This window comes from Aureitalea sp. L0-47, assembly GCF_026126405.1.
In the GTDB taxonomy this organism is placed as follows: domain Bacteria; phylum Bacteroidota; class Bacteroidia; order Flavobacteriales; family Flavobacteriaceae; genus Pukyongia.
In genome coordinates this window covers 115,344-167,497 of sequence record NZ_JAFMTQ010000006.1, presented here as the reverse complement: position 1 = coordinate 167,497, position 52,154 = coordinate 115,344, and the positions used below count along the sequence as shown (strand labels likewise).

Below are 52,154 nucleotides of genomic sequence, written 5' to 3'. Positions count from 1 at the left end.
AGCTGTTTACTCGGGGTGTAGCGTAGCCCGGTTATCGCGCCTGCTTTGGGAGCAGGAGGTCGCAGGTTCGAATCCTGCCACCCCGACCGAGAAAAACCAGTCATGTGAATGACTGGTTTTTTTATTCCCGAACGCGAAAAACTTGTTTTTCAAAGTGAAGGGAATAAAAAAAGCAGTGCAACCTCTGGTTGCTGGTTTTTCTCGAGCACCGACCCCACTTCAGGATCACGAGGGGAGTGAGTAATCCTGGGATTCTGAATCAAGTTCAGAATGACAAGGGTGACGTATCAGAATGACAAGGGAGATGCAACCGCAGGTTGCTGGTTTTACTTAGCAATTTATATTTTACTCAGTGGTTATAGGTATTCCTCGAACCAGTTGAAATTTTCAGTGATGATCCTGTCTTTGTCTTCGCGGATATAATCCAGATAGGTGAGAGCGGTAGGTGATAGTTGTTTCGAATTCAGCCATATTAAGCGCCAATTGGTCACGATGGGAAGGCCCCGGGCCGGAATGATCTCAAGTTCGTCATTCATTAATGCATCCTTAATTCCGATGAGCGGCATGATCGAGTAACCCAATCCGGCGATGAGAGCCTGTTTTAAAGCTTCGTTGGAAGTAAGTTCAATCTTCTTATTGGTCGGGTAATTGTATTTCGACATATAAGTTTCCATGGCGTTACGCGTAGCAGACCCTTCTTCGCGATACAATAGAGGTTTCTCCTTAAATATTTTACTGGCAGTTAATTTTCCACCGCTCTTAAACTTTGTACCCCCTACGAGATATAGTTTATTCTGCATTAGGTCAATACGTTGGGTTTTGTTCTTCAAATGATCGGGAACGACCGACACCATTGCGAAGTCCACGGAATTTTGCTCCAGGTCCTGCACAACCTTTGTTTTGTTCGTTACATCCATGCTAAGATCCACGCCCTGGTGTTGGTGCATGAAATCAGATAGAAAATATGGCATAACATATTTTCCTGTTGAAACCACTGCAATTTTAAGCCTCCCGGCGACCTGTCCCTTAAAGGACATTGTTTTATAATTAATGGCTTCAACTTCATTGAGTATTTTTTCTGCTGCTTCAGCGATCTCTTTACCAAAATCTGTTAAAAAAAGCTTCCTGCCGATTACTTCGGTAAGGGGAATTGAGAACTGTTCCTGGAATTTTTTTAGTTGAATTGATACAGCTGGCTGGGTGAGATAGAGTTCTTCTGAAGCCTTTGTAATGCTTTGTTTTTCAGCAATTTTGTGAAATATCTGAAGTTGATGTAATGTGTAATTCATAAATAAACGTTATGTATATCATTATAAATATAAATAAAAATAAATGAAAAATTAGTTTCAACTTTGCAATGGAAATAAAAACAAAGGATGAGTTTTATTCAGACTAAAATATACGAAAAGCAGTCGAAGTACAAGCCGGAATCGAGATCCAGACGCATAAACAGGGTTAGAAATAGGTATTCTCGGATCGATAAGGTTCAGCTTGTACTTCCACTGTTTTTTGTTTTCATATTATCCTTGTCGTATATGAGCGACGGATTATTCCTAAATGAACTCCTAGTAAGTTGTTTCATAATAAGTTGTTTGTTTTTGCTAAAGACGTTTGAAAAAGAAAAATAACGTCAAGAAACCCATGGCGGTGTAAGTACCGTCATGGGTTCACTTTTAAATTGAATTTGTAACTTTTTAAAATAAATAAAATGGAAACCGTAACAATTAAAGATCAAAAAGTAAACCTGGTCGAGGGAACATTTACTCCTTCCGAAGCCGCGGATGTTATTTCCTCTTTGATTCGTGAAAAGATCAATTTTCACAAGATCCAACGACTAAGCTGGTGCGAAGGTGATCAGAACGCCAACACAGAATTCCCTGATGGACGTATCGGTGAATTACAGAAAGAACTGGCAGATGCAAAGGCATTCATAAACCAGTACCGACAGAGTGGTGTCCGTCTTAAGATCGAAGGGCAACTCACCGTATCGATCGCTGAATAATAATTGGCACCAAACTTCCTTAACAGGAATCGTTCTTTGACATGGATCTACATTTACTGGCGGATAATCTAACGAATCCGGCCCTGCTCTTCTTTTTCCTCGGAATACTCGCGGTACGTTTGAAGAGCGACCTCGAAATCCCGGCGAACTCGTCGAAGTTTATTTCACTGTATCTTTTGTTTGCCATAGGGTTTAAAGGCGGACAGGAATTGTCTCACAGCGAGATGGACCTTGAAATTCTTTGGTCCCTACTATTCGGGATATTCCTGGCGGTGATCGTTCCTTTATATACGTTCTTTATTCTGAAAAGAAAGTTCACTATTTGGAATTCGGGAGCTATTGCGGCCTCCTATGGATCGGTAAGTGCCGTGACCTTCGTGACTGCAATTTCCTTTCTTGAAATTGAGCAAATCGAATTTGGAGGGCATATGGTAGCTGTTATGGCCCTAATGGAGGCGCCTTCTATAATTGTGGGAGTGTTGCTCATTGCATTATTCAGTAAAAAGGAAGGTACTGTCATCCCATACAAAAAAGTATGTTCTCATGCTGTGACCAATGGGAGTGTACTCTTAATTATTGGATCGTTGGTTATCGGATATTTAGCAAGTGATGCACAGGCCGAAGGAATAGAGCCCTTTACCACTGATATTTTTAAAGGTTTCCTGGCCGTATTTCTTCTCGATATGGGAATTACCAGTGGCAAAAAACTGTCCACCTTTATGAACAAAGGATGGTTTGCCCTGATCTTTGCGATTATCATACCACTCGTAAACGGTATCATTGTGGCAGTCGTTTCGTCAACGTTCACCAGTAGTGAGGGCAACCGTTTATTGTTTGCCATACTGGCAGCTAGTGCATCCTATATTGCTGTGCCGGCTGCTATGCGAATAGCAGTCCCGAAAGCAAATCCTGGTCTTTACCTGCCGATGGCTTTGGCGATAACGTTTCCATTTAACATTACCCTCGGTATGCCACTGTATCTGTATATCATTCAAATTGTACCATAAATTTATCCGGTTAGCTCACGAACCGGATATCTAAGCGCCCAAAGTGGGCTTGTCAGGCACACACCCTGATAGTATAAGCAGCAATGCCTCGTTTCTCCTTCGGAAACGAGGTTTTGTTTTTTGTAAACATATGTAAATTAATTGATTAACGTAGTTTTTAGCTAGTCATATTCCTGGTTGAAAAGATATCACATTAAGGAAACATTATTTTCAAAAAATAGTTTTACATTCCTCAGAGAATTGTTATTTTATCTCCCTACGTCTTTTCTCGACTATCATTACTGATGGCTAGTGTAAAAAGTATGGACTTATCCATCTAATATAGTTTCGGACCTGGTCTGATCGTAGGTAAAATAGGAAACTTCAGATGCTTCACGCAAAAAAACAGGATTTGGACATAGAACCTTGCACGATCCGAGATTATCAAGTTGTTGCTGAGATTTACAATGAATATATCTCCGATGGTAATGCCACCATGGAAGAGAATTACAAGTCGGCAGCAGACATCGCCAAGTGGGTCGCAGACTTCAACGACAGAGAGCGCCTATACTCACTGAAGAAAGAAGAAAAGGTGATAGGTTGGGGTATTATCAAAAGATACAGTGAAAGAGGAGGCTATCGTTTCACGGCTGAAACAGCGATATACATCACAACCGAAGAATTGCGAAAAGGGTATGGTAGTGAAATGAAAAGATTTCTCATCGATCAGTGCCGGGATCTGGGTTATCACCACCTTGTAGCAAAAGTTTTTGCCCACAACGAAGCAAGTATCAAATACAATATGGAATTGGGATATACCATCGTTGGAACCCAGAAAGAAGTAGGATTTAAGAACGACCGATGGGTGGACGTAGTGATAATGCAATACCTTATAAACTGACAATTTAATGATTACAAATACAACATATATGGAAAAGGAAAAGATGAACTCATCTTTAAAAAATTTAATTCAACAGATTCAATCGCATTTGAACGAACACAATAGCCTAACACCGAAAAGAGCTGCGGAATTGGTTGCTGAGGCAAATGTTACGGAGGAGGATCTAATGCCATTTGCCGATTTCAATCACCCGGTGGAAGATTGTTATGGAAGGCGATTAGTACATGAGACCGATCAGTTCGAAGTGATGGTGATGTCCTGGAATCCGGGAGATTATTCTTCCATTCACAATCACGGATACACCGAATGGGGAGTTGTACAGGTCTTTGGAAATACACATCATTTTATATTTCACGTTAAGGACAATACACTTTGTTTTTCGAAAAAAGAGATCATTCCTTCCGGTTCAGTGGTTAAAGTGAACAACGCTTTGATCCACCAGATGGGTAATACCTCCGGCGCTCCCTATCTTACATTACATGTTTACGGAGTAAACCAGAAAGACAATGGTATTACTGATGATGCCATGAATTTCGATCTTGCGTTCGATCGCATCGCCTATACCAGCGGCGGGGCCTTTTTTAAATTACCTTCGGAAGCGATAAATCGTACTGAACCCGGCGTTATACCTTCGGATGAAGTACTTATCCATTACGCGTATTTATATATGGACTATTGTTTACGACAGGAGCCTTCCGAAGAGATATCCAGGATCAAAGAGCAGATTGTCTTAAAGATGGAACAATTGGTAAATGTAACCGTATAAACTGTTTTGCATGATAACAATCCAGGCACAACTGTAAATATGGAAGGCATAATTACCTTAAAGCGTATTGAATTATACCTCATAGATCTTCCTCAGAAAAGTACCTTCAAATCGGGGATTGGAGAACGAAAGTCGAAAAAGACAATTCTCGTAAAATGGATAGACAAAGAGGGTAGAGTGGGATATGGTGAGTGTTCGTGCAGACCGGACCCTTTTTATTCTGCGGAATTCATCAAGGCTTCGCTGATCCTCATTCAGAAATTTATAATTCCCAGACTGCAGCCCTCCCAAAGCTATAAGGATGTAATCCATATTCTCAATGGTATCCGCGGATGGAACTTCACGAAATCGGCTGTAGAATCTGCTATGTACCAGGTTTTAAAGCAACAGTCGAAAGCTAAGGGACTCTCCGATTATTTAAACAGTGATATGAAGCCCTCAGTGCCTGTGGGTATTTCCCTGGGTATTTACGACGACCAGGCAGAAATGCTGGATGTTGTAAATAAATCAATTGACGAAGGATATAAGCGGTTGAAATTTAAGATCTCACCTTACGTGAACTCTAGCGTTTTCGAATCAGTTTATCCTTTGCTTTCAGAAAGAAATGTGCAATTGAGTTTTGATGCTAACGGAAGCTTTCGGGGCAGTGATCTTGAAAAGCTATCACATTACACTCACTTTGAAACACACGTTGAACAACCCACACCTCCGGATCGTTTCGACTTGCTCCTGGAGGCCAGGCGCAGATATCCGAAGCTGAAGATTTGCTTTGATGAGGAAGTGGAAAGTATTGGCGATGTGGTAAAATTGCACCAATTGGGTCTACTGGATGAGCTGAATTTAAAAATCGGCCGGGTAGGGGGGATAACTAGCAGTATCGAGATCCTGAATTACTGCAAGAACCACGATATACCCTGCTGGATGGGAGGAATGTTCGAGACAGGTGTAGGTCGATTACAGAACCTGGAATTGGCGGCCTATCTTGCAAACGCCAAAGCCAATGACCTCAGTCCATCGAGTCGCTATTTTGTTGAAGATATTATCAGCCCCGCAATTGAAATGGACAATGGTTTGATCGATGTGCGGAAATCATTAGAGAGCAATATCCTCCAGGAGAAGATCGATTATTACACACTACAAAGTCACGAATATTCACTACCATAAAACAAGCATATAAATTCTATGTTGGATTACCTTATTATTAACGCCACGATATGCACAGGTTTGAAGCAAAAAGCTGTGATTCAGCCTGTTGGTATTCTGGGGAATAAAATAGTCCTGTTTGATCCGGACACAGAACTGCCAGAGGCTAAGGAAACCATCGATGGTGGCGGACGAATACTCTCGCCCGGATTTATAGACCCGCACGCATCTACAGGCTTTGGTTACTTCTTCCCCAATGCGGCTGATCACAAATTGTATCAAGGTATTACTACAGAAATTTTTGGTAATTGTGGTACATCTCCGGCACCAATCGGTGAGAACCTCAAACCTACCATGGAGCGCTTATCAGGAGAAATTGGGTTTCCATTCAACTGGACGAGTCTGGAGGAATATTTTAAAGCGATCAAAGACAATCTTCAGTTTAATATTGCAACCTTGATCGGACACAGTACACTTCGCGGCGGTAACCTGGAAGACTGGAAAGTATTAAAAGATCAGGAGTTGGAAGCTATGAAATCTTCTCTTAGGGAGGCCCTGGAGCAGGGGGGTATTGGTTTTTCAACGGGATTGATCTATCCACCCGGCTGTTTTGCAGAAACAAAGGAAATTGTTGAGCTCGCCAAAATCGCTGCTGAAAAAGACGGGGTGTATGCCTCGCATATACGAGACGAACGTGATAAAGTGGAAGAAGCAGTGGAAGAGGCATTGACTGTGTGCAAAGGCGCGAACATTCGGACGCTGGTGAGCCATTTGAAAGCAGCGGAGAAGCAAAACTGGGGAAAAATTCCAAAGATTCTAAAGGAACTCGAGAAATTCAACGAAGAAAACCCTGAGAATGAAGTGGCAATCGACGTATATCCTTATACTGCCATATCTACTAAAATGAGAGCCTTTATCCCGAAATATATTCTGAAAGATGGAATAAAGGAAATCAAAGAGAAATTGCAACAGGATGAGGTGGTTAAAAGTATTGCAGACTGGATCGTTTCCAGGGATTACGACCTTTCGCAAATGCTTGTCATTTCAAAAGAGAACAAAGATTTTGCCGGTAAGGATGTTAGGCAGATCGCCAAAGAACAAGGGCTTTCCGAAGCGGAAACAGTAGCCAGGATTTTGATGGACAATACCGAAGCGTGGATCGTATACCATTGTATTGACCAGGAAGATATCGATGCTGCAATTCTCTGGGAAAAGGCAATGGTGTGCACTGATTCCTGGAGTTATCCCATCAATGCACCCACGACGATTGGAGAGCCACACCCCAGGTCCTATGGTGCCTTTACGGAATACCTGCAACGGTATGTGAAAGAACTCAAGGCGTTGAGCTGGGAAGAGGCCGTCCATAAGATCACTTACCTCCCTGCGCAATTCTTTAAATTAGAGGGGAGAGGCCAGATAACCACAGATTATTATGCGGATCTCGTGTTACTGAACCCGGAAACGCTGAAAGTAAATGCTACTTACACAGAACCCCGTTCACTATCGGAAGGGGTGGAGTTTTTATGGGTAAACGGTGAAATGGTGATTGAAAATAAGACCGTAAAGCCTGTAAATCCTGGAAAAATACTGACACATCACTGAAGGTGATGATAGTAGAAAATTTTGTTTGAAAAGATTATGGAGACGAAGGGTCAAGTTCCCCGAGCTCGTCAAGTTGCTTTAGTAGTTCAAAAGTTTTCTTAGCTTCTTCTTCATCCACGATGCTAATGGCAGCTCCAACATGGACAAGGACGTAGTCGTCTAATTTGGCCTCGGGCACTAACGCAAGACTGACTTCCTTCATCACACCGTCAAAGGAAACTTTTCCTGTCCTGAATTCTATTGCTTCGGGATTAACGATCTCTACGAGTTTTCCGGGTATTGCCAGGCACATACTTTAGATTGATTTAAATTCTTCTTTAAGCCAATTATACCATTCCTTCATTCCAGTTCCTTTTGTAGCGGATAACTCAAAGAATTGTAGTTTCGGATTGACTTTAAGCGCATTCTCCTTCAGTACTTCTAAATCTGTGTCAAGATACGGTATTAGATCGATTTTGTTAATAATACAGATATCCGAAGTATGGAACATGTCGGGATACTTCAACGGCTTGTCGTCACCTTCAGTAGGACTTATTATTACCACACGCTTGCTTTCTCCCAGGTCGAACATGGATGGACATACCAGGTTCCCCACGTTTTCGATCATCAGGATTCCATTTTTCTCAATTGAGAGTTGTTTCACTGCTTCAAGGACGATCTCACTTTCCAGGTGACAGCCCTTTCCTGTATTTATCTGAAGCACCGGAACATCCAATGCTGCAATTCTATTGGCATCATTTCGCGTTTGCTGGTCACCTTCAATAACATAAAATGGCACTTCATCCTTGAGATCCGCTAATGTTCTTTCCAGTATAGCGGTCTTTCCGGAGCCCGGAGAGCTAACAAGATTAAGTGCGAATACCCCCTTGGCTTCAAAATAACCACGATTTTTAGCCGCCATCAAATCGTTGTGCTGAAGGATATTCTCCTCAAGTTGAAGTACCCTGTGATTGTGATCGTGGTGGTGGTGATCTTGATGGTCATGATCATGATGATGATGGTGGTGATGCCCATGATCGTGTTCATGTTCATGCTGATTTTTTCCTGTACCGGGTTCCAGGATCATCACCTTGTTTTCTTCTGAAGAGCATCCGCAAGTGCCGCACATAATTTAATGGTTTACTGTTAGTTCTAATATTTCTTTTCTGAAAAATTTCAAAGCTGTCGAAAGATTCTTGCTCGCCTTTTCAGACATTCCGATCTTCAATTCAAAATCTACTCCTGAAATCCCCAGGATAAACGATTCGGGCCGAGCATCGTATATGGTATCAGCCAGGTATAGAACCGTTTCAGGATCCAGCTGGTGGGTTGTAAAGCTATCGGTCTGCAAAGGTTTACCCTCTTCTAAATGAAATCCGTTTTCAAAAGTATTGATATGGGCATCTACAAAGTAGACACGATTGTATTGCGATATTAACTCGGCATCCTCCACCTGAAGTTGGTATCTATACTCCAGATCGTAGTTTGCAGGGATCTCACCTTCAATAGCATCCAGAAAGGCCCAACCCAAACCATCGTCCGATCGGCCCGAATTGCCTATTCCCAGTATCAGTATTTTACATCCTGAGTCGTTCATCGATCTTGTTTCCGTAAGCGTCTATAATTGAAATATCCAATGGCATCTTACCCAGGGCATGCGTAGCACAGCTCAAACATGGGTCGTAAGCACGAATGGCCACTTCGATCTGGTTCATCATGGCTTCCGTAACCTGCGGTTGTCCGCTGATCTCGTTCTGCGCTACCCAGCGAACCGCTCGATTCATAGCCTCATTATTATGAGTGGTTGATACGATAAGGTTACATCTAGTGATCCGGTCTTTGTCGTCCACTTCATAATGGTGGATTAACGTACCACGAGGTGCTTCAATAATACCTACTCCCTCTTTTCGTCTTTCTCCCTTACGCAAAAGGTCGTTGGAAATGATATCGTCATCCTCCAGCAGTTTCTTCATCATTTCGGCACAGTAAAGGATCTCGATCAATCGGGCCCAGTGGGTATGCATTGTCATATTGTTGATAGCACCGCCTGCAGCCTTGAATTCAAGTCTTTCTTTTTCTGCTAAAGGAGTTTCAATTCCATCGCAAATATTTACTCGAGCCAACGGTCCAACACGATTCCAGCCATCTTCACGTCCAATATGCTTCAGGTATGGGAACTTCAGATATGACCATTTTTCTACACCTTCGTAGAAATGCTTGGCATAATCAACGTCTGGAATGTCGTCAAGGGTTATGTTCCCCTGCCAATCGGTTGCCCGAAGATTTCCATCGTACAATTCAAGGAACCCATTATCCTTTTTAACCAAGCCAAGGTGGCCGGATGGATAATTTGCGAAATTGTCCAGGAATGTACTGTTTTTACTATGATACTCTTTGATGAATTCCAGAACTTCCACAGACCACTCTATCATGGTGTCTATTGATGGCAATTCTTTTCCATCCAGGAATCTGTTTCTTTCCTTAACGGTGATCTTTTTATGAACTCCTCCGGGTGTGGTTGAGATACCGTGGATACGTTTACCAGCAACCATCTTAATGATCTCTTGCCCAAATTTCCGCATCAGGATCCCTTTCTTGGCCAACGCAGGATACTCCATGGCTACGGCCACTACATTTCGTTTTACGGGATCGGCATCGTAACCGAACAATAGGTCGGGAGATGCCAGGTAGAAGAAGTGTAAGGCATGCGATTGGAATACCTGCCCGAAGTGCAATAACTTGCGGATCTTCTGAGCGGGTATCGACAGGTCCTCGGGATCTAATCCGACGATCTGATCGATTGCCTTTGCTGCCGCAAGGTGGTGACTCACCGGGCAGATTCCACAGAGTCGCTGCACCAAAACAGGAGCTTCCCAGTAAGGGTGGCCCTGAATAAATCTTTCAAACCCCCTGAATTCTACAATATGAAAGAAAGCGTCGTTGACATTATTGTTGTCATCCAGGTGTATGGTAACTTTCCCATGTCCTTCCACTCTGGTTACGGGATCTATGACTAATTTTTGTGACATATCAATATTTTTTCAAGGCGGTTAATCGTATTTAAATTCATCGTGGGCAATGGAAAATTCTTCTCCCAGAAGAATACTTTTTACCACTTTCCAGATGTGCTGAGCGTTAGGCGGACATCCTGGAATGTAATAGTCGATCTTCACTACTTCATTACAGGGATATACGTTGTTCAATAACTTTGGAATGTCCTCATGATTTGGAATCACGTCCGCGCCAACTTCCGTGGTCACACCGTTGATATAGGCTTCCTCGAGACACTCTTTGAGAGAGACGAAATTTCTCATAGCGGGAATTCCACCCATAATAGCGCATTCCCCAAATCCAACCAGGATATCACATTTCTTACGGAATTCACGAAGTACTTCCACGTTTTCAGAATTGGCACATCCTCCCTCTACCAGACCTATGTGACATTGCTTACTGAATTTCTTTATGTCAGTTAGCGGCGATTTATTAAATTCAACTATTTCAAGAACATCCAGCAGGTCGGTGTCAATATCTAGTAACGACATATGGCATCCGAAGCAGCCTGCCAGTGATGTTGTGGCCACTATAAACTTACCATCCTCAGTAGCTCGTAACAGGTCTTCTTTAACCTGGGGTAGAATATCCTTGCCCAAAAGGTCATATTTCCGCTCACCGAATGGCTGCTCCTGAATCATTCCTTTTACAAGAATAGCTCCAACAGGACAAATATTCATCGCGTGTAGCGCTTCAGCTTCGCTGAGTTTTGCTTCCTGTTCGTAGTCGATATGAACACGGGTCTTCACTCCTCGCTGAACGAAGGAGAACACATCCTTGCCGTCTTTGGTTTTCACTTCTTCCACACAGCGTTTACAGAGTATACAGCGGTTGGATTCCATGATCATGCGCTTAGGATTGAAGTCGACTATCTTATCACTAAACACGTGTGGGTAACGAGTTACTGTAATACCCATGTCGTATCCCAGGTTCTGCATATCGCAATTACCACTCTTTTCACAGGATGGGCAGAAGTGATTACCTTCAGCATAGAGCATTTCGATGATTGCTTTTCGATTGTCGAGCAATTCAGCAGTATTAACTTCAATGTCCATTCCTTCGGAAACCGCAACCGTACATCCTGTTGTCTCCCTGCCGTTTATTTTTACGGTACAGATCCTACAGGTAGCCAGTGGATTCAGTTCTTTAAAATAACAGAGTGTAGGGATATAAATTCCATTCTGTTTGGCAACATCTACCAGGTTCATTCCGGCTTCAGCCTGCATAGGCCTGCCATCGATTTTTATGTTTACCAGGTTACTCATAGTCGGCAGTCATTTCGTTAATTATTTGGTCGTAATGATCGGTTGCATCCTTTAGATTGAATGCCTTATTGAAGTCGGTGTTTTCAGAAAGAACCGTTCCGAAAACTTCCGGGAATTTGAATATGGCATCGTTGAGCGCATTGGATGATGCTTTACCTAGTCCGCAGCGACTCGTTGTTTTAATGATCTTACTCCATTCCTTGATCTCCTGTAAGTCTTTCTCTTCTCCGTGACCCAATTTGATTCTGTCGATCTTTTTATTCAACAGGAAGTTACCTGTTCGGCATGGAACACATATTCCGCAGGATTCATGTACGAAGAAATCGGCCACATTTTTCAACGTACCCAGTACGTCTCGTTCTTCATTGAAGATCATGACCGAACCACCGGCACGCAACCCTACACCGGACATTCTTGCGGAGTAGTGATCACGGTCTTTGAATTGGAATAGTTCGTGGTCACCTATCATATTCTCACCTGAGATGTCGCGATCAAAATCGATTGGACTCAAACATTCTCCCGCATAACCGTTGAAGAGAGCAAACTTGGTATTCTTTGCACCCACGAGTTTGAGGAAATCACGTAGTTTCATACCCCATTCGATCTCATATAATCCAGGTCTCTCACAGTCTCCAGAGACACTGAGGAGCTTAGTGCCGGGTGTGAGTTCGGTTCCTAGTTCGAGGTATTTACTCAATCCCATATTCAGTATTCTTGGCACGGCACAAAGGGTTTCTACGTTATTCACTACAGTGGGTTTCCCCTTAAATCCTTTTTCCACGGGGAAGTATTCCTTGGTACTTGGCTCCCCGCGTTTTCCCTCCATAGAGTGGATCAATGCGGTTTCCTCACCACAAACATAAGCTCCGGCACCCATGTGGATATAAATATCAAAATCGAAAGCTTGTTTCGCCTTAATATCCTTTCCAAGGCAACCATTGTTTCGATAATCCTGAAGCAGGGCTTCCAATCGTTTTTTAAGATACATATATTCAGCTCTCAAGTATATTGCACCTACACTTGCGCCAATGGCGTAGCCTGCTAGAATCATACCTTCGATAAGCGTTTCAGGATATTTTTGAAGTAATACTCTGTCCTTGAACGTACCCGGCTCACCTTCGTCGGCATTACAAATCAGGTAACGAATGTCGGCTTCATTCTGTCGGCAGAACTGCCATTTTAGCCCAGTTGGGAAGAAGGCACCACCGCGGCCGGTAAGTTTGGATTCTCTTACCAATTCGATTATTTCCTCTGGAGAATATCTGTGCAGATTTGATAATCCTGAGAAGCGAGTATAAGGCTTGAAGAATACAGTTCGGTCTTCTTCAGGAGTATACCTGATGTTCGTCTCAGGCTCGTCACATATCTCCCTGATCTTATCACCTTCTTTGAGGCGATCGATGATCTTGTACACTTTTTCCGGGGTAAGGTTGGTAAACGGTTTGAGATTAATCAGGCATGAAGGTTCCTGATCGCTCAGCCCTATACAGGGAGTCTTAAACAAACCAAATCTGCCATCGGCAGTGACCTGTCCCAGCTTAATTCCCAGGGCATCCTCAAACGCCTCAAGGACTTCTTTCCTGCCTGATAATTCCGATACTATGGAATCGTTTAAATAGATAGTGCATTTTCCACTGGGGATCCTGTGGTAGAAATGATAAAAGGTCACAACACCTTCGAGTTCCATTCGGGACATTTCAAACTGATTCGCAATCTTCGAAATGTCGTCGTGCCCGATGTGTCGTTTTTTGCGATGGACTTTCCAAAGAACGTCCATTAGCTTACTCCGGTCTATATTATTATTTAGCATGAACAAGAATTTTGGTACGATCTAAATGTAACACAACCATACCATCGGAAATATGACAATAATCAATAACAAACCTTTTGCTCAATTCGCAAATCACAGCGAAAAATATTGCAAAGTTTCATTTCAATATGTGAAGAAATTAAATTATTCTTCGTGAAGAAATAAAAACGCTATGAAATCTCTAAAGACTTAACACGCAGTTCTTTACCAAAAAGAATTGTTTTTGAAAAACTTTCGCATTTCGGACATTGGTCGTAGAAATTCTCAAGCTCAAATTCCGATTCACAATCAACACATTTTGCTCGACCTTTAATGATATTGATCTTCTTTTTTGCGTTTTCTAATACGGTGTTTTTTACAGCTGTAGGCCATACAAAATTTAGTGAATCCAATTCGATCCCGGCCAAATCCCCGATATCAAGTTCGATAAGATCGACTTGTTTAGCGTTTGTTTTTTCCAGTTCTTTTTCAGCAATTGAAACAATGCCTAAAGCGACGGACATTTCGTGCATTTCGATCGTATAAGCGGTTACTATAAATCCAAGGTAAAATTATTGCTACAGTATTACTCGAAATATGATAACTGTCATGTTATAGAGGGTGATATATTATTAAATTGAATCGTCTAATTTCCTAACAATCAATTCAATTGAAGTCGCTATAAGTACATTTTTCGATCATGCTTATAATCAAAGAAAAACAAGATACTTATTACGAAAGTATAATAAGAAGTGGATACACCCGAAGAGAAAGAAGAGGAAGAATTTGAAGCAGCGGAATAAAATCTATTGAAAATGAAGACTACCAAAAGAAATTCAATCTCAGTTAGCAGTGATGCTTACTTCTTTGAAAAAGACAAATCCGACTCCGTTTTAGTGATGGGAGTTGGTAATTACCTGATGGGAGACGAAGGGGTTGGTGTCCATCTTATCCAGGCTTTGTCTGAACTTGAATTGCCGGATAACCTGGAAATTTTGGATGGCGGTACGGGTGGTTTCCTAATGTTGAATTGTTTCGATTCGTATGATACCATCGTATTTGTAGATGCCACAATGGACGCAAAGGAAGAAGGAACAATTTCCTTGATTCGGCCCAAGTTTGCTGCAGACTATCCTCCTACACTTAGTGTACATGGCGTAGGCCTAAAAGAAATGATAGAAGCAGCCTACCTGATGGAAAACGTCCCCGAGATTTATCTGTTCACGGTTTCGATCGATCGGATCGATCCAATGTCAATCGGACTTAGTGATAAGGTTAAGAAAGCGGTTTCCAAACTAATTGTCAAAATACTGGATTTAGCAGAAGAGTTGCATTCGAGAAAATTGTAAATTTATCCATCTCACAGGCAGTATTTTGAATGCAAGAATGCTATAAAATTTCAATTTCCGGACAGGTTCAGGGTGTAGGCTTCAGACCTCATGTCTATACCTTAGCCCAGCGTTTTCAGCTTAAAGGCAGCGTATCCAATAATGAGGAAGGTGTTATTATATTCATACTCGGACAAAAAGAGATGGCACTTTTGTTTTACTCAGAGTTGATCGCTAATCCACCTAAGGTTTCAAAGATCGTGGATCACAGTATTGAACCGGTGAGCTCCAAAACCTTTGAAGATTTTCAAATTGTTCCTTCGGAAAAAGGAAGTAATTTAAACCTTCAACTCACACCTGATTTCGCCATTTGCGATAGCTGTGCCGGTGAAATTCAGGATAAAGAAAACCGGCGATACAATTATCCTTTTACTACCTGTGTGCATTGTGGTCCGCGTTGGGCCGTTACCGAAACCTTTCCCTTTGAACGTGAAAATACATCGCTGGATAAATTTCCTATGTGCGATCCCTGCATGAAGGAATACACGGATCCAGCGAACAAAAGATTTCATTCACAAACAAATTCCTGCTCTACTTGTGGTGTTCAATACGAATTAACCACTAATGACGGACAAAAGCTCGATCTTGACAGCGCTGAGATCTTTTCTGAAATGGGACGATTGATCCGTGAAGGAAATATTCTTGCTATTAAAAATACCTCGGGTTACCTGTTATGCTGCGATGCTACTTTGGAATCCAGCATTAAGCGTCTCAGAATAAATAAAAACCGCCCGGATAAGCCTTTTGCCCTAATGTACCCTTCTCTGGATATGGTGAAAAAGGATTTCGACCCTCAGCCGGAGGAATTAACGTTACTCACTTCTACTGAACGCCCTATTGTCATACTTTCTTCTGAAGGATATCGCGGTGAAATTGTTCAGCAGGAAGTAGCTCCGGGTTTGAAACAACTAGGAGTTATGTTGCCTTACTCGGCTGTGATGAAGCTATTCGCTGATGAACTTAAAGTGCCTGTTATCGCCACTAGCGGTAATCTTCACGGTTCGCCAATACTCAGCGATAGAAAGGAAGCCGAAGAGAAACTGGGAAAAGTAGTCGATTATTTCTTCCATCACAACCTGGAAATATCAAACCCACAGGACGATTCGGTAGTGAAGATCACTTCGGAAAGCAGGATGCCTTTGCTATTCAGAAGGTCGCGGGGCTATGCACCGAACTTTAGTAAGAACGATACAACTATTCAGAAAAAAATAGTAGCCCTTGGAGGAAACCTGAAAAGCACCATTGCTTTTGTTCCGAATGACTTCACCTACGTGAGTGAGTACCTGGGTGTACTCGATAATTCGGAAGTTTATGATCGCTTCACCGAAAATGTCTCCAAAATGTTGAACATCTTCGAAGCGCAGCCGGAAGTCATCCTCACAGATAAACATCCTGCCTATCTCAGCACTCAGTACGGAAAAGAACTGGCAAAAAAGAAGGGCATCGAATATTTGGAGATCCAACATCACAAGGCGCATTTTGCGGCTGTTTTGGGAGAACACGAATTGTTCGATTTGGGAGATAAAGTACTGGGCGTGGTTTGGGACGGAACCGGTTACGGAGACGATAGTAACATCTGGGGTGGAGAGTTCTTCCTGTACGAGGAAGGTAAAATGGAGCGAGTGGCCCACTTCGATTATTTTGAATGGATGGCCGGAGACAAAATGGCAAAAGATACGCGACTCCCATTGTTTTCTCTTTCGGAAGACAGTTCTTCGGAATGGATCACGGATAAATTCAGTACGGAAGAGATCCGAATCTATGATCAAATGAAGAAGAACAATACATTGAAAACCTCTTCGGTGGGTCGGATCTTCGACGCTGTAGCGTCACTGCTGGGCATAGCAGATTCCAACCAGTACGAAGGCCAGGCAGCCATTTTAATGGAGAGTCGGCTTTCGGGAGTTGATTTGTCAGATCTCAAGTGTTACGTTCAATTATCCAATTCCTCTGTGGTTCCCACTCATGAGATATGGAATTGTATTGTGGCTGATTTTCAGGATGGATTGGAAACTGAGCGGATTTTGGCTAATTTCATTTATACCCTGGCAAGTGTAATTGAGCAAATGTCGAAGCTTCACGGAGTTAAGAAGATGGCATTCAGCGGCGGCGTATTTCAGAATACAATTTTAATCGACATGATAAATCGCATAGTTGGGGACGAATGTAAACTGTATTTTCACCGAAATTTATCGCCTAACGATGAAAACATCTCGCTGGGACAGTTGATGTATTACGTACATTGTACACCGTATAACCAATGAAATACCTAAACGAATACAGAGACCTGGAGACTACCAGGAACTACCTGAAACGCATCGAAGAAACGGTGACGCAGCCATGGAACATTATGGAAGTCTGCGGAGGTCAGACCCATGGTCTCATCAAAAACGGGATCATAGATCTGCTTCCTGAAAAAGTGCGGATGATCCACGGTCCTGGCTGTCCGGTTTGCGTTACCCCTCTTCAGCTTATCGATAAGGCATTAGCTTTAATGGAACAAGGAGTGATCGTTTGTTCCTTCGGGGATATGATACGTGTACCCGGAAGCAAAAAGAGCTTACTGGAGGCGAAAGCGGAGGGAGGTGACCTGCGTGTGCTGTATTCACCACTTGAAGCCGTGAAGATCGCAAAGGAGAATCCTGACAGGGAAGTGGTATTCTTTGCAGTTGGATTCGAAACAACTGCTCCGGCAAATGCTTTGTCGGTACTGCACGCCAAAAAGGAGGGAGTAACCAACTATTCCATACTGGTCTCTCATGTACTGGTTCCGCCGGCCATGGAAGCCATACTGGATGACGAATTTTGCAATATTGACGCTTTTCTTGGAGCCGGAAATGTATGTGCGATCATGGGAACTTCGGAATACGAGGAATTGACGAAAAAACACAATATCCCTGTGGTTGTAACCGGCTTCGAACCACTGGACCTCGTACAAGGGATTTTTATGGCGGTTTCACAGCTGGAAGCAGGTAAGGCAAAAGTTGAAAACCAGTATTCTCGCATCGTGAAAGACGAAGGGAATATCGCTGCGAAGGAAGTGATAAGCAAGGTGTTCGAGGTGGCCGACCGCGACTGGAGAGGTATAGGGACTATACCGAATAGTGGATACGTCCTACGTGAGGATTTCGCTAAGTTTGATGCTGAGAAGAAATTTGGTGTTGGAGATATAAATACTGAAGAACATGCTAGTTGTATTGCGGGGGCTATTCTGAAAGGCATTAAAAAGCCTCATGAATGCTCGGAATTCGGTAAGCGCTGTACACCGTCAAATCCTTTGGGTGCGCCCATGGTTTCTTCGGAAGGAGCCTGTGCTGCCTATTACAATTTTTCAGAAACACATTAAGACATTCATAGATGAGTGAATCCAAGCTGGAACGATCAACTATAAACCTCGGACACGGCAGTGGCGGTACAATGACGCGGGAATTGCTGGACGAGGTAATTTTTAAAACGTTCAACAATCCGTATCTCAACACCAAACACGATGGTGCTATCCTCGAGATAAACTCTAAGATTGCGGTATCAACCGATAGTTTCGTAGTAAACCCTATTTTCTTCAAAGGAGCGAATATTGGTGAATTGGCTGTTCACGGCACCGTGAACGATGTAGCCATGTGCGGCGCTATTCCGCAGTACCTATCACTGGCTTTTATTGTGGAGGAAGGTCTAAGTATGGATGATTTTATAAAGATCGTTAGATCTATCAAACTAGCTGCCAACGATAGTGGTGTGCAGGTGATTACCGGAGATACCAAAGTAGTTGAACGTGGTAAGGGAGATAAGATCTTTATCAATACCACAGGTATTGGAAAGGTTCATCCCAAGGCGAATATTTCAATGGACAGGGTAAAAGTAGGTGACAAGATCATCGTGAGCGGACCTATCGCTCAACACGGAATGGCGATCATGACACAGCGTGAAGGACTGGAATTTGAATCGGATATTATTAGTGATTCCACCAATCTCAATTACCTGGTGAAAGATCTTCTGGACGGATTTGGTGAGCAAATTCACCTCCTGCGCGATCCAACACGTGGAGGTGTTTCCGGCGTTCTTACGGAAATAGCTATGGATACCAATAAAGAAGTTCATATTTACGAGAAAGACATCCCTCTGGAAAAACAGGTAGCCGCGGCCTGTGAGATTCTTGGGCTCGATCCTTTGTACGTGGCAAACGAAGGGTTATTCATTGCTATAGTCGATCCTGAAATAGAGCAGCATGTTGTAACCTTACTGCGGAAATCAGATAAGGGAAGGCAAGCTAGATGCATTGGGGAAGTTTCAAGTAAGGAATCTCCAAAAGTTGTGCTCCATAGCCTTATAGGAGGAAAGCGTATTGTGAGTCCGTTGATCGGGGAGCAATTGCCTCGAATTTGTTAGAACGACAAGATCCAGTACACCCCTACAATAATCGCAAATAAGCCTGCTGCCAATCGAATTCCAGTGAAGAATGATTCATTGTGACGATCCTTAGCCAGTGATGCTACCGAACCTATGGTAAAAGCATAGGCTGTCATGGCGATAAGGATACCCAGGCTAAATCCACCAATATAGCCAAGAGCTTCCGGCCAGGTTTCAAAACTCAGAACTGGCAGAAATAGAAAAAAGTGCACAAGCCCCGCCAGTCCATGTATGATACCTATCCCGAAAGCAGCGAGTTTACCTTGTTTTCGAAGTTTGGTATGACTGTGATCGTGACTTGGATGTTTGGAATGATCGTGTGGGTGGGAGTGTATCAGGCTTTTATCACCCGCATGAACGTGCATATGTTTATGTGCCCTACCCGGACGAACTATCCTGTAGATGACCCACAGTCCTATGCCAACGAGTAACAATCCTACGATCTGTTCCGAATAATCAGAGATTTCCTCAATAGAGATTACTTCTGAAAACGCAGCCATTAAAAGACCAATGATGGCCATCCCGAAAAGATGTCCTAATCCCCACGCCAGACCAATTTTCCAGGCTTTTCGTTTGGCAACCAAGGCGAAGGGGGTAACCGCGGCAAGATGATCGGGTCCTGTGATCACATGGAGTATAGAGGCAAACATTGCTGCTATAAAAGGAAAGCTCTCGGACATTCAATTAAAAAATTGTTTTGTAAAAATAAAGAACTATTTAAAGACCAGCCTGACCGGCCTTTAAATAGTTCAGCTTTTAACCAATTGAGATATTATTCTGTTTGTTCTGTTTTGGTTTTGAAGGTATAACTGGCTCCAACCATTACCAAAGAGGTGGTCATATCGTATGAAACTTCACTTCCTGGTATTGCTCCATAAGGTGGGAAATTGGAGATGAACATTGGGTTGAGTAATGGACCTGAAGTGGCTCCGTTGCTCGCACCGTAGTGGAATACTCCGTCCAGTTTAATTGCGTCGTTAACCTCGTAGCTCAATCCGAATTGGAAAGCATTTTCAATGATGGCAGTTGCCGGCACATTGAAGAAAGCTACATCACTTTCGATTGGGTTTGAACTGTAAGTATATCCAAGCCGTAGTGGTAACCTGTCCACACCTTTATACTGAACACCTGCAGAAATAACACTGATGTTTTTCCATCCAAATCCTGCTACAGAAGCTGTTTGTGTCCATCCTGTTTCTGAGAAACCGTCTGTGTTTTCATAATCCACAATGCGGTAATCTAAAGCTATATCAAAGTCTCCTTCGGAAAATCCTGCTCCGAACGACCAGATTGCCGGATAATCGAGTGCCAGATCATTGGTATTGGTTGCACCATTTAAGTAAGTGTTTTCCAATTCGAAATCACCAAAAGACTGCATGGTTTTATAAGATGTACCAAATTTAAATCCTACTCCTGTGTCGTAGTAAAGTCCTATTTGACCACCAAATCCAAGTGCTGTGGCTTTATCGGTAGATGGATAACCAAATGCGGTTGGGTTGGCTGTTGGGTTAGGCATTAATTCCAGGGTGGCATAGTTAAAGGTAGGTTGCACACCAATGGAGAATTGTTCCGAGATCTGGTATGCCCATGTGAAACCAAGTTGCAACAGGCTATAGTCTGATTCAATTCGTCCGAAACCACCAAAATTTTGTGGCGCGTTGATAGGGTTCATAGCATTTTCCGGGAAGGTGACCCCAAATCCACTGATTCCGAAAGCGGAAGCACCGAAGGTATGTTTACTATCGGATGCACCCCAAACCATTGCAATGTTAGGTAGTGGAGATACTCCTCTGTCGTCTTCAGTAACACCACTAAAGAACTGTCCTGTTGGCATACCCATGCTATCGAATACAGGCACGGTAGAACTCAGTTCAGGAGAAGAGAAGAACAACCCTATATCCAGCTTCAGTATATCGCTATCGAAAGAAGAAATGGTTGCCGGGTTCCAGTGAAGAGCCCCCGAAATATCCGTGGGTTGCCCTGTGGCGGCACCACCCATTGACATATTGACCGCACCAACACCTTGCATGATGTGACCCGCTTGTGAGTACACAGCGAGTGAAAAGAGGAAGGTAAGAATACTAAGAATATTTCTCATGATTTATGGTTTAATAGCTATCCCGAAAACAGTCCTTAGGATTTGAATCCAATGAATAGCCGTCGTTATTATTCTTAATTGTAGCCACAAAGCTATCTACGGATTAGATGAGGAAATATGACATTCATCATGATTTCGAGGGTGTAATTGTCCTTATGACATTTATCATAATTCATTCTGAATACTGACTTTAATTTTATCCTCGAAAAACAAGGGGAATTGTTCCCAATTGTAAAATACACCAGCATGAAAAATCTTGTAATTCTTGGAGCCGGAACTGCCGGCACGATGATGGCCAATCATTTATCCAAGAAACTTTCAAAAAATGATTGGCAGATCACTGTAGTAGACCAGCACAAAACACATTATTATCAACCGGGATTCTTGTTTTTACCATTTGATATTTACACAGAAGATCAGGTGAAGAAGGACGGAACCAAATTCGTTCCCAAATCGGTAAATTATATTCAGAAAAAAATCGAACTCATTCAACCGGAAGCGAACAGCGTGAAGCTGGAAGGTGGAGAGAGTTTAGGTTATGATATTCTAATTGTAGCCACTGGTTCAACCATTGCGCCGGACGAAACTGAAGGTATGGATGGCCCCATGTGGCATAAGAACATCTTCGATTTCTACACCTATGAAGGCGCAAAGGGATTGCGCGATAAATTACGCGAATTTGAGGGTGGTAAACTAGTAGTTCATATCACTGAAATGCCTATTAAATGTCCCGTAGCTCCATTGGAATTTGCTTTCCTTGCCGATTCTTATTTCAAGAATAAGGGAATGCGAGACAAAGTTGATATCACTTACGTTACTCCCTTGGATGGTGCCTTTACGAAGCCCCGAGCGGCAAAAGCGTTGGATTACTTACTAAATGAAAAAAATATTAATGAGGTCACGAGCTTTAACATAGAAAGGGTGGACTATGAGAACAACAAGATCATAGACTATGCTGATGTAGAAGTTGAATACGATCTGCTAGTTACCGTTCCTACGAATATGGGAGATTCGGTGATAGAACGTTCTGGTTTGGGAGATGACTTGAATTTCATACCTACTCATAAGGGCACTCTGCAAAGCAAGGAATACGAAAATATGTTCGTAATTGGTGATGCGACCAACATTCCTACCTCAAAAGCGGGATCGGTTGCTCACTTTGAAGCAGAGATTCTTACCGATAACATCCTGAGCTATATTAAGGGAGATGAATTGGAAGAAGAATTTGACGGTCATGCGAATTGCTTCGTGGAGACTGGTAATGGCAAAGCCTTATTGATCGATTTCAACTATGAGCACGAACCTGTTGAGGGGACGTTTCCAATTCCGGGAATCGGCCCATTACGCCTGCTGAAGGAAAGCCGCTTTAACCACATGGGTAAGCTGGCATTCCGTTGGGTGTATTGGAATATGTTGCTGAAAGGAGTGCCAATACCATTTGTTCCGGCAAAAATGAATGAAAAGGGAAAAAAACTAGAAACTGTTAATTCATAATTATAGAAGACCATGAAAAAAATGATCGCACAAAGAGAAATAGATGTTAACGAAGAAGGGTATCTGCTCGATTTTAGTCAGTGGAACCGGGAAGTAGGCCAGGAACTTGCGGCTGAGAAGAATATTACACTCACCGATAGGCATTGGGAGGTAATAGACTATCTTCAGGATAAGCATCATAAGGAAGAGGCCCTCTCTATTCGTGGTATTAAGAAAAGCGGGGTGATCAATGTGAAGGAATTCTACAGCTTGTTCCCGGGTGGACCACTTAAAGTTTCCACTCTTATTGCAGGTATACCTAAGCCTAAGAGCTGTATTTAAGAACGAATAAAATAAACAGGATAAAACTCATATCATGGGAGAAACTAAAGTAAAAAAGATGCTTTTCATCCTTTCAAAAGGAACTATTGAGAATGCCTATGCAGCATTTGTTATGGCTAATGGAGCTAGAATGGAAGGTATCGATGCGGAGATATTTTTTACCTTCTTCGGCCTGGAAGCAGTTCAGAAGAAAAAACTGGAACACTTACACGTAGCAACCGTGGGTAACCCTGCAATGCACATACCAACAATGCTTGGAGGACTGCCCGGTATGGAGGCATTTGCCACAAAAATGATGAAGAAGGAAATGGAGAAACTGGATATGCCACCGGTAGGGGAGTTCCTTGAAATACTCTCGGATTCCGGATGTAAGCTTTGGGGTTGCAAACTTGCGGTGGATATGTTCCATTTGGAAAGAGAAGATTTTATCGATGAACTGGACGGTATAATCACCATAGGTGATTTCTATTCAAGAGCCGACCAGGAAGGAACACATTTATTATTTATCTAAGGTATTTATAGTTGTTACCTTTAGTTGATTGATTTATTTGCAAAGAATAGCGGCTTAATTGTCGCTATTTTTTGTTTTGAGGAAACCATAAAAAGAAAAGAACTACTAACCACTTGCTGAACCTTTGAAATTCATTATTTTTGCATTCAATTTCGGGATGTGGCGCAGCCCGGTTAGCGCACACGCCTGGGGGGCGTGGGGTCGCAGGTTCAAATCCTGTCATCCCGACTTAACCAAAAAGTGATTCAGAAATGAATCACTTTTTTATTTCCGAAAGCGTACGAAATTCATTTCGTTAAGCTTGAGGGAAAAAAAAAAGAATACGCAGTATTCACTTTTTGATTTGCACTGAGAAACCATTGGATTTCGCAACATTCTACGAAACCAAAATCTTACCATCCCCCATACTTATGATACGATCCGTCCTTTTAGCGAAATCAAGATCATGCGTTACAATGAGTAAGGATAGCCCTTGTTCGTCACTCAGCTTTTTAAATATCTGAAATACATTTTCAGCATTCTGACTGTCCAAGTTTCCGGTGGGTTCATCGCCCATAAGTATGATGGGGTCATTTATTAGTGCCCGTGCAATAGCCACACGTTGCTTCTCACCTCCCGAAATCCGATTCGCCCGCTTCTTAGCCAGATGATCTATTTCGAGTATCCTTAATTTCTGCATCGCATCTTCCCTGATCTCTTCGGCCGTTTTAACCGCCAGCTTCTTTGCTGGCAGCATTACATTCTCCAGCACGGTGAATTCAGAAAGTAAATAATGAAACTGAAAAACAAATCCCAGGTACTTGTTTCGGATATGCGACAAACGATCAGATTCCAGGCCGGTAACGAGTTCGCCCTTGAGCCATAGCTCCCCGTTATAGTCTGTGTCCATGGTGGAAAGGATATATAGTAAGGTCGACTTACCGCATCCCGATTTTCCCATCACCGTAGCAAATTCTCCGCGTTTCACCGCAAGATTGATGTCCTTTAACACGTGGAATTCAACGGGTTTCCTGAAATATTTGTCGATATGTCTCGCTTCAAGTACGCTGTTCATATCATTGACCTCTAATGATCTTAACCGGATCAACTCGTTTTGCCCTGAGCGATGGGAGGTAGCCGGCGAAAAAAGTCGATACTATAGCAAAGGTGATACCGATGGCATAATACCACGGATTGTGATTTACCGGATAGGTTGTAACGGTAGGAAGGGCTTCAGTTTCGAATGGGATTCCATCGATAAGATGAGCAAGACCGATCCCGATTAGCAGGCCTAAGATACCACCTACGATTCCAATAATGAGCGCCTGCATAATGAATATCCATTGGACATCACTTCCCGAGAATCCGGTTGCTTTCAGGATGGCTATGTCGTTCATCTTTTCATAGATAAGCATATTCAGGATATTATAAATTCCGAAACCAGCCACAATAAGCAGGGTAATGGATACGGCATAAGTGATCAGGTTTCGTATGGTTGTACCTGTTTCGAACTGAGCGTTCGCTTCGTTGATGTCGACCGCCCTCAGGTTGAATTGCTGTTCGATGGACCGGGCAATAGTTGGTGCAAGGGAGATATCCTTAAGTTTTAGATTTACGTCGGTGATATAGTTAGCCGCGCCTTCTACTAATTTCTGTGCTGTCTTAATAGTGGTATAGCTTCTGGAGTTGTCAATGTCGGCCAAACCACTTTGGAAAAACCCCACAATTTTAAGCGGAAAGACCGTGCCATTCGTTGAGGTCACCTGTACCCTGTCGCCCACTTTAAGCGACATGGTTTCAGCAATGCCAATACCCAACAGTATACCATTGTTGGTATTTTTCAGATCTTCGGGCTTACCTGCCACTATGTAGTCCCGAAAATTGAAGTATTCCACTTCCTCCATGATGTTCACACCTGTAACCACCCCGCCCATTTCTATGGACCCCGCCACATAGAATACTTGTGCCCGAACCTGTGGCAGGGCACTCAGAACGTTAGGATCTCCTTTAAGATGACTGATCATGGGAAGTGCATCATGTATTCGATTCTGGTTTTGTTTTGGTTTTACTGAATGAACCACGTTCATGGCATTTTCAAATTCACTATAGAGTGCAATAGGTTGTTTTTCTGAAGGTTGTATCTCGTTGTAAATGTGCACGTGGGGAGTCTGGTTGAGGATCATATCATCCAGCATTTTATTGAGACCGGTCATAAAGGAAACGAGAGTGATATAGGCACCAATTCCGAAGGTAACACCCAGAGCAGCAGTCGCGGTTTGCCTTATTTTACTGAGCAAATGCGTTTTTGCAATGGTTACTAAGACCTTTCTTTGGTTCATCGTTCTGGCTTTTGTATCCAGTCTTCTGCTGTAATTCCTGATAACACCTCTACATATTGAAGGTTCATTAGTCCGGTTTCAATTTCCACCTCACCCGCCTCAGTGAGCACCCTGTTTTGGTCTATAAGGTACTCCCGGGGAATTACCAGGGCGTCTTTTTTGGTAGCAATAATCACATTAGCCTCTCCTGAAAGCCCGGGATATAGGCGCTCCGGAATATCCAGAAATCGCGCTTCTACGGTAAATGTTTGATTGCGGTAGTCTTTTTCCGGCAGGATTTTGAAGATCTCTGCTTTGAATGTTCTGTCACCATAAGCGTCAAGCACCACGATCAATTGCTGTCCTTCACGGATTTGAACCACATCTACTTCGTCTACCAGGAGTTCGATTATAAATTTATCGGAACAACCTATGGTGGCAATTGGCTCCATTGTGCTTACCAGTTCCCCTGGATTCTTGTAAACAGAATAAACCGTACCCTGTAGCTTACTCCGGATCGTGAAATCCCCAAAGGTGACCAGGGAAGATTTGTACTGGTTTTCTGCCTGTTCCAGTTGTGTTCGGAGTTCTTCTTTCGTTCGGGCAAATTCGTTCTGAAGTCGGTTTAAGGTATTCCTCGACAGGTCGTAAGCCAGCTTGCTATTATCGTATTGTGCTTTGGATCCAATTTTCTGGTCCCATAAATTCTTTTGTCTGAAATAATTCAGGGAGTCATTGGAAAGCTTCAGTTTAGCCGCATCAATATTGTCTATAAGGGAATTGAGAAGTGCAGACTGCCCTGAATAATTATTGCGTGCCAGTTCGTAGGCCAGTTTCGCGTTGTCCGACGTTAAGGATGAATTTGTATTGACGATCTTGAGTAATTCCTGTTCTTTCCGAACACTATCCCCTTCTTCCACGTATAGCTCGTCCAGTATTCCGTTTACTGTTGTAAAGACTTTATAGAGACTATCGGGTTGAACGGTCACAGAAGCGTACACCGATTCGGTTAGTTCCATTTTTTCAGGTTGGATCTTTTCGGTATTCGGGTCGCAAGAGGCAAGCAAAAAAATACTTGCGATTATAAGTAAAACTCTCATAATCGATAGTTTACTTCAAATTTCAGCAATAAAGCGTTTGGAGGCTATGATAAAAATCAGGAATATTGTAATGCAATTCAGAAAACATTCAAACGTTAGAAACCTGTAACAGCAGTGCCGGTATCGTTTGAGAAGTGCTGGAAATCAAGCGATATGACATGTATCATATTTTTTCCATGACCAGAAAAGTAAATTTGAATATAATTAAATCACAACAGGTATGACAATTTCAATTCAATACGTTAAAATGCCAACGAGCGAAACTCTTACGGCGTTTACCGAAAAAAGGCTGAATAAATTGGCTAGTAAGTACAGCTGGCTGATTTCCGCCAACGTTCATTTTAAACTCGAAAAGGAGAAGGATGCTATGGGCAAGAAGATCTGTGAGATCGAGCTTAGCCTTCCCGGGCCAAAGATATTCGCTTCATCAAAAGAAGAGAATTTTGAAGTAGCGGTTAAGGAGACTTTAAACGACCTGTCGAGACAGCTTAAGAAAAGAAAAGAAACCACCTTTAATCACTAATTCTAGCAAACCAAAACCCAAATAACATGAAAACTATTTTAGTACCCATAGATTTCTCCACACATTCCGAATACGCTTTGGAAGTGGCTGCGAGAATGGCTAGAACGCACAATGCTTCCTTGGTTGCACTCCACATGATGGGGCTTTCCCAGGCTGTACTTACTAAGGACGATTCCCAGGAAGTATTTGAAGCTATGTATTATATGAAATTAGCCGAGAAGCGTTTTGAGGATTTCCTGGATCGTGACTATCTGAAAGGAATTGAAGTACAAACAACCGTTCAGAATTATAAATTATTCCACGAGATCGATTCAGTAGCTAAGGAATTCAACGCAGATCTTATAGTAATGGGATCACACGGAGCTAGTGGATTAAAAGAAGTATTCGTAGGCTCTAATACAGAGAAAGTAGTTCGATCTTCTCAAATCCCTGTACTTGTTGTTAAGAACAGAATGAGAAATGAACCTATGGGTAAAGTGATCTTTGCTAACAATTTCGATAAGGAGAATGTAAGTTCATTCCTAAAGGCTAAGAAATTGTTCGATAAGCTTGGCATTAATATGCGATTGGTCTACATAAACACTCCCGGAGATGGTTTCAGAAGCACTCAGGAAATGGAGGAAAAAGTAGCCGATTTCTTTATAGAAGCTGGTGTAAACGGCGAATTTAGCGTTAACGACGTGGTGTATTACAGCGCTTACTCCATCGAAGAAGGTATCTTCACATATAGCAATAGAGTAGATGCCGATCTGATAGCCATTCCAACTCATGGTCGCAAAGGTTTGGCTCATTTCTTCTCCGGAAGTATAAGTGAGGATTTGGTAAATCATTCAGACTTACCGGTCATTACCTTTAAAATGTAATTGTACGGCTAATTGCATGTTGAACAGGGGTTCCGAAAGGAGCCCCTTTTTTATTTGATGAGGGTATTCAAGGCTATTTCAACCATTTGAGTAAACGTGCTCTCCCTTTCCTCCTGGGTGGAACGCTCGTCGCTCACAAGAGAATCCGAAATCGTTAGGATGGCAAGTGCTTTTACATTGTGTTTGGCGGCTATGGTATATATACCCGCGGCTTCCATTTCAACACATAAGACTCCATATTCTGCCCACAATTTGTAGGCTTCAGGATCGTCTTCGTAGAATTCATCGGTGGAAAGTACATTTCCCGCTTTAACAGGAATTCCGTGTTTCCGGGCATAATCGGTAGCTTTCATTAAGAGCTCAAAATTGGCCGTGGGGGAGTAGTCTGCATTGATGAATCGGGAGTTATTTATACCTGAAGTAGAAGAGGCGGCCATTGCAATTACAATGTCCCTGAGATTAATGTTCGGCTGATACGAACCCGCACTTCCTACACGTATTAGATTCTTTACGCCGTATTCCGTTATTAGCTCATGACAGTAGATCAAAGTGGAGGGAATCCCCATACCTGAACCTTGCACCGAAATTCGTTTGCCCTTGTAGGTGCCTGTGTAGCCCAGCATCGCCCTGACATCGTTGTAGCATATCGCGTCCTCCAGGAAGGTTTCGGCGATCCATTTTGCCCGCATAGGATCACCCGGCAATAAAACTGATTCGGCTATTTCGCCCGGTCGGGCTTCAAGATGCGTGCTCATAGATTTATTCTGAAGCTCCTTTAATTAAATGTATTCCTCGCGAAGTTCCTATTCTATCCACTCCTAGCTCTATATATTCCAAAGCTTCAACTCTGGATCCGATACCCCCGGAGGCCTTCACCTTTACAGCATTGCCAATGGAGGATCTCATAAGTTTCACATCATCCTGCGTTGCACCGCCACTACCGAAACCGGTGGACGTCTTAACGTAATCTGCTCCTGCTTTATCGGCTATAAGACAGGCGATCTTTTTCTCTTCATCTGTTAGGTAACAGGTTTCCAGTATTACTTTCAAAACCTTTTTTCCAATGGCTTTTTTTACGGCTTCTATATCTTCTTTTACACTTTTATGGAGACCTGATTTCAGAAAACCAACATTGAGGACCATATCGATTTCGTCCGCTCCATCCTTTATAGCTTGTCTTGCTTCAGTAACTTTTGCCTTGGTGGAGCAGGCTCCTAAAGGGAAACCAACTGTGGAAGCGATCTTTACCTCTGAATCTTTTAACTCCCTCTTGGCCAGGTAAACATAACTGCTGTTTACACAAATTGCATAGAAATCATATTCCTGTGCTTCACGGCACAATTGAATTATGTCATCCGGTGATGCCGCCGCATGCAAATAGGTGTGATCAATATATTCATTTAATGGTTTCATCATATGTTTTCCCGAAGTAAAGATAACAAGTCCTGTTTCTGCATCACGCCGGATTGCCTCCAAACCTGTGTTCCGTTTTTGAATAGGATCAAGGTAGGTACTCCCATCACATTGAATTGCGTTGCCAACCCCTGGTTTTTATCAACGTCGATTTTCACAATTCGGGCCTTGTCTCCAATTTCCTCTTTCACTTCTTTTAAAATGGGTCCCAGCACCTTGCATGGACCACACCATTCGGCAGAAAAATCGACCAGTACAAGATCGTTGCCCGAAATAATATCCTTAAATGAGCTTTTCATCGCGATATATGGAGTTATAATTGCAGTGGATTCAGGTTGTATCGGCGCAATACGGGCAGTAGTTCTTCCAATGGAATTTCAACGGAGAAGTTGCCCGTGTAGGTAGGACAGATCACACAATCGTCAAAATAGTATTCTACCATTTTGTCGTCCACCACGAAGTTATCCTTGTATTCAAAGAAGTCTTCTTCAGAAATACCCCAGCAGTCATAATACACTTCTCCTGATTCGATCTTTGCTACGAGGATCTCGTTGAGGATCTTTCTCAGTTCTTCTTCGGAACCTTCAATAAAGAAATCTTCGTAATTCATGAAAACCGAACGGTCCAGGTCGAAGTTCAGGCAATCGAACGTATAGGAGGGATGTAAGGTTCCTGAATAGAAATTCTCTTTGTAAAACAGCACGCTTACGAGCTTTTCGTTCACATTGTACACCTTGTAGTCCACATATCTTTTTTCTCTGAATTTGTTAATTCTAAGCGTGTCACAGAGTAGCTCCTTATCTTCGAGTATTTGAGCTTCCACACCAGCCAGATCCAGGTATGTTTCGGAAATGTATTCATTGAAGTTTACGTATGAAGGCTTCAGGGTTTCGTTGAGGTAAGGATATTTGAAATCAATAGTATAGAGGTCTTCTTCCTTGAGAAATTGTTTAGAGATGATCAATTCCTCAAGTTGTTCACGTTCGTCCGGCTTCTCTACCAGTTGTTTCTTTCGGATTTCAACATCGATCTGTCGTTGCAGGTCAAGGTCACCTTCTGTTGCCACGATCGTATCGTTCATCATGGGATCGGACTCTTCTATGAGGGGTTCATCAACGACCTCCTTTTTAGGGTCGTCTTTACAACCGCTTAGCAACAAGAGTAGGGATAGAATTAAAAGAAATTGTTTCATAATACAGTTCTTAATGTAGTAAAAATAGCCGCTAAACACTTCAATAAATATGATATTCCTCAGCAATGAAGAACGCCTCTTTACTGTTCTGTGCAACACGAATGAATGTAATTTTTATGTGGCCAGCAGGAGTTGAAGTTTAGCGAGTATGATGAGTTCCGATTTATTCTTTCCGGAGAAAGCATCGGCAATTTCGTTAGCGGTAAGATAAATTAGTTTTTTACGCTCCTCGGTAAACAGCGATGGGTGTTCTTTCAAATAATTTTCAAAACTTTCGAAACAGGCATCAGCGTCTGTGCGTTCATAATCGAACCAGTCGAAAACCACCTCCATCTGGTAGATCGCCTGTGAGTTGTAATCATCCACACTGCTGTCGTATTTCGACCACACATCGCGTACCAATTTCTTCAGCGCGTCATATTCAGATTCGCGAACTACCTTGTCGGCAGCGGCGACGGCATAGAATAATTCCCCCACTTTCTGGTAAAAGGCAATTTGTGGTTTTTCAATATAGGTCATTTGATGTTTTTTGTTTCCATAAAATTAAATTCAGAAGGGCATACATTTTATGATATATATCAGTTAGGTAGAATTTTTAAAATACCTATTTTTGAAATATGGAGGTATTTAACAAAAGTGATGATATCTATAAGATTCTTACTGAAGCTATTTCCGAAGGTATCGTGGTTGTTAATGACCAACAGATCATCGTAGCTACTAACCATTCCCTGAACTCACTTTTTGGTTATGAAGAAGAGGAACTTGTAGGTAAACCACTTAATATTCTCATTCCGAAGGAATACCATAAGCAGCACAAGTCACATTTTTCATCTTTTATGGGTGAGAGTTCCAAACGGCAAATGGGCCAGGGACGAAACTTATACGGGGTGAAAAAGGACGGATCGAAATTTCCCGTAGAAGCTGGTCTCAATCCTTTTGATATCTACGGAAAGTCCTATGTGATGGCATTGATCATCGACATTACTGTCAGAAAAACACAGGAAGAGGAAATAACGACGCTTAACTCTAAATTGGAGAATAAGGTTGCTGAACGTACAAAGGAACTTAAGAAGAGTATAGAAAAGCTGGAAAAGGAGGTCGAACGAAGGCAGAAGGCAGAGAACAAAATAAAAGAATCACTTCGGAAGGAAAGGGAGCTAAGTGAGCTGAAGACCAAATTCCTATCCCTTGTGTCCCATGAGTTTAAAACTCCCCTCAGCGGAATATTCACATCAGCAACCCTGGCAGGGAAGTATACCGAAAGTGAACAGCAGGAAAAACGAGAGAAACACATCAAGACCATTCACAATAAGGTGAAATACCTCAATAATATTCTGGATGACTTCTTGTCGATCGAACGTCTGGAAAGCGGAAAAGTAAATTATAAATACAATATATTTCCTCTTAGTAAGGTAATCAACGAAGTGATCTATGGGGCAAATATGCTACTCAAAGAAGGACAGATAATCAATTACCCTCTTGGGATAGATGACATAATGATTGATTTCGACGAAAAGATCCTTGAGCTTACTTTAACCAATCTTGTCAATAACGCGGTCAAGTATTCCCCTGAAAACACTTCCATCGACATAAGAGTCCGTTCGGAGGGAGAGAGACTAACTATCGAAATAGAAGACGAGGGTATGGGTATCCCAAAAAACGAACAGAAGTTTATATTCAATCGCTATTTCAGGGCGGAAAATGCCCTGCTCAACCAAGGAACCGGGATCGGGCTGAATATTGTAAAAAACCATTTGGAAAACCTTGATGGTACCATTACCTTTACAAGTGAAGAAAACAAGGGAAGTACCTTTACGGTTACTATCCCAACTATGGGTAATTTATGATTAAAAACATCCTTCTAATTGAAGATGATTCAGCACTGCGTGAAAATACCGCGGAAATACTTGAATTATCAGGCTACTCTGTTAGCACTGCTTCTAATGGCAGGATAGGAATAGAAAAAGCTAAGGCCGAACATCCGCATGTTATCGTCTGTGATATTATGATGCCTGAAGTAGACGGATATGGTGTGCTGGAGTCACTTTCTCATAACCATGAGACGCAGCATATACCTTTTATATTCCTGTCTGCTAAAACCGAGCATAAAGAAATTCGAAAAGGAATGGATCTCGGGGCAGACGACTATATTACCAAGCCCTTTGAAGAGGGCGAACTCATAAGTGCAATAGAAAGTCGCCTGGCAAAATCTGAATTGCTGAAACAGGCAATGGAAACAAACGCGGAGAGTAAGGTTAGCAAAGATGACGACGATTCCATCCGGAACCTGAACGAACTTAAGAACTTCTTCGATGACAACGGTGAGATCGCCAATTACGGTAAAGGTGAAACCATTTATAAAGAGGGAGGGCATTCTAATAATATTTTCCTAATCCTGAAAGGCATCGTGAAGAGTCACAAGATGGACGAGAACGGAAAGGAGTTGATCACGGAACTCCACAAACCAGACGATTTTCTAGGTTTTACCTCTTTCGAAGAGGCGCTTCCTTATCAGGAATCGGCAACAGCCGTGGAGGATGTGGAACTCGCCGTCGTATCAAAGAATATTTTGAAAGACATACTTTCAAAAAGCAATGCGGTTTCCCTTGAGTTGATGAATGTGCTCACAGAGAATTTATCCGATATCAAGGAACAATTGCTTCAAATGGCGTATAGTTCGGTGCGCAAAAAAACCGCCTCTACAATTTTACAGTTTGCGGAAATTCTGAATAAAAAGCAGAACGACAACATTAAAATTTCCCGTCACGACCTGGCAAGTGTTGCCGGAATCGCTACTGAGAGTTTGATTCGAACCCTGTCCGGATTCAAGAAAGACGGGCTCATCGAGATCGAAGGCCGAAATATCAGGATTGTAGATCTGGAGGGACTCAAGCATATCGAGTAATTTTTTAAAACTGACATATATCATTCTTTACGCCTCCGGAGCCGCCTATTTTTGCTTCTAAGTGTAGTTAAAGAATGAAGCGAATTCTTATTCCCACCGATTTTTCACTTAACTCGTGGAATGCAATAGAATATTCGCTGGCTTTTTATAATAATATGCCAGTGAACATTCATCTATTGCATATAGTCTATTCGGGAAGTGTGTCTAATGGTGACGATCTGCATGCAAATGGTATTTCCATTATAGATAATCCCGGGAAGACGAAGGAGAAGCAACTTAAGAAGCTAATGCTTAAGATCGAGACCCTATACCCTCGATGCAAAGCCAATATAGATGTTCGGGTAGTTCACTCCTTATTCGTTGAAGGAATAAAGAACACCGTGCGCGAACTGGATATTGATCTTATCATCATGGGTACCAAAGGCGCTTCCGGGCTCAAGGAAGTTACAATTGGCAGCCATACCGGAGCCGTGATCAGAAGGGTGAAATCACCTGTGCTTGTCATACCGGAACGTGCGGTTTTCGAAAAGCCGGAGAACATAGTATTCCCTACCGATTTTAATATTCTTTATAAGCAGAAAGTACTTGATACCTTGTTCAAGGTTACCGATGTCCATGAATCTACGATCAAAGTCCTGCGGGTTGCCAGTGACGAATACGCGCTGAACGAGGAACAAATTAAGAACCGGGAATACCTGAGAGATGCACTTGAGGGAAGGTCGAACAGTTTTCACTGCATCAAGAACCCCAAGCTTGAAGAGGGGTTACAGTCGTTTATAGATCTTATGGGTGTTCAGATCATCGCCATGGTGGCAAAGAACCTGAATTTCTTCCAACGCCTGCTTTTCAGGCCTGCGGTTGCCAAGATCAGTTATCACACCGAAATACCTTTCCTGGTACTACATGAGTAGTGCGTAATTATCTGTATTCTTCGCGAATTGGTCGGTCTTCGTAGTAATCTTCGAAGGTCTTGTCAGTGGTGTAATCGTCCCTAAGCACCTTATAAACCGTGATAACCAGGAGTACCTGTCCGAAAGTCGTTAGTAAAAACACCCAACTGAAAGGGAAGTTTAGAGTTGAAAAAATTACTACCGTGATCAGAACCAGGGTCGTGATCGCAAGTAATGGCATTGCTGAAAGTTTCATAGCTTTTTGATGTAAAGGTACAATGAATTCAAATCCATTCATCCTAAAGAATTCCTAATTCCTCTCCATCTGATATATATCATTTTTTCTGAAGGGCCCGAGCAATAACTTTGATTGCATTCATAAAAACCAAGAACTATGCGTAAAGTACTCATACCTACCGATTTCTCCGACAATGCTATGAATGCCATCAAATACGCGATGGAATTGTTCAAGTACGATCGAACCGATTTCTACATGATGCATGCATACGGAGATGAAGTGTACAGCACTCCGGGTATGAGTCGCAAGGAAATTAACGCAGCAAAGGATAATGCACTGCATGCGTCCAATGAAGAATTACATCGGAAAATAGAGGAGATGAAAACTATCTCACCCAACCCGAGGCACAATTATTACCCTATTGCCGTTTTTGGGGCATTAGTGGATGAAGCCAATGAAATCGCCGAATTAGAAAACGTAGATGTGATCGTGATGGGAACCAAGGGTAAGTCGGACGACCGAAATATTACCTTCGGAAGTAATACGCTTCAGGTGATTAAATATGTAAAATGCCCGGTACTCGCTGTTCCTTTAGCATATAAGGAAATTCAACCGCAGAACATACTTTTTGCTACGGACTATATGCTGCCCTATCAGCGAAGAGAACTGAAATTGCTGAGTACCTTAACACAAAATTTTGCTGCTAAGCTGAAGATTCTTCATATTTCCAAATTTGACGAACTTTCGTTCAGACAAGAAGATAATAAAGCCTTTCTCGAATATTGCCTGGAGCAGGTACAACCCTCCTACTTACAGCTGCCGGGGACTGATGTAACTGGTGTTATAAACGACGCCGTGGAGAACTACAACACCGACCTTTTAGTGATGATAAACTCGCGGCACTCATTTTTGGAGGACTTTCTATTTACCTCAAAGGTCGAAAAGATAGGATTGGAAATTAAGATCCCATTCCTAGTGTTACAGAATTTGCCGCGAAACTAAACGAATCGCCATGAGACGAATTCTATTACCTACCGATTTTTCGGAGAACGCAATGAATGCTATCCGATATGCCGTTCAATTGTTTAAGAATTCCTCCTGCGAATTTTATCTGCTTCATACGTATACACCCGCCGCTTACAACGTAGGAAGTATGGCCGATAGTTATTCGGCACTGGAATTACAACGAGTAACTAAAGAGAATGCCGAACGTGAAATGGATGAGGTTGAGGAGACCATCAGGTCCGAATTCAACAATAGCAATCACCATTTCATCAAGTTGGTTACCTTCAATCTACTGATCCATGAGATCCAGGATCTGGTTGAAACCAAAGGGATCGACCTTATCGTCATGGGTACTCAGGGAGCAACGGGTGCTCAAGAGATCTTCCTGGGAACGCATACCATGTATGCCATTAAAAAAGTGAATTGCCCGGTGATAGCGGTTCCTTCTGGTTTTGGTTTTGAACCGCCTAAGGAGATACTGTTTCCAACGGATTACCGTTTAAGCACTAGCAATCCATACTTATCCCTCCTTCGTGAGATTTGTGACTTGCAACTGGCCCGACTGAATATATTGAATGCCTACTACGGAGAACCCTTAAACAACGAACAGAAGCAGGTTAAGGCGTATCTGGACGCTTATTTCAAAGACAATGCCCACCTTTTCCACATAGCGGACGACACCGATGTGGTAGGTGCCATCGAGAAGTTTCAAACCAAACACAAGATCAACTTACTAGTTATGATCCATAACCGTCATAACTTCTTCGAGAATCTCATCTTTAAGCCTGTGATCAATGAGATCGTCTATCATACGAAAATTCCATTCCTCGTGATTCCTTCTGAAGAAAGAATGATGCATTAACCTTATAAAAGGCAAGATCATGAAGAAAATTTTAGTACCTACGGATTTTTCTGAAAATGCATACAATGCTCTCATTTATGCCAGTCGGCTCTTTGAAAAGAAACCTTGTATTATTTATATACTTCACTCAATTGAGGTTGAAGCTTCAAGACTAACGTCCCTGGTGGATATCAGCCAATCAAAAGAGATTTTGGACGCTCTATACGATGAATCCGATAGCAAATGTGAAGAAGTAAAGGCACGACTCATTGAGGACACCAGGGGATGCGGCCATAAATTCGACGTGATCTCAACTGCCATGTCACTGCCGCGTGCAATGAACCGGATATGTATTCAACGTAAGGTAGACTTTGTTGTCATGGGCACCAAAGGGCGAACCGGAGCAAAGGAGGTGATATTGGGAAGTAATACCATCAAGGTGATCGACAGAATCAAGAAAACTCCTGTGTTGGTAGTTCCTCCCAATGCTGTTTTTCAGTTTATTGAGCTTATGGCCTTTCCAACCTCCTTTGAGAAAGAATACCATCCTTCAGACCTCGATGCGCTATTATACCTGGCCAAACTGCATAATTCAGAAATAAAAGTTCTCCATGTTCGGGAACATGAAATTATTACCGATACACAGCGAAAGAACCTTGACGCTTTGATGAATTTATTGAGTGATATTCAATGCAACATAGAATGGCTGGAATCAAATTTCGGGATAACTACCACCTTAAGTTACTTTGTTGATAATCACAATGTGGATCTACTCGCCATTATCTATTACAAGCATAACTTCATTGTTCAATTGTTCAGGGAATCGATCGTGAAAAAGATAGGAAGAAGGCCATCAACGCCTTACCTCGTTATACCTGCTAGCTGATATTTATCATAGCAGTTAGCCTATATGTGGTGTACATTTAAAGACAACTAAAAACGCAGGCCATGCGAAAAAAGATATTATTACCCACCGACTTTTCCAGAAATGCATGGGACGCCATCGTATATGCAATCGAGTTGTACAAGAACGAATCCTGTGATTTCTACATTCTGAATACGTATAACTTCTCCGGCTATGCCATGGACAACATTGTTGTTGCCCAACCCAATAACGAATACGCGGAGGCAATAAAGGAAAAATCATTGAAGGGACTCGAGAAGATCCTTCAGAGAATATCCTTTCGCGAGGACGAATCCGACCATAAATTTTTTACAATTTCGAAGAATGACAACCTGCTTGATGCCATCAAAGAAGTGGTAGAATTGAAGGATATAGACCTTGTGATCATGGGTACGAAGGGAGATACGGATGCGTTAAATGTTTCCTTCGGAAGTAATACGGTTACCGTTATGGAAAAGGAACGTAACTGCCCGGTAATGGCCATTCCTCCGGATACTGTGTATTCGGACCCCACTGAAATCGTATTTCCCACAAGCTTTAAAACACACTACAAGAGACGGGAGTTGGTACACCTTATTGATATCGCAAGGATCACAAAAGCTCCGATCCGTATCCTTCACGTTGAAACCGAAAAACAACTCAGCGAAACTCAAATGAATTACAAAGAGCTGCTGGAAGAGTGTTTCGAAGGTCTGGAATACAGTTATCATACCATGGAGAAAAGTGATATTGGAGAAGCTGTAGAATTGTTCGTGAATAACAGGGGTAGTGGTATGATCGCTTTTATCAATAAAAAGCATACCTTCTTCGGAAGTATATTTTCCAGGCCGCTCGTTAAAGATCTGGGAATACATTCCAAAGTACCTGTACTCGCGTTACACGATTTGAGAAATTAATCTTCAAAAGCAATCTATCGAATGAGTGATGAGCAATTTCAAGTCATCAAATCAACTGGCGAGAAAGTAGATTTCTCTCTGGATAAGCTGAGTTCTTCCCTGAGAAGGAGTGGAGCCGACAAGACTACGATCAAGTCCATTATCAATACCGTTAGGGATGAACTGTACCAGGGAATAAGCACTAAAGAGATCTACAACAGGGCATACGCCCTGCTTAAACGCAAAAAGTCCATTTTTGCTTCCAAGTATAAACTAAAGAAGGCCATTTACGAACTTGGTCCTACAGGTTTTCCTTTTGAACGCTTTGTGGGTGCTCTTTTGCAATATTCCGGTTACGAGGTAAAGGTGGGGAAATTCCTCAATGGCAGATGTGTTACCCATGAAGTCGATGTAATTGCTCGTAAAAACTCGGATTATATTATCGCGGAATGTAAGTTTCACAGTGATGAGAGCCGAAATTGCGATGTGAAGATCCCGCTGTACATTGATTCCCGGTACCGTGATATTGTAGCTCAACAAAAGGTAGATACGCCAACGGAAGGCTGGGTGGTGACCAACACCAGGTTCACCAAGGACGCTCTGGATTACGGCCTCTGCTGCGGTCTATACCTCCTAAGCTGGGATCACCCCAAAGGAAACAGTCTTAAAGAAAGAATCGACAGGTTAGGACTCTATCCAATAACAGTATCCACTTTGCTCACGAAACGAGAGAAACAGTTTTTACTAAGTCGGGATATTGTGCTTTGCAGACAGTTGTACAAAGACAAATTTTTCCTGGATCATCTTGGGATCTCCGAAAACCGAAAAGAGAGAATACTGGAGGAAGTAAATATGTTGTGTAATTTCTAAATCTTATGAGAACAGCGAAAATACATTTCCTCGGGGCTGCCGGAACAGTAACCGGTTCCAAGTTCGTCCTGGAAACGGAAGAAGTAAATATAATGGTAGATTGTGGGATGTTCCAGGGGTTAAAAGAACTTCGTGAACGCAACTGGGATCCGCTGCCATTCGATGCCGGTAAGATTGATTTTGTACTACTCACACACGGCCACCTGGATCATACAGGATACCTGCCGAGATTGGTAAAACAGGGATTCCGTGGAAAGATAGTAGGAACTGCTCCAACACTTGCCGTTACAAAGATTATACTGGAAGACAGCGGAAAGATTCATGAGGAAGAGGCCGAAAAGGCCAATGAGGAAGGATATTCCAAACACGATCCGGCCTTACCTTTCTATACTATTCGAGAGGCAGAAGCTACCTTGAATTTCTTTTCTGAAATTGAAAAGGATGAATGGAACACGTTGAGTGAGCATTGCAAATGTCGTTTTCGGTACAACGGACATATCATTGGTTCCACTTTTATCGAATTGCAGATCTTCGATAAACGATTTGTTTTTTCGGGCGATATTGGACGAAGTAACGATCATTTATTATTCCCTCCGGAAAAGCCGGAATGGGCAGATTACCTATTCGTTGAGAGCACATACGGGAACAAATTACACCCTGAGGAGAGCGTAACGGAGATACTCTCCAATTTGATCAACAAGACTATTTATAGTCGTGGCGCCCTGATCATTCCGTCTTTCGCTGTGGAACGCCTGCAAGTGCTTATGTATTTACTGTGGAAAATGTACAGGGAGAACCGCATTCCGAATATCCCAATCTTCATCGACAGTCCAATGGGGAACAATGTGCTTAGTGTGTTTGAGCGTTATCCGGAATGGTACAAACTAAACCCTTCGGAATTTAGTTCAATGCAGAGCCGGATGGAGATCATAACGTCCTATCGAGAGACCTGGGAAACCATAGATGACCCCAGGCCAAAAGTTGTGATCGCGGGTAGCGGAATGGTAACTGGCGGAAGGGTTTTGACCTACCTGAAACAACTCGTGGATAACGATAATACCGCAGTGTTACTGGTAGGATTTCAAGCTGAGGGAACACGAGGCCGTCAACTACTGGAAGGTATTCATGAGCTGAAGATCTTCGGAAAGTATTACCCCGTGAAAGCTGAGGTCCATCACATCGAAAGCCTTTCGGCTCATGCAGACCAGGGGGAACTCCTGGACTGGCTTTCAGAAATAAAAAACATACCTGAACAAACATTTCTGATACACGGTGAGCCCACTGCCCGGGATGTATTCCGAACAAAAATACAAGACCGTTATCAATGGCGGGTTCAGACACCACATCTGTTTGATATAGTGACGGTTATGGTTTAATAGTCTTAAAGTTAATATACTCCCAATTGATGTCAAAGCTGATAATTGTCATTGTCGGCAATTCAACTTATTTCTACATTTAAGAGATTGTAAAAGAATATTAATTTTTAATCAATAATCCTATGTCACTTATTAAATTCAGAAGAAGAATGCCACTGATAGATCGTGGTATTCCTACATGGTTTGACACGAGTGATATATTTGATGACGATTTCTTTGAAAATGGAAAGAGTTTGCCACCAATGAATGTTAAGGAGACTGAATCTACTTATAACATTGAATTGGCAATCCCCGGATTTTCCAAAGACGAAATCGAAGTATCTCTCGAAAATGATGTTTTAAAAGTTTCTGCCGAAAAGGAGAAAGAAACAGTTGAGGAAGACGTAGAAGGATATACTCGTAAAGAGTTCAGTTATAATTCCTTCGAGCGCAAGATCAAAGTACCTAACACGGTAAATCAAGATAAAGAAGTTAAAGCAACCTACAATAACGGGCTATTGAATCTACAGCTTTTCAAAGAGGAAATTGCTATAGAACAGCCTAAAAAGAAGATTGAGATTGAATAACTTCTAAGAGAAGGCAGAAAGCAGGATGACTGTTCTGCTCTCTGCCTTTTACGCTAAAATCAACATTATGCATATCAATCCTTCATCAATAAAATACATAGAGTGGAGAAGTCCTGAAGGGCTCCATGAAGATACTATTACCTGCCTTTCGGAATTGCGTTTCCTTAAATCTGAAATTTCTTTTCTCTCAAACCTTATCAAGAGCCATACTCTGGAACTGCTAAGTGAAGACCTATTTGAAGAAAGCAGGAAGATCGCCTTAGAGCTTAGTAAACAAAAGAAGAGTGTAAAACCACTGATCAAGAAACTGATGAAACATTCCAATACTTTGGAAACTTTATTGGATGACATCGATATCCCCGATGAAGAGGACGAATATAAGACGCTACATTATCAGCTTATGTTTGAAACCGTAGCTAACTTATCTAAATTTAAAAAGCTGAAGCGACGGGTATTCAGACTCATTAAAAAAATCCTCAAAGAAAAGAAAAAACGAAGACTGCTTAAGCCCGGAGATACGGAGGTTAAATAGCAGATTTAAAAAGATACACTACTATCATCACAAATCACAACGGAGAATAATTAACTAAAACCTAAAACTGTAAACATCTTCGCTATGCACAAGACAATGCTTCTCCTGATTGCCTTAGTGGCTTTGTGGTCATGTTCCTCCACGCGGATTATTGAAGAATGGGAAAGCCCTGATACACCTGTATATGAAGCCAACAAAGTACTGGTAATTGGAATGACTGCCGATACGGAACTTCGAAGAACTTTCGAAGATAAGCTGTCGTCCGGATTGGAAAAGGAAAAGATAATCGCCGTTAGGAGCATTGATTTCTTTGAAGGCTCCTTTACTGATTCAAATAAAACAGATGACGAATTGAGTACCATTGAGGGTAGGTTGCTCGATGCGGGTTTCGATGCGGTGATGATCTCAAGGATAACAGGTACTGAAGAAAAAGTAACCACCGTCCAGGCGGTACGAGGATTCGTAAATGATTTTCAGAATTTCAAGGATTACTATCGCACCAACCAGAACCTGTATAGAAGAAATAACACGCAATCGTATAAGGTCTATCATACGGAAACCACGGTTTTCTGTATTTGTCCCGGCAAAGAACGAGAATTGTTGTGGAGAGGAAGAATCGATATTGTCGATCCATATAATCGCGAACGGAATGTGAATGAATATGTGCGAACCCTTCTTAATAATCTGAAAGAAAAAGAATTAGTAATCGTCCCCGAATGAAAGTACTGATCTATAGCTCAAAAGATTTTGAAATTCCCTATCTCAAAGCTGCAAATACTGAAGGGCTTGAAGTTATTTACACACGCGACAGGTTAACCACTAATACGGCAATGAAGGCACTTGGCTATGACGCCATTTCTATTTTTTCGGCCGACGATGCCTCTACAAACGTCCTGGAAAAGCTCCATGATTTTGGGGTAAAATACGTTGCGCTTCGCTCCACGGGTTACGATAATATCCACCTGAAAACGGCAGAAAAATTTAATATCAGGGTTGCTCATGCCCCTGCGTATTCACCCTACGCAATTGCGGAACATGCGATGGCCCTTTTACTGGCCTTAAATAGGAAGATAGTGAGAGCTCACGAACAGATGAAGGAACAGGATTTTACACTTTCGAGTCTCATTGGTTTCGATCTGTATCGTAAAAAAGTTGGCGTTCTTGGTACGGGTGCTATCGGTAGTGTAGTTGTGAGATTGCTGCACGGCTTTGGTTGTGAGATCTATGCAAATGACCTAAAGCCTAATCTGGCGCTTCACAATCAATATGGAGTGACCTATCTGAGTAAACAGGAAATGCAGGGACTATGCGATGTCCTTATGGTTTGCCTTCCACTTACTTCGGAAACCTACCATCTCTTAGATTCTGATGTGATATCCGGAATGAAGGATAAATCGCTTGTAGTGAATATCGCACGAGGTGCTATTGTTCATACTCCCGCTATCTTGGATGCCTTGGATTCAGGTAAACTGGGGGGATATGCTTCCGACGTCTACGATAAGGAGAGTGGGGTTTATTTCTACGACAGAAGGGGAGAGGCGCTGAAAGATTCCAACCTGAAGAAATTAATTGATCACCCGAATGTAGTACTTACTCCTCATCAGGCCTTTGCTACCGTAGAAGCCCTTGAGAAAATAGCCGAAACTACTTTCCACAACCTGAACAGCTGGAATACCGGCAAGAGTCCGGAATACGAATTATAGGCTAGTCGTGCATTACAAGAAGAGGAACCTTTGTCGCATAGCTTATCTTTGAAGTATCCGATCCATGGATGAACCTGTCCAGGAATTGCTTCTGTTCGATAAGAATACTGTGCATGTCTACGCTAATGAGTTGGGTGAAGGAATGAATGGCCATGGGTGCCGGAATTCCTTTCAGATAGTGATTCTTAACTCTTAGATCATCAAACATACTATTGAACTCCTTGCTGCTTTCAACTTCGGAATTGCTGCGTTTTTCATCTATGTGGAGTATGTGCAACTCGGGCTTGTACAGCTCAATAAAGTCCATGAAGGGTTGCAATGCTTCTTCCGAAGGATACTTCTCATCGATCACCGTGAACAACATTTTTTTTAACTCATCAAACTCGTAGTTTTCGGGAATAGCAAGTACCGGACATTTAATTTGCCGAATTACGTTAAGGGTGTTACTTCCGAAGATTGCTTCCCTGGCCCCGCTCGCCCCATTTGTTCCCATTACTATAAGATCAATGTTTCGGGAAGCCACGGTTTGAGCAATACCATCAATGAAAACATCAAAATCGAACAATCCTTCAAATTCGAAAGCTTCATCGCTATATTCGGATCTGTAGCGATCCACCACATCATTGATTTTGGACTTATTATCTGCGGAAATTGCCTCGTGAACGGAGGAACCTGGAGATGCCGTCATTAGATCGTCCATGATATAGTCTGACGATTTCTGAATGTTCAGAATAACAAACTTCATATTCTGCCCGGAGAAGTACTTCATGGCATAATCCATGGCCTGAAATGAATTTTCTGAAAAATCGGTAGGCAATAGTATATTTTTCATCTCACTGACTTATGGAATAAAGATAGCGGTTTCCTGCTGAAGTATTACTGACGGTTGTCAATAGATAGGGCAATACAATATGTGTGTAAAGATGATGGGACGCTTTTTACCCAATAGAATGCCAAATAGCGATTCTTGATAAATCCATCCTTTTTATTGATAACTTTTACTGTAAGGTTTAGGTGAAAGTTACTACTTTTACTTCAGCAGAAATTCAAGAGAATAACAACTATGTCTGAACAAATTGAAAGAATAAAATGTCTGATCATCGGATCGGGCCCTGCCGGTTATACAGCCGCGATATATGCGGCTCGCGCCGACCTTAAGCCTGTAGTTTACACAGGTCTTGAGCCGGGTGGGCAACTCACTACTACAACTGAGGTAGATAATTTTCCCGGTTACCCGGAAGGTATCGATGGCCCAACTATGATGGTGCAGCTTCAGCAACAAGCAGAGCGTTTCGGAACCGAAGTACGCATTGGAATGGTGACTTCTGTGGAATTGAGTGATGAAGAAGGTGGTATTCACAAGGCTGTGGTTGATAATACCAAAGAGATCGAAGCGGAAACTGTGATAATTTCTACCGGCGCCACTGCGAAATATCTGGGGCTTCCAAGTGAGCAGCGGCTTAGAGGCGGAGGAGTTTCTGCCTGCGCCGTTTGTGACGGGTTCTTTTATAAAGGTCAGGACGTTGCAATAGTTGGAGGTGGAGATACAGCAGCGGAAGAGGCTACTTATCTCTCAAAGATCTGTAACAAAGTAACCATGCTGGTGCGTCGTGATGAAATGCGGGCCTCTAAGGCCATGCAGCATCGGGTAAATGCAGCTAAGAACATCGATCTGCGATATAACACGGAAGTCGAGGAAGTTGTTGGAGATATGGTGGTTGAAGGGTTAAAGATGAAGAATAACGTAACCGGGGAGATCGAAGAGATCCCAATTACCGGTCTTTTCATTGCTATTGGGCATAAGCCGAATACAGAAATCTTCAAAGGGCAGCTGGATATGGACGATACCGGTTATATCATAACCGAAGGTAAGACTACCGAGACGAATAAGCCCGGAGTATTTGCCAGTGGTGATGTTCAGGATAAGGACTATCGACAGGCAGTAACCGCGGCTGGCACAGGATGTATGGCAGCACTGGATGCGGAGAGGTATTTGCAGGGTATTGAAGCTAAAGTTACCACTTAACCGAGCCTTTAATTTCAACGACTATTTTGTCATTCTGAATTTCATTCAGAATCTGTTTTATTTTGCATGCCTATAGAGTCCGAATCATACTTCGACCTAGCACAGTACAGGAGTTCGGACTGACAGAGTCGTTATTTCATCTGGTGATCATAGCTGAGGACACGTTTTAGTCGCCATTGGTCGTCTTCGATGAGCCATAAATGAGTGAATCTGGCAGTACTTCCCGGAATCTCCTGCTTTTCCTTAGGTTTTTCAAAGAATCGGTGGATTCCTTTCTGAAGCGCGCCGTATAGTTTTCCACCGTCGTAGAGAGGGAAAACTTCCAGGCTTCCTTCTATCAATTCGCGCCTTGAAGAAAAATTTGGATTGCCACAAATTCCATTTTTGTATTGCTGAACGAATTCCTCCTTACTCTTTGTGATTCCGCCTTTGTCATGATAGAATTCAAGGTCTTCGGAAAGGAGGTCCTCAAAGGCATTCAGCTCACAATTATTGAACCCCCGTTCGAAGATAAGACTGTCGTTTTGTTTCAGGGTGAGAAATAATTCCGAATCGGTTGAAACCTGGGCCATCATTCCGAAGGAAATAAAACAGGCGAAAATCAATATTGCTTTCATCATAATTGTAAAAAGAGAAACCCAGGGTACTATGGACATTACCCCGGGTTTCATCATGGGTGGTTGGTATTACTTTTATTACATTTTGTGTACACCGCCGGTTCTGCCACCTTTGTTGGTAACAGCTGCCGGGTCTCCGTAGTAGTGGACATCACCGCCACTGGAGGCTTCTGCATTGAGGCGCTCCTTAACGTTTACTTTGATGTCGGCACCACTGGATGCATCCGCATTACAAGTAGCAACTAGCAGTTCTTTGGCATTCAGGTCGCTTCCGCTGCTCGCTTTAGCGCGTAGGGTAGTGGCTTTCCCCGATAACTTCATATCGCTTCCACTACTGGTTTCCGCGAACACTTCCTTGGATATAATTTCCAGTTCAAGGTCTGCACCACTACTGGAATCCAGGTTTAGTGATTCACTTTTTATTACTGAATTTCCGATAACATCGGCACCGCTACTAGCTTCGATACTCGTTAAGTTCACATAGGTTACATGTACTTTTTTGGCCTTCGCACGCCCGATATTTTGCATCGAACGGATACGTAGTTTCCCACCTTCCACACTGGTTTCAATAAATTCCAGCAGGTTCTCATCCGCCTCTACCACCACTTTGTTTTCTGAACCTTCGGTGAGGTATACATCGATACCAGCAGAGCCTTTGACCTTGGTGAAATCGGATACGGGTCTTTCTTCAGTTTGAACATTGCCATTACCGTCTATTTGTCCGATACTAAAATCGAAATTACAGCTGGTAAGCGTTGCGGCGGCTACAAACGCGATTAGGATTTTCAGTGTTTTCATGATTGTGATTGATGTTATGCCTCTCGGCGTTTAGTTGATTTAATTATTGATTTCTGTTGAATCTGTTTCGGTTATTGTCTCTTCTATTTCAGAAGGAACCACTTCCTCTATTGTTTCTGAGGTAGACATACCGTCGTCATCGTCAAGACTTTCGTTCACTTCTTTTACCCAATCCTCGTCGTTCTCATCTTCTTCATTAGAACGCAATTCATTTTCAGGGCAATCCAGGCATTTGGTCTTGTTCTTCATAATAAGAAGGTATTGCCCTTCATCTCCGTTATTCAGTATGTCTCTTGAAGACGAATAATTACGATGGAAGGAATAGGTGTTGTCGTCTGCGATCAATACGGTGCCTACCGGAAGATAAAGTATCAGGTCCATTTCCTGGTCCTGGTACTTATTCTCGAATTCCGTTGTGAAATATCCGTCCAACAACAAGGTCCCATCTTCCAGCGAATAGTTGTAATCGATTGCCTCAGCACGCGCTTTGGCGTCGTTATAACTACTACCATCCGCATGCTTCTGGATCACAAGCTTAGCTGTTGGATCATCCGTAGATCGAACAATAAGTCGAATGTCATTTGAATAGATCACTTTTTCGTCATTATCATTGTATTCGATACGGATTCCACCACCTCTGTGCACGCTGTAACTATATTGGTCGTTGGCTCTCATAGCGAGGGCAAGGGTATCACCAGGAACGACCTGAAGTTCGTTCTCGGTGATGAAATCACCGTTGTACGCCTGCTGTGTTGCCTGACGCACCCCGATGATTCCCAAACCAACTAAAGAGGCTACCCAAAGTATCAGTAATACGATCTTTGCTGTTGTACCAATGGATTTCAGGTTGCTGATAAGCAGTTTCAATCCAAGTATGAACAATACAAAGAAAGGAATACCGATGGCTAGAAGCAGTATTAGTGACAACAGCCATATGGGTGTGTTCGATGTGTCTACGGCAGTGAAGTAATCGAGGAGTTCACCTTGTCCCCAAATATCTACGGAGCCTAATGTGAATAGTCCTACGATAAGACCGACAAGTGTTGATAATGCCGTGATTATAAGTATAATTCCAAAGAACTTGACAAATATGTTAAGGATTGCAAGAAGGATATTACCGAGGGCGTCAAAAAAGCTGGTTCCACCTTTTTTTACTTTCTCCCCGTATTTGTCATAGTCAGCGCCTTTTACCTTATCCGCGACAGCATCATATCCTTCCTTGAACTTTTTTTCAATATTCGAGATATTCACAGGCTCCCCTGTCATTTTTAATTTATCTGAGGTTGATTCCGCAGCGGGGACCAGGATCCAGAACAATATATAAACGACGATAAAGATTCCGCTTGAAAAAACGGTTAGGAGTACCCATAACAGACGCACCCAAATGGCATCGATGCCAAGGTAGTGTCCGAGTCCGGAAGAAACACCGGCGATAAATTTATTATCGATATCTCTGAATAGTTGTTTGTAAGAAGGTCTTGATCTTCTTTTGGCAGCAGGAGGAACGTCTTCAAAGATCTCCTCGTCTACCATATAATCTTCGGGCTGACCCATTACTGAGATCACCTCGTCTAGTTCTTTTGTTGAGACTACCTGCGAATTATTTTCTAATTTTTCAGAAAACAGCTCAGCAATACGGGCTTCTATGTCCCGCAGGATCTCGTCACTTCCCTGAGGATCTGACAGCGATCTCTTGATCGCCTCAAGATAGCGTTGTAGTTTGGCAAAGGCATCTTCGTCTATATGGAAGAAAGTACCTGCTAAATTTATGTTTACTGTTTTTTTCATTTTTTAATAGTTTCGCTGGTTACTCGGTTTACGGCCTGTTGCAATTCGCTCCAGGTAGTGTTTAACTCGTTTAAAAATATTTTACCTGTTTCGGTAAGTTCATAATACTTGCGAGGCGGTCCACTGGTGGACTCTTCCCATCGATACGATAGCAAACCGGCATTTTTTAGGCGGGTAAGCAGGGGATAGATGGTTCCTTCTACCACAAGCATTTTAGCGTCTTTAAGCGTTTCCAGAATATCCGAAGTATAGGCCTCGCCATCCTTTAGGATAGAGAGGATGCAGTATTCCAGAACCCCTTTGCGCATCTGTGCTTTTGTGTTTTCGATCTTCATCTTTTTACTTGATTTTTTGAGATAACTGTTCGTTTTTGATGATGCAATGTGTATTCATATTCTGTTGAATTTGCTCACATTGTATGATCTCCGCTTTAGGAGCGTTATCGTAACTCCTGTGAACACCGGTTATGGACAGCAGACTTGCTGCTATCGCCATTGCTATATTAATTAGAGTGCTCATGACTTGATTGATTTTCGAGGTTAGATTTTAAAAATGGTATACACAACGGGTATTTGTACAATTCACCGCGTGAAGCTTTCATGGTGGCGCTTATTACCGCATATAATTCGAACAGGAAAAGTCCGAAGAGTAAGAGAGCCACTATACTAAATAGAATTATAAATCCGGATAGGTTAGTAGCGTTATTCACCGTCACATTCCCTACGGTATGCTCGATGGCATCGATAAGCGAAACGAAATCGGTAGCGAACATTAGGAAGAAGGGGATACATACGAGTCCTATTACTAAGGAATAGACCAGGATGCTCAATTGGAAATTTATGGCCTGTCTTCCGTGTTCATCGGCAAATGGTTTTTCTTTGTTGAAAGACCATAATATGAGTGGAACGAAAAAATTTCCGAAGGGGAAAAAGTACTTCGAAAAGGTACTCAGGTGAATAAGAGCGCCGAGTTGTTTTTGGTTTTCTGATGGGTTTCTTTCCATGACAAATTATCTTCTTATGCAAATATATGTCTTTAAACTGGTATTATGTTACGCATAGTACTAAAAATTAACATTATATTAACATATTTAGTGAGTCGAATAAAATGAATATATTAGCCTGAAATTCTACAAAATGCCCATGAAACCTGGTGCTATAAATACTTTTCTCTTTTTTAAACTACCGGCTGCATATTTTACTGGTGTTCGACTGAAGTCGATTTCTACTAAAAACTGCACAACCTCTGTTAGGCATCGATGGATCAATCAAAATCCATTTCGATCCATATTTTGGGCTGTACAGGGAATGGCCGCCGAACTGAGCACAGGCGCTCTTGTTATGTCTAGTATTAAAGAGAGTGGTAAACCGATTTCTATGTTGGTCGTTAAAAATAAGGCTTCATTTTCCAAGAAGGCAACCGGGTGTATTACATTTCGATGTGAAGACGGTTTGGCGATCCGGGAGGCGATCCATAAAGCAATCGAAACAGGTGAGGGGCAGACCTGCTGGATGCATTCCGTAGGAACCAATAAAGAAGGTGTTGTTGTTTCGAAATTCGACTTCGAATGGACCGTGAAGTTGAAAAACAGATAGTTAGCTTCAGAATTAGTTAAATAATTATTAACAGAGGAAATAAAATTCCGGATTTTTTGTTATCTTGAAGGAGTCTAATCAAAACCTTGTGCGTATAGAGATTACTACTTAACCTAATTAATAACTGTTTAACTATGGCTAGAGCAATGTTCGATTACACCAAAGCCGTTTTGAAAAAAGTAAGCTTTGATGTGAATTTGTTCTGTAAAGAGTTGAAGAAAGCGCTAAAAAGACTCCTCCCTTACGAAATTGAGGAATTGAAGATCTGGATCGATGCTCTTATTAAACAGAACCCCCAGTTAAATCAATGTTTAATCCTTCTAAACCCATAAATTAATCCCGCTTCGGCGGGATTTTTTAATTTCAGGGCCTATTTGTTAGGTGGAATGATCTTTACATCCTGGAAGGCAATGGCCCCTCGAACTACCGAGGCGATCAAATCGTAAAGCGCATCGATGATCTGCAACTTCAGTTCACTCTTACTATAGATAATACTTACCTCCCGCGCCGGCGGTGGTTCCACAAAATATCTAAGGTTCTCTTGCTTAGCTCCGGATACGTCCAGAGAATTCAAATAAGGTAACAAAGTCATCCCCAATCCTTCATCGCACAACTTGATAAGCGTTTCAAAACTTCCGCTCTCCAATTGAAAACTATCTCCTGAACTCAGCTTGGCAGACTGACATAAATTTATAACACCATCCCGGAAACAATGTCCGTCTTCAAGTAGCAGTATATCCTCAATGTCCAGATCGGTGCGATCTATTTGTTTCTTTTGCGAGAGTCTGTGGCTTGGAGGAATGTAACCTACAAATGGCTCGAAATAGAGTACCCTTTCCTTAATCTTGTCGTTGTAAAGCGGTGTAGCGGCAATAGCCGCATCCAGGTGACCATCGATGATCTTAGTAATGATCTCATCGGTGGTTAACTCTTCTATCTTCAACTGTACCTTAGGATACTTGTTCGTAAAATTTCTAAGGAACATAGGTAACAAAGTAGGCATGACCGTTGGTATGATACCTAACTTAAATTCACCGCCAATAAACCCCTTTTCCTGGTCTACAACATCCTGCATCCTATCGGCCTCATTAACTATGCTTCTGGCCTGGTTCACGATCTTGTTGCCCACTGTGGTCAGTTCTATGGGTTTCTTGCTTCGGTCGAAGATCTGGATATCGAGCTCTTCTTCCAACTTCTGAATCTGCATACTCAGGGTAGGCTGGGTAACGAAGGTCTTTTCAGCTGCTTTTGTGAAGTTTTGGTGCTCAGCGACCGCTAAAACGTATTTTAATTGGGTTATGGTCATTTATAAAATTTATATAAAATTAATAAATAATATTCAAAACCTATCGCTTCAAATCGGATATAAAAAAACCGCCGAATTCTCGGCGGTGATAATCATTCCGTTTTTATTTACATGATGATATCCAGGGTAAGGGGCTCTCCTTTCACTTCGAAATTTGCCTCGCTCCACTGCGGAGGTCCCATGCTCATCACATTGTTCGATACACCGTACATTTCAATCGGCATACCATTA

59 protein-coding genes and 2 tRNA genes (1 of these 61 only partly in view) are annotated in these 52,154 nt (G+C 42.3%); 33 read left to right on the top strand and 28 right to left on the bottom strand.

The genetic code is table 11. The features are described 5' to 3' along the window. Positions 1-11 precede the first annotated feature (11 nt). A tRNA-Pro gene (locus J1N09_RS08405) sits at positions 12-86 on the top strand. A 270-nt stretch (positions 87-356) separates the two neighbouring features. On the opposite strand, the gene J1N09_RS08400 is transcribed toward J1N09_RS08405, so the two are convergent. Further along, a complete protein-coding gene (locus J1N09_RS08400) occupies positions 357-1,289 on the bottom strand; it encodes a LysR substrate-binding domain-containing protein (protein WP_265199682.1) in 933 nt (310 codons plus the stop codon). Between the two features lie 419 nt (positions 1,290-1,708). On the opposite strand from J1N09_RS08400, the gene J1N09_RS08395 reads away from it, so the two are divergent. The 6 genes from J1N09_RS08395 to J1N09_RS08370 all read left to right on the top strand — a co-directional run bounded on the left by J1N09_RS08395 (position 1,709) and on the right by J1N09_RS08370 (position 7,400). Next, positions 1,709-2,002 carry a hypothetical protein gene (locus J1N09_RS08395; protein WP_265199681.1) on the top strand — a complete coding sequence of 98 codons (294 nt, stop codon included), beginning with the start codon at positions 1,709-1,711 and terminating at the stop codon, positions 2,000-2,002. Between the two features lie 41 nt (positions 2,003-2,043). After that, positions 2,044-3,009: a sodium-dependent bicarbonate transport family permease gene (locus tag J1N09_RS08390; protein WP_265199680.1), complete on the top strand. Its 966-nt coding sequence runs from the start codon at positions 2,044-2,046 to the stop codon at positions 3,007-3,009. A 391-nt stretch (positions 3,010-3,400) separates the two neighbouring features. Further along, positions 3,401-3,889, top strand: coding sequence for a GNAT family N-acetyltransferase (locus J1N09_RS08385; RefSeq protein WP_265199679.1), 489 nt, complete (start codon positions 3,401-3,403; stop codon positions 3,887-3,889). Between the two features lie 28 nt (positions 3,890-3,917). Continuing rightward, positions 3,918-4,655 (top strand): cysteine dioxygenase, encoded by a 738-nt coding sequence (locus J1N09_RS08380; RefSeq protein ID WP_265199678.1) that lies wholly within the window; start codon positions 3,918-3,920, stop codon positions 4,653-4,655. Between the two features lie 39 nt (positions 4,656-4,694). Further along, entirely contained in the window at positions 4,695-5,819 is a 1,125-nt protein-coding gene (menC, locus tag J1N09_RS08375) for an o-succinylbenzoate synthase (protein WP_265199677.1), read from the top strand. A gap of 18 nt (positions 5,820-5,837) precedes the next feature. Then, complete coding sequence (locus J1N09_RS08370) at positions 5,838-7,400, top strand: N-acyl-D-amino-acid deacylase family protein (RefSeq protein WP_265199675.1); 1,563 nt, start codon at positions 5,838-5,840, stop codon at positions 7,398-7,400. Positions 7,401-7,434: 34 nt separating this feature from the next. Here the strand turns inward: J1N09_RS08370 and J1N09_RS08365 are convergent, their stop codons facing one another. The 7 genes from J1N09_RS08365 to J1N09_RS08335 all read right to left on the bottom strand — a co-directional run bounded on the left by J1N09_RS08365 (position 7,435) and on the right by J1N09_RS08335 (position 14,008). Next, positions 7,435-7,692 (bottom strand): HypC/HybG/HupF family hydrogenase formation chaperone, encoded by a 258-nt coding sequence (locus J1N09_RS08365; protein WP_265199673.1) that lies wholly within the window; start codon positions 7,690-7,692, stop codon positions 7,435-7,437. Between the two features lie 3 nt (positions 7,693-7,695). Beyond that, entirely contained in the window at positions 7,696-8,508 is an 813-nt protein-coding gene (hypB, locus tag J1N09_RS08360) for a hydrogenase nickel incorporation protein HypB (protein WP_265199670.1), read from the bottom strand. 3 nt (positions 8,509-8,511) lie between these two features. Then, entirely contained in the window at positions 8,512-8,976 is a 465-nt protein-coding gene (locus tag J1N09_RS08355; protein ID WP_265199668.1) for a hydrogenase maturation protease, read from the bottom strand. Next, positions 8,957-10,408, bottom strand: coding sequence for a Ni/Fe hydrogenase subunit alpha (locus J1N09_RS08350; RefSeq protein ID WP_265199666.1), 1,452 nt, complete (start codon positions 10,406-10,408; stop codon positions 8,957-8,959). The genes J1N09_RS08355 and J1N09_RS08350 overlap by 20 nt, the downstream gene beginning before the upstream one ends. Positions 10,409-10,429: 21 nt before the next feature. After that, complete coding sequence (locus tag J1N09_RS08345; RefSeq protein ID WP_265199664.1) at positions 10,430-11,695, bottom strand: 2Fe-2S iron-sulfur cluster-binding protein; 1,266 nt, start codon at positions 11,693-11,695, stop codon at positions 10,430-10,432. Further along, positions 11,688-13,505 carry an NAD(P)H-dependent oxidoreductase subunit E gene (locus tag J1N09_RS08340; RefSeq protein ID WP_265199662.1) on the bottom strand — a complete coding sequence of 606 codons (1,818 nt, stop codon included), beginning with the start codon at positions 13,503-13,505 and terminating at the stop codon, positions 11,688-11,690. Before J1N09_RS08340 ends, J1N09_RS08345 begins: the two co-directional genes overlap by 8 nt. Before the next feature lie 170 nt (positions 13,506-13,675). Continuing rightward, positions 13,676-14,008, bottom strand: a complete 333-nt coding sequence (locus J1N09_RS08335; RefSeq protein ID WP_265199661.1) for a hydrogenase maturation nickel metallochaperone HypA — start codon at positions 14,006-14,008, stop codon at positions 13,676-13,678. Between the two features lie 291 nt (positions 14,009-14,299). Here J1N09_RS08335 and J1N09_RS08330 point away from each other — a divergent pair, with 291 nt between their 5' ends. Genes J1N09_RS08330 through hypE form a run of 4 tightly spaced genes read left to right on the top strand, consistent with a single transcriptional unit; the run spans position 14,300 to position 19,255 of the window. Then, entirely contained in the window at positions 14,300-14,833 is a 534-nt protein-coding gene (locus tag J1N09_RS08330) for a hydrogenase maturation protease (protein WP_265199659.1), read from the top strand. Positions 14,834-14,862: 29 nt separating this feature from the next. After that, positions 14,863-17,136, top strand: coding sequence for a carbamoyltransferase HypF (hypF, locus tag J1N09_RS08325; RefSeq protein WP_265199657.1), 2,274 nt, complete (start codon positions 14,863-14,865; stop codon positions 17,134-17,136). After that, positions 17,133-18,218 carry a hydrogenase formation protein HypD gene (hypD, locus tag J1N09_RS08320; RefSeq protein ID WP_265199655.1) on the top strand — a complete coding sequence of 362 codons (1,086 nt, stop codon included), beginning with the start codon at positions 17,133-17,135 and terminating at the stop codon, positions 18,216-18,218. The genes hypF and hypD overlap by 4 nt, the downstream gene beginning before the upstream one ends. 11 nt (positions 18,219-18,229) lie before the next feature. After that, positions 18,230-19,255, top strand: coding sequence for a hydrogenase expression/formation protein HypE (gene hypE, locus J1N09_RS08315; protein WP_265199654.1), 1,026 nt, complete (start codon positions 18,230-18,232; stop codon positions 19,253-19,255). Here the strand turns inward: hypE and J1N09_RS08310 are convergent. Together J1N09_RS08310 and J1N09_RS08305 are read right to left on the bottom strand one after the other, a co-directional pair. Beyond that, positions 19,252-19,956, bottom strand: coding sequence for a sulfite exporter TauE/SafE family protein (locus tag J1N09_RS08310; RefSeq protein WP_265199653.1), 705 nt, complete (start codon positions 19,954-19,956; stop codon positions 19,252-19,254). The genes hypE and J1N09_RS08310 overlap by 4 nt on opposite strands. Before the next feature lie 92 nt (positions 19,957-20,048). After that, positions 20,049-21,374 (bottom strand): OmpP1/FadL family transporter, encoded by a 1,326-nt coding sequence (locus J1N09_RS08305; protein WP_265199651.1) that lies wholly within the window; start codon positions 21,372-21,374, stop codon positions 20,049-20,051. A gap of 246 nt (positions 21,375-21,620) precedes the next feature. Between J1N09_RS08305 and J1N09_RS08300 the strand changes: the two genes are divergently transcribed. From J1N09_RS08300 to J1N09_RS08285, 4 genes are all read left to right on the top strand, one after another. Beyond that, complete coding sequence (locus tag J1N09_RS08300; protein WP_265199649.1) at positions 21,621-22,868, top strand: NAD(P)/FAD-dependent oxidoreductase; 1,248 nt, start codon at positions 21,621-21,623, stop codon at positions 22,866-22,868. Positions 22,869-22,880: 12 nt separating this feature from the next. Then, entirely contained in the window at positions 22,881-23,189 is a 309-nt protein-coding gene (locus J1N09_RS08295) for a TusE/DsrC/DsvC family sulfur relay protein (RefSeq protein WP_265199648.1), read from the top strand. A gap of 34 nt (positions 23,190-23,223) precedes the next feature. Beyond that, the gene (locus J1N09_RS08290) at positions 23,224-23,700 is read left to right on the top strand and encodes a DsrE/DsrF/DrsH-like family protein (protein ID WP_265199646.1); all 477 of its coding nucleotides are present in this window, start codon (positions 23,224-23,226) and stop codon (positions 23,698-23,700) included. Positions 23,701-23,853: 153 nt separating this feature from the next. After that, positions 23,854-23,928 (top strand) — tRNA-Pro (locus J1N09_RS08285). Positions 23,929-24,076: 148 nt separating this feature from the next. Here the strand turns inward: J1N09_RS08285 and J1N09_RS08280 are convergent. From J1N09_RS08280 to J1N09_RS08270, 3 genes are read right to left on the bottom strand one after another with little or no spacing between them, the layout of a single operon-like run. Continuing rightward, entirely contained in the window at positions 24,077-24,754 is a 678-nt protein-coding gene (locus tag J1N09_RS08280) for an ABC transporter ATP-binding protein (RefSeq protein ID WP_265199645.1), read from the bottom strand. 1 nt (position 24,755) lies between these two features. After that, the gene (locus J1N09_RS08275) at positions 24,756-26,018 is read right to left on the bottom strand and encodes an ABC transporter permease (RefSeq protein WP_265199644.1); all 1,263 of its coding nucleotides are present in this window, start codon (positions 26,016-26,018) and stop codon (positions 24,756-24,758) included. Then, positions 26,015-27,097, bottom strand: a complete 1,083-nt coding sequence (locus J1N09_RS08270; RefSeq protein WP_265199643.1) for an efflux RND transporter periplasmic adaptor subunit — start codon at positions 27,095-27,097, stop codon at positions 26,015-26,017. The genes J1N09_RS08275 and J1N09_RS08270 overlap by 4 nt, the downstream gene beginning before the upstream one ends. 220 nt (positions 27,098-27,317) lie before the next feature. Here J1N09_RS08270 and hpf point away from each other — a divergent pair, with 220 nt between their 5' ends. Beyond that, a complete protein-coding gene (gene hpf / locus J1N09_RS08265; RefSeq protein WP_265199642.1) occupies positions 27,318-27,620 on the top strand; it encodes a ribosome hibernation-promoting factor, HPF/YfiA family in 303 nt (100 codons plus the stop codon). 26 nt (positions 27,621-27,646) lie between these two features. Beyond that, on the top strand, positions 27,647-28,483 hold the full coding sequence (locus J1N09_RS08260) for a universal stress protein (RefSeq protein ID WP_265199641.1): 837 nt from the start codon (positions 27,647-27,649) through the stop codon (positions 28,481-28,483). Between the two features lie 50 nt (positions 28,484-28,533). Here J1N09_RS08260 and deoD read toward each other — a convergent pair whose 3' ends face one another. The 5 genes from deoD to J1N09_RS08235 all read right to left on the bottom strand — a co-directional run bounded on the left by deoD (position 28,534) and on the right by J1N09_RS08235 (position 31,607). Then, positions 28,534-29,238 carry a purine-nucleoside phosphorylase gene (deoD, locus tag J1N09_RS08255; protein ID WP_265199640.1) on the bottom strand — a complete coding sequence of 235 codons (705 nt, stop codon included), beginning with the start codon at positions 29,236-29,238 and terminating at the stop codon, positions 28,534-28,536. A gap of 4 nt (positions 29,239-29,242) precedes the next feature. Then, positions 29,243-29,899: a deoxyribose-phosphate aldolase gene (gene deoC, locus J1N09_RS08250; RefSeq protein WP_321160804.1), complete on the bottom strand. Its 657-nt coding sequence runs from the start codon at positions 29,897-29,899 to the stop codon at positions 29,243-29,245. After that, positions 29,896-30,195: a thioredoxin gene (trxA, locus tag J1N09_RS08245; protein ID WP_265199639.1), complete on the bottom strand. Its 300-nt coding sequence runs from the start codon at positions 30,193-30,195 to the stop codon at positions 29,896-29,898. The genes deoC and trxA overlap by 4 nt, the downstream gene beginning before the upstream one ends. Before the next feature lie 14 nt (positions 30,196-30,209). Further along, positions 30,210-31,088, bottom strand: coding sequence for an RsiV family protein (locus J1N09_RS08240; RefSeq protein WP_265199638.1), 879 nt, complete (start codon positions 31,086-31,088; stop codon positions 30,210-30,212). A gap of 114 nt (positions 31,089-31,202) precedes the next feature. Further along, complete coding sequence (locus J1N09_RS08235) at positions 31,203-31,607, bottom strand: hypothetical protein (RefSeq protein ID WP_265199637.1); 405 nt, start codon at positions 31,605-31,607, stop codon at positions 31,203-31,205. A gap of 98 nt (positions 31,608-31,705) precedes the next feature. Between J1N09_RS08235 and J1N09_RS08230 the strand changes: the two genes are divergently transcribed. The 3 genes from J1N09_RS08230 (at position 31,706) to J1N09_RS08220 (ending at position 34,904) form a co-directional block, all read left to right on the top strand. Then, the gene (locus J1N09_RS08230) at positions 31,706-32,935 is read left to right on the top strand and encodes a PAS domain-containing sensor histidine kinase (protein ID WP_265199636.1); all 1,230 of its coding nucleotides are present in this window, start codon (positions 31,706-31,708) and stop codon (positions 32,933-32,935) included. Further along, the gene (locus tag J1N09_RS08225) at positions 32,935-33,993 is read left to right on the top strand and encodes a response regulator (protein ID WP_265199686.1); all 1,059 of its coding nucleotides are present in this window, start codon (positions 32,935-32,937) and stop codon (positions 33,991-33,993) included. The genes J1N09_RS08230 and J1N09_RS08225 overlap by 1 nt, the downstream gene beginning before the upstream one ends. Positions 33,994-34,067: 74 nt before the next feature. After that, positions 34,068-34,904 carry a universal stress protein gene (locus J1N09_RS08220; RefSeq protein ID WP_265199635.1) on the top strand — a complete coding sequence of 279 codons (837 nt, stop codon included), beginning with the start codon at positions 34,068-34,070 and terminating at the stop codon, positions 34,902-34,904. A 7-nt stretch (positions 34,905-34,911) separates the two neighbouring features. On the opposite strand, the gene J1N09_RS08215 is transcribed toward J1N09_RS08220, so the two are convergent. Next, complete coding sequence (locus J1N09_RS08215; RefSeq protein WP_265199633.1) at positions 34,912-35,139, bottom strand: hypothetical protein; 228 nt, start codon at positions 35,137-35,139, stop codon at positions 34,912-34,914. A gap of 138 nt (positions 35,140-35,277) precedes the next feature. Between J1N09_RS08215 and J1N09_RS08210 the strand changes: the two genes are divergently transcribed. The 10 genes from J1N09_RS08210 (at position 35,278) to J1N09_RS08165 (ending at position 43,793) form a co-directional block, all read left to right on the top strand. Continuing rightward, on the top strand, positions 35,278-36,123 hold the full coding sequence (locus J1N09_RS08210) for a universal stress protein (protein WP_265199631.1): 846 nt from the start codon (positions 35,278-35,280) through the stop codon (positions 36,121-36,123). A 10-nt stretch (positions 36,124-36,133) separates the two neighbouring features. Next, positions 36,134-36,988, top strand: a complete 855-nt coding sequence (locus tag J1N09_RS08205; RefSeq protein ID WP_265199630.1) for a universal stress protein — start codon at positions 36,134-36,136, stop codon at positions 36,986-36,988. Between the two features lie 19 nt (positions 36,989-37,007). Continuing rightward, positions 37,008-37,853, top strand: a complete 846-nt coding sequence (locus tag J1N09_RS08200) for a universal stress protein (RefSeq protein ID WP_265199629.1) — start codon at positions 37,008-37,010, stop codon at positions 37,851-37,853. Between the two features lie 62 nt (positions 37,854-37,915). Next, positions 37,916-38,767: a universal stress protein gene (locus J1N09_RS08195; RefSeq protein ID WP_265199628.1), complete on the top strand. Its 852-nt coding sequence runs from the start codon at positions 37,916-37,918 to the stop codon at positions 38,765-38,767. Between the two features lie 21 nt (positions 38,768-38,788). Beyond that, positions 38,789-39,616 (top strand): ATP cone domain-containing protein, encoded by an 828-nt coding sequence (locus J1N09_RS08190; protein ID WP_265199627.1) that lies wholly within the window; start codon positions 38,789-38,791, stop codon positions 39,614-39,616. Between the two features lie 5 nt (positions 39,617-39,621). Continuing rightward, positions 39,622-40,992, top strand: coding sequence for an MBL fold metallo-hydrolase RNA specificity domain-containing protein (locus J1N09_RS08185; RefSeq protein WP_265199625.1), 1,371 nt, complete (start codon positions 39,622-39,624; stop codon positions 40,990-40,992). 122 nt (positions 40,993-41,114) lie between these two features. Beyond that, positions 41,115-41,558 carry an Hsp20/alpha crystallin family protein gene (locus J1N09_RS08180; protein WP_265199623.1) on the top strand — a complete coding sequence of 148 codons (444 nt, stop codon included), beginning with the start codon at positions 41,115-41,117 and terminating at the stop codon, positions 41,556-41,558. A gap of 67 nt (positions 41,559-41,625) precedes the next feature. Beyond that, positions 41,626-42,090: a hypothetical protein gene (locus tag J1N09_RS08175; RefSeq protein ID WP_265199622.1), complete on the top strand. Its 465-nt coding sequence runs from the start codon at positions 41,626-41,628 to the stop codon at positions 42,088-42,090. Between the two features lie 84 nt (positions 42,091-42,174). Then, complete coding sequence (locus J1N09_RS08170) at positions 42,175-42,810, top strand: hypothetical protein (RefSeq protein ID WP_265199620.1); 636 nt, start codon at positions 42,175-42,177, stop codon at positions 42,808-42,810. Then, positions 42,807-43,793 (top strand): NAD(P)-dependent oxidoreductase, encoded by a 987-nt coding sequence (locus J1N09_RS08165; protein WP_265199619.1) that lies wholly within the window; start codon positions 42,807-42,809, stop codon positions 43,791-43,793. The genes J1N09_RS08170 and J1N09_RS08165 overlap by 4 nt, the downstream gene beginning before the upstream one ends. A 1-nt stretch (position 43,794) precedes the next feature. On the opposite strand, the gene J1N09_RS08160 is transcribed toward J1N09_RS08165, so the two are convergent. Next, a complete protein-coding gene (locus J1N09_RS08160; RefSeq protein ID WP_265199618.1) occupies positions 43,795-44,625 on the bottom strand; it encodes a universal stress protein in 831 nt (276 codons plus the stop codon). 231 nt (positions 44,626-44,856) lie between these two features. Here J1N09_RS08160 and trxB point away from each other — a divergent pair, with 231 nt between their 5' ends. Then, positions 44,857-45,819 carry a thioredoxin-disulfide reductase gene (trxB, locus tag J1N09_RS08155; RefSeq protein ID WP_265199617.1) on the top strand — a complete coding sequence of 321 codons (963 nt, stop codon included), beginning with the start codon at positions 44,857-44,859 and terminating at the stop codon, positions 45,817-45,819. A 131-nt stretch (positions 45,820-45,950) separates the two neighbouring features. Here trxB and J1N09_RS08150 read toward each other — a convergent pair whose 3' ends face one another. The 6 genes from J1N09_RS08150 to J1N09_RS08125 are packed head-to-tail and all read right to left on the bottom strand — an operon-like array spanning position 45,951 to position 50,025. Next, positions 45,951-46,475 (bottom strand): nuclear transport factor 2 family protein, encoded by a 525-nt coding sequence (locus J1N09_RS08150; RefSeq protein ID WP_265199616.1) that lies wholly within the window; start codon positions 46,473-46,475, stop codon positions 45,951-45,953. 39 nt (positions 46,476-46,514) lie between these two features. Continuing rightward, the gene (locus tag J1N09_RS08145) at positions 46,515-47,234 is read right to left on the bottom strand and encodes a head GIN domain-containing protein (RefSeq protein WP_265199615.1); all 720 of its coding nucleotides are present in this window, start codon (positions 47,232-47,234) and stop codon (positions 46,515-46,517) included. A gap of 39 nt (positions 47,235-47,273) precedes the next feature. Then, on the bottom strand, positions 47,274-49,022 hold the full coding sequence (locus J1N09_RS08140) for a PspC domain-containing protein (RefSeq protein WP_265199614.1): 1,749 nt from the start codon (positions 49,020-49,022) through the stop codon (positions 47,274-47,276). Continuing rightward, entirely contained in the window at positions 49,019-49,357 is a 339-nt protein-coding gene (locus J1N09_RS08135; RefSeq protein ID WP_265199612.1) for a PadR family transcriptional regulator, read from the bottom strand. The genes J1N09_RS08140 and J1N09_RS08135 overlap by 4 nt, the downstream gene beginning before the upstream one ends. 4 nt (positions 49,358-49,361) lie before the next feature. Continuing rightward, entirely contained in the window at positions 49,362-49,541 is a 180-nt protein-coding gene (locus tag J1N09_RS08130; RefSeq protein ID WP_265199611.1) for a hypothetical protein, read from the bottom strand. Next, positions 49,525-50,025, bottom strand: coding sequence for a DUF4870 domain-containing protein (locus J1N09_RS08125; protein WP_265199610.1), 501 nt, complete (start codon positions 50,023-50,025; stop codon positions 49,525-49,527). The genes J1N09_RS08130 and J1N09_RS08125 overlap by 17 nt, the downstream gene beginning before the upstream one ends. A gap of 133 nt (positions 50,026-50,158) precedes the next feature. Between J1N09_RS08125 and J1N09_RS08120 the strand changes: the two genes are divergently transcribed. Next, a complete protein-coding gene (locus J1N09_RS08120; protein ID WP_265199608.1) occupies positions 50,159-50,617 on the top strand; it encodes a DUF4442 domain-containing protein in 459 nt (152 codons plus the stop codon). A gap of 134 nt (positions 50,618-50,751) precedes the next feature. Then, positions 50,752-50,949 carry a hypothetical protein gene (locus J1N09_RS08115; RefSeq protein ID WP_265199606.1) on the top strand — a complete coding sequence of 66 codons (198 nt, stop codon included), beginning with the start codon at positions 50,752-50,754 and terminating at the stop codon, positions 50,947-50,949. A gap of 38 nt (positions 50,950-50,987) precedes the next feature. Here J1N09_RS08115 and J1N09_RS08110 read toward each other — a convergent pair whose 3' ends face one another. Further along, a complete protein-coding gene (locus J1N09_RS08110) occupies positions 50,988-51,923 on the bottom strand; it encodes a hydrogen peroxide-inducible genes activator (protein WP_265199604.1) in 936 nt (311 codons plus the stop codon). Positions 51,924-52,030: 107 nt separating this feature from the next. After that, positions 52,031-52,154: the end of a DUF2141 domain-containing protein gene (locus J1N09_RS08105; protein WP_265199603.1), read on the bottom strand. The gene runs 323 nt beyond the window's last position; 124 of the gene's 447 nt are visible here — the last part of the coding sequence; the start codon falls outside the window, past its right edge — the gene reads right to left on this strand; it ends in the stop codon at positions 52,031-52,033.

What these genes read in the sequence shown, in the direction of transcription:
- J1N09_RS08240 (WP_265199638.1), bottom strand. Translation starts at nt 31,088, where the DNA reads ATGAAACAATTTCTTTTAATTCTATCCCTACTCTTGTTGCTAAGCGGT.
- J1N09_RS08300 (WP_265199649.1), top strand. Translation starts at nt 21,621, where the DNA reads ATGAAAAATCTTGTAATTCTTGGAGCCGGAACTGCCGGCACGATGATG.
- trxA (WP_265199639.1), bottom strand. Translation starts at nt 30,195, where the DNA reads ATGAAAAGCTCATTTAAGGATATTATTTCGGGCAACGATCTTGTACTG.
- J1N09_RS08190 (WP_265199627.1), top strand. Translation starts at nt 38,789, where the DNA reads ATGAGTGATGAGCAATTTCAAGTCATCAAATCAACTGGCGAGAAAGTA.
- J1N09_RS08305 (WP_265199651.1), bottom strand. Translation starts at nt 21,374, where the DNA reads ATGAGAAATATTCTTAGTATTCTTACCTTCCTCTTTTCACTCGCTGTG.
- J1N09_RS08115 (WP_265199606.1), top strand. Translation starts at nt 50,752, where the DNA reads ATGGCTAGAGCAATGTTCGATTACACCAAAGCCGTTTTGAAAAAAGTA.
- J1N09_RS08130 (WP_265199611.1), bottom strand. Translation starts at nt 49,541, where the DNA reads ATGAGCACTCTAATTAATATAGCAATGGCGATAGCAGCAAGTCTGCTG.
- J1N09_RS08275 (WP_265199644.1), bottom strand. Translation starts at nt 26,018, where the DNA reads ATGAACCAAAGAAAGGTCTTAGTAACCATTGCAAAAACGCATTTGCTC.
- J1N09_RS08140 (WP_265199614.1), bottom strand. Translation starts at nt 49,022, where the DNA reads ATGAAAAAAACAGTAAACATAAATTTAGCAGGTACTTTCTTCCATATA.
- J1N09_RS08345 (WP_265199664.1), bottom strand. Translation starts at nt 11,695, where the DNA reads ATGAGTAACCTGGTAAACATAAAAATCGATGGCAGGCCTATGCAGGCT.
- J1N09_RS08350 (WP_265199666.1), bottom strand. Translation starts at nt 10,408, where the DNA reads ATGTCACAAAAATTAGTCATAGATCCCGTAACCAGAGTGGAAGGACAT.
- J1N09_RS08215 (WP_265199633.1), bottom strand. Translation starts at nt 35,139, where the DNA reads ATGAAACTTTCAGCAATGCCATTACTTGCGATCACGACCCTGGTTCTG.
- J1N09_RS08160 (WP_265199618.1), bottom strand. Translation starts at nt 44,625, where the DNA reads ATGAAAAATATACTATTGCCTACCGATTTTTCAGAAAATTCATTTCAG.
- J1N09_RS08205 (WP_265199630.1), top strand. Translation starts at nt 36,134, where the DNA reads ATGAGACGAATTCTATTACCTACCGATTTTTCGGAGAACGCAATGAAT.
- menC (WP_265199677.1), top strand. Translation starts at nt 4,695, where the DNA reads ATGGAAGGCATAATTACCTTAAAGCGTATTGAATTATACCTCATAGAT.
- J1N09_RS08390 (WP_265199680.1), top strand. Translation starts at nt 2,044, where the DNA reads ATGGATCTACATTTACTGGCGGATAATCTAACGAATCCGGCCCTGCTC.
- J1N09_RS08145 (WP_265199615.1), bottom strand. Translation starts at nt 47,234, where the DNA reads ATGAAAACACTGAAAATCCTAATCGCGTTTGTAGCCGCCGCAACGCTT.
- J1N09_RS08110 (WP_265199604.1), bottom strand. Translation starts at nt 51,923, where the DNA reads ATGACCATAACCCAATTAAAATACGTTTTAGCGGTCGCTGAGCACCAA.
- J1N09_RS08270 (WP_265199643.1), bottom strand. Translation starts at nt 27,097, where the DNA reads ATGAGAGTTTTACTTATAATCGCAAGTATTTTTTTGCTTGCCTCTTGC.
- J1N09_RS08295 (WP_265199648.1), top strand. Translation starts at nt 22,881, where the DNA reads ATGAAAAAAATGATCGCACAAAGAGAAATAGATGTTAACGAAGAAGGG.
- deoD (WP_265199640.1), bottom strand. Translation starts at nt 29,238, where the DNA reads ATGAGCACGCATCTTGAAGCCCGACCGGGCGAAATAGCCGAATCAGTT.
- hypB (WP_265199670.1), bottom strand. Translation starts at nt 8,508, where the DNA reads ATGTGCGGCACTTGCGGATGCTCTTCAGAAGAAAACAAGGTGATGATC.
- J1N09_RS08355 (WP_265199668.1), bottom strand. Translation starts at nt 8,976, where the DNA reads ATGAACGACTCAGGATGTAAAATACTGATACTGGGAATAGGCAATTCG.
- hpf (WP_265199642.1), top strand. Translation starts at nt 27,318, where the DNA reads ATGACAATTTCAATTCAATACGTTAAAATGCCAACGAGCGAAACTCTT.
- hypF (WP_265199657.1), top strand. Translation starts at nt 14,863, where the DNA reads ATGCAAGAATGCTATAAAATTTCAATTTCCGGACAGGTTCAGGGTGTA.
- trxB (WP_265199617.1), top strand. Translation starts at nt 44,857, where the DNA reads ATGTCTGAACAAATTGAAAGAATAAAATGTCTGATCATCGGATCGGGC.
- J1N09_RS08170 (WP_265199620.1), top strand. Translation starts at nt 42,175, where the DNA reads ATGCACAAGACAATGCTTCTCCTGATTGCCTTAGTGGCTTTGTGGTCA.
- J1N09_RS08260 (WP_265199641.1), top strand. Translation starts at nt 27,647, where the DNA reads ATGAAAACTATTTTAGTACCCATAGATTTCTCCACACATTCCGAATAC.
- J1N09_RS08125 (WP_265199610.1), bottom strand. Translation starts at nt 50,025, where the DNA reads ATGGAAAGAAACCCATCAGAAAACCAAAAACAACTCGGCGCTCTTATT.
- J1N09_RS08290 (WP_265199646.1), top strand. Translation starts at nt 23,224, where the DNA reads ATGGGAGAAACTAAAGTAAAAAAGATGCTTTTCATCCTTTCAAAAGGA.
- J1N09_RS08150 (WP_265199616.1), bottom strand. Translation starts at nt 46,475, where the DNA reads ATGTCCATAGTACCCTGGGTTTCTCTTTTTACAATTATGATGAAAGCA.
- J1N09_RS08310 (WP_265199653.1), bottom strand. Translation starts at nt 19,956, where the DNA reads ATGTCCGAGAGCTTTCCTTTTATAGCAGCAATGTTTGCCTCTATACTC.
- J1N09_RS08235 (WP_265199637.1), bottom strand. Translation starts at nt 31,607, where the DNA reads ATGACCTATATTGAAAAACCACAAATTGCCTTTTACCAGAAAGTGGGG.
- deoC (WP_321160804.1), bottom strand. Translation starts at nt 29,899, where the DNA reads ATGATGAAACCATTAAATGAATATATTGATCACACCTATTTGCATGCG.
- J1N09_RS08230 (WP_265199636.1), top strand. Translation starts at nt 31,706, where the DNA reads ATGGAGGTATTTAACAAAAGTGATGATATCTATAAGATTCTTACTGAA.
- hypD (WP_265199655.1), top strand. Translation starts at nt 17,133, where the DNA reads ATGAAATACCTAAACGAATACAGAGACCTGGAGACTACCAGGAACTAC.
- J1N09_RS08395 (WP_265199681.1), top strand. Translation starts at nt 1,709, where the DNA reads ATGGAAACCGTAACAATTAAAGATCAAAAAGTAAACCTGGTCGAGGGA.
- J1N09_RS08195 (WP_265199628.1), top strand. Translation starts at nt 37,916, where the DNA reads ATGCGAAAAAAGATATTATTACCCACCGACTTTTCCAGAAATGCATGG.
- J1N09_RS08380 (WP_265199678.1), top strand. Translation starts at nt 3,918, where the DNA reads ATGGAAAAGGAAAAGATGAACTCATCTTTAAAAAATTTAATTCAACAG.
- J1N09_RS08335 (WP_265199661.1), bottom strand. Translation starts at nt 14,008, where the DNA reads ATGTCCGTCGCTTTAGGCATTGTTTCAATTGCTGAAAAAGAACTGGAA.
- J1N09_RS08200 (WP_265199629.1), top strand. Translation starts at nt 37,008, where the DNA reads ATGAAGAAAATTTTAGTACCTACGGATTTTTCTGAAAATGCATACAAT.
- J1N09_RS08210 (WP_265199631.1), top strand. Translation starts at nt 35,278, where the DNA reads ATGCGTAAAGTACTCATACCTACCGATTTCTCCGACAATGCTATGAAT.
- J1N09_RS08280 (WP_265199645.1), bottom strand. Translation starts at nt 24,754, where the DNA reads ATGAACAGCGTACTTGAAGCGAGACATATCGACAAATATTTCAGGAAA.
- J1N09_RS08175 (WP_265199622.1), top strand. Translation starts at nt 41,626, where the DNA reads ATGCATATCAATCCTTCATCAATAAAATACATAGAGTGGAGAAGTCCT.
- J1N09_RS08340 (WP_265199662.1), bottom strand. Translation starts at nt 13,505, where the DNA reads ATGCTAAATAATAATATAGACCGGAGTAAGCTAATGGACGTTCTTTGG.
- J1N09_RS08220 (WP_265199635.1), top strand. Translation starts at nt 34,068, where the DNA reads ATGAAGCGAATTCTTATTCCCACCGATTTTTCACTTAACTCGTGGAAT.
- J1N09_RS08180 (WP_265199623.1), top strand. Translation starts at nt 41,115, where the DNA reads ATGTCACTTATTAAATTCAGAAGAAGAATGCCACTGATAGATCGTGGT.
- J1N09_RS08120 (WP_265199608.1), top strand. Translation starts at nt 50,159, where the DNA reads ATGCCCATGAAACCTGGTGCTATAAATACTTTTCTCTTTTTTAAACTA.
- J1N09_RS08185 (WP_265199625.1), top strand. Translation starts at nt 39,622, where the DNA reads ATGAGAACAGCGAAAATACATTTCCTCGGGGCTGCCGGAACAGTAACC.
- J1N09_RS08330 (WP_265199659.1), top strand. Translation starts at nt 14,300, where the DNA reads ATGAAGACTACCAAAAGAAATTCAATCTCAGTTAGCAGTGATGCTTAC.
- J1N09_RS08365 (WP_265199673.1), bottom strand. Translation starts at nt 7,692, where the DNA reads ATGTGCCTGGCAATACCCGGAAAACTCGTAGAGATCGTTAATCCCGAA.
- J1N09_RS08400 (WP_265199682.1), bottom strand. Translation starts at nt 1,289, where the DNA reads ATGAATTACACATTACATCAACTTCAGATATTTCACAAAATTGCTGAA.
- J1N09_RS08165 (WP_265199619.1), top strand. Translation starts at nt 42,807, where the DNA reads ATGAAAGTACTGATCTATAGCTCAAAAGATTTTGAAATTCCCTATCTC.
- J1N09_RS08370 (WP_265199675.1), top strand. Translation starts at nt 5,838, where the DNA reads ATGTTGGATTACCTTATTATTAACGCCACGATATGCACAGGTTTGAAG.
- J1N09_RS08135 (WP_265199612.1), bottom strand. Translation starts at nt 49,357, where the DNA reads ATGAAGATCGAAAACACAAAAGCACAGATGCGCAAAGGGGTTCTGGAA.
- hypE (WP_265199654.1), top strand. Translation starts at nt 18,230, where the DNA reads ATGAGTGAATCCAAGCTGGAACGATCAACTATAAACCTCGGACACGGC.